The sequence below is a fragment of the Exiguobacterium sp. s28 genome (assembly GCF_018618135.1).
In the GTDB taxonomy this organism is placed as follows: Bacteria; Bacillota; Bacilli; order Exiguobacteriales; family Exiguobacteriaceae; genus Exiguobacterium; species Exiguobacterium mexicanum_A.
In genome coordinates, this window is the sequence record NZ_JACSLL010000016.1 from 1 (window position 1) to 53,604 (window position 53,604).

Consider the following 53,604-nt stretch of genomic DNA (forward strand, 5'->3'; position numbering starts at 1 on the left):
CGTCCTGAGCCAGGATCAAACTCTCCAAAGAATTTGATATAGCTCTTTAAAAATGACGAAGCTTGCGCTTCATTCAAAAATTGTAAAACATTTTTGCCTCATCGTTCAGTTTTCAAAGACCAAGTGTCTGTCGTGTTAGCGACTTTTTAATAATAGCGATTTGTCTTTTGAAAGTCAACCGTTTTTTATTATTTTTTTCATCCGCTTTCTGTTGTTCAGATTTGAACAGCAGCGACGTTTATTAATATATCAGCGCCCCGCATTTTCGTCAACTGTTTTTCTAAAAAAACTTTATTTTCTTCGGGAATCTTTTTTCCAACGTTGAAAACCGACTTTCCTCACATAAAAACAACGTAGCGTCCTCCCACCTAGGGCGACGCTACGTTGTTGAAGAGTGTAACTATCGAGTGCTTCCGTTCCTATTGGTGTTAGGACGATTTAGAAGACACCCGTTTCTTAGATTTAGCTTTAGCCTGATTCTTCGTCGATGGTTTGGCATCCTCTGCTTGAGCAGGCGCTTGGAATCGATGTAGCATCAATACTTGATACGCGTTAGCAAATACGAGCGTCGCTAACGCTGGCCACAAGAGCGCAATCTCATCCGTCGCCTGAAGGGCTGGAATCCATTCGATCAATGTTATAACGATCATCAAGAAGAGCGTCGGGATGAACGCACTCGCGTTCGTCTGTTTCGCCTTACTCGTTGCGATAATCCATGAAACGATCACTAACACGACCATCTCCCCGATATACCGCCACATATGATCGTTACCAAAAGCGAGCATACGAAGGTAAACCGCATCAAATAGCGCGAAGGCGATTAACAGCACTTGTACACGATTCCATAGTCTTGGGCCACGGAACAAATCCAATCCGACCCGGTGGACAATCAAGTAGGCGAAGAAGCCCATCATGCTAATCCCGGTCCATGTGCTCGAGTAACTGAGTGCCGTCACGATTGCTTCCCACGATTGACTCACTAAATAGCCAGGATTGGCCAGCAAGTTCATAACGAACCCAAACAACGTCCCGAAGACGAGCGTCGTCCAAAATAACCTTAAAAATCCTTGTACCTTCATCTATAAACCATTACCCTTCTATCTGTTGAATGACCGCTTGCGCTAGTCCGTCGTATGTCTTCTCAAACGGATGCCCATCTCGGTAAACCGATGGTGCAAAGTCTTCTTCATTCTCATACGGCTGACCGAGCGGAATTTGCGCGAGCAATTTGCTCTTCAACGCTTCAGACAATTTTTCGCCGCCGCCATAGCCGAAGACGTACTCTTTCTCCCCTGTCACTTTACTTTCAAAATACGCCATGTTTTCGATGATACCAAGCACTTTGTGGTTTGTCTTGATGGCCATTGCCCCAGCACGCGCAGCGACAAAAGCAGCTGTTGCGTGTGGCGTCGTGACGATCAACTCTTGACATGCCGGGAGCATCGAATGAATATCGAGGGCGACATCACCCGTCCCTGGTGGCAAATCGAGGAGCAAGTAGTCTAGGTCGCCCCACTCCACATCGTTGAAGAAGTTATTAAGCATCTTCCCGAGCATTGGTCCACGCCAGATGACTGGAGCGTTATCTTCTACAAAGAAGCCCATCGAAATCACTTTCACGCCGAAACGCTCGACAGGAATGATTTTCTCGCCACGGACGACCGGCCGCTCTTCAATCCCGAGCATGTCAGGTACACTGAAGCCGTAAATATCCGCATCAATCAATCCGACCTTCTTCCCTGCCCGCGCTAGCGCGACTGCCAAGTTGACCGAGACTGTCGATTTCCCGACGCCACCTTTGCCCGAAGCAATCGCAATGAATGTCGTGCCAGCATTTTCACGGAGAATAGCAGGCTTCGTCGCTTCTTTCAAACTTTCGTCATTGAGCGCCTCGAAGCGAAGACCGACCGTCTTGAATCCTTTTCCTTTCAGCAACGTGACAATCTCTTGTTGAAGTTGGAGTTGCTCGCCGCTCCCGGTTTGACCGAGTGCCACTTTTACACTGACATAATCTTCTTTAATGCGAATATCCTTCACGCCAGCTGTATCTCCAAGCGTACGGTTGATTGTTGGATCGATCAACCCCGCCAATTCTTCACGAACTTGTTCTACTGTAAGCATGTGGTTTCCCCCTAATTTCTGTCTCGCTAACAGTATATCAAAAAAAGCGTTTTCTTGAGGGAATGGAAACCAACAATTTCATGAGCAACAAAAAAACTCTCTACCCCGATGGGCAGAGAGTTTGAACCAAATTGTTCGAAGATTAACGCTTCGAGAATTGTGGTGCGCGACGTGCAGCTTTAAGACCGTATTTTTTACGTTCTTTCATGCGAGCGTCACGAGTCAAGAAGCCTTTTTCTTTGAGGCTTGGACGGAATTCTGGGTCCGCTTGAAGAAGCGCACGCGATACGCCGTGGCGAATTGCTCCAGCTTGTCCAGTGAATCCACCACCGTTAACGTTAACGATTACATCGTATTTACCTTCTGTTTCAGTCAATACGAGTGGTGATTTTGCCATCATGATCAAAGTCTCATGTCCGAAGTATTCTGAAATATCACGGCCATTTACAACAACTTTGCCGTCACCTGCAACGAGGTGAACGCGAGCCACCGAGTGTTTGCGGCGGCCTGTTCCGTAGTAACGTACATCTGCCATCGTTTAGTTCCTCCCTGTGTCCCGATTAACCGCGAAGTTCGTAAACTTCTGGTTTTTGTGCTGCGTGGTTGTGCTCAGCTCCAGCGTAAACGTGGAGTTTAGTGAATGATTGACGACCAAGTGATCCTTTTGGAAGCATCCCTTTGATTGCGAGTTCAAGCATACGCTCTGGGCGTTTTGCGAGAAGCTCTTTTGCAGTTTGTGATTTCAAACCGCCTGGATGACCTGAATGACGGTAGTAAATCTTGTCGTTCATTTTGTTACCAGTCAAGTGGATTTTCTCAGCGTTGATGATGATGACGTGGTCTCCGCAATCAACGTTTGGTGTGAAAGTCGGCTTGTGCTTACCGCGAAGAAGTGATGCTACTTCACTAGTCAAACGACCAAGTGTTTTGCCTTCTGCGTCGATAAGGAGCCATTTGCGTTCTACTTCAGATGCTTTTGCCATGAATGTCGTGCGCATGTGGAATACCTCCTAAAATGTCTGTTTGCTTAATTTTTTTAGTGCTTGTTTGATGCTTTATCATAATCCTAGTTTACGGGGCTAAGATTGTGGTTCATCTCTCAATGTGAAAATGAAATGCCAATGAATATAATACGATTTTATAGGGGGAATGTCAATCTACTTTTTCATAATTCACATTCCACAAGTATAGACCGTGCGGTGGGGCTGTAATCCCAGCGCTACGCCGGTCTTTTGAGGCGAGCATCCGGCTCACGTCTGCCGGCTCATATTTCCCACGCCCGACCTCTAACAACGTCCCTACCATAATACGGACTTGGTTATAAAGAAAGCCCGAGCCGACGAAACGAATATACATCTCATCGCCCGCTTCGACGAGCTCCGCTTCATAGATTGTGCGGACACGATCCTCTACCTCAGCCTTCGTCACTGAAAAGGAGGTGAAGTCGTGAGTCCCGACGAGCATGCGTAGCGCCTGTCGGATCCGCTCATGGTCGAGCGTGTACGTGACCGTTACAGCATGGTGGCGCCGGAACGGGTCCGCGTCGCTTCGGAAGAAATAGCGATACTCTTTCCGTTTTGCCCCGTAACGCGCGTGAAACGACGTATCGACCTCTTCGGCGGACCGGACAAGAATATCATCGGGCAACATTGCATTCAGCGCTTTGACGAACCGGTCGGCTGGCATAGCGAGGTGCGTATCGAAGTGTAGCACTTGCCCCCGAGCATGCACACGGGCGTCCGTACGACCCGAGGCCACTACTTTGACGGTCTGACTATGCATCCGCGCCAGCACACCCTCTACTTCGGCTTGAACCGTATTTCCGTTCGGTTGGACCTGATAACCGGCATAGTTCGTTCCATCATACGCAATCGTCAATTTAATTCGCTTCATCCTATCCCTCGCAATCCAATCAAGATGAGTGTGATGACCACGAAGATGATGAGTAACACCGTGTCACGACGGTGCCACGTCATCTCACGCAAGCGCGTCCTTCCTTCACCCCCACGGTACCCGCGGGCCTCCATTGCCGTAGCGAGGTCCTCAGCACGTTTAAACGCCGACACAAACAATGGGATCATGAGCGGGACGACTGCCTTCAAGCGATCCTTGAGCGGACCGCTCTTCAAATCGACGCCTCGCGCCTGCTGAGCCTTCATGATACGATCGGTCTCGTCGGCCAAGGTCGGAAGGAACCGGAGCGAGATCGACAGCATGAGGGCGATCTCATGGGCAGGCACTCGAAATCGTTCGAGGGGGCGGAGCCCTGCTTCAATCGAATCGGTCAATTCCATCGGTGTTGTCGTCAGTGTGACGAGTGTCGTCAACATGACGAGATAGAAGAAACGGAGCGAGACGATCAAGCCCATCCGGACGCCTTCCGAATAAATCGCGAACGGACCGAATGCAATCAACTCCGTCCCGTCCCGATTAAAGAACAGTTGCAACAACAGTGTAAAAATGATGAGGAATAAAATCATCTTTAATCCATTCCATAAATACCGCCATGACAATTGAGACAGTCTCACGGCGAACAAGGTAAAGCCGAGCAAGAACACGTTCGTCCATAAGTTATCAGCCAAAAAGACGATTGGAATGAAGCCGAGGATGAACAACGTCTTGGCTCGCGCATCAAGTGTATGGAGCCATGAATGTCCGGGAATGTACTGTCCGATGATCATGTCGCTCTCCCCTTTCTCAATTCGAGCGCGATCCAGTCCGCCAATTCGCCTTCGGTCCGTAAGGCCGGTGTCGCGACACCGAACGCAGGGGCAAGCTCACTCGCGAAACGAAGCACATGTGGGATTTCAAGCTGGAGCCCTTTGACAAGCGCCTCATCTTTGAACAAGTCAAATGGATTCCCATCAAAGGCGACCTCGCCCCGTTCCATGACGACGACTCGTTCTGCGTACGCTAACACGTCGTCCATATCGTGCGAAACGAGAATGAGCGTCAAATCGAGTTCTTGTTTTAAGCGTTTGAATAGTGCCAGCATCTCACGACGGCCGAGCGGGTCGAGTCCAGCCGTCGGCTCATCTACGACGAGAACGTCAGGTCGACTAGCGAGCACGCCGGCAATGGCGACGCGACGCATCTGTCCGCCCGAGAGATCGAACGGGGAACGGCCCCATAACGTTTCATCCAGGCCGACGAGGCGTAACGCAGCATGAGCCCGCTCTTTCGCTTCGTCTTCAGACGCCCCAAAGTTTCGTGGACCAAACATGACGTCGCGTTCGACCGTCTCTTCAAATAGTTGATGCTCCGGATATTGAAAGACGAGCCCAACGCGGCGCCGAAGCGGTAGCAGGCTTTGCTTTTTGTCGCGACGCTTCGTAATCGCACGGACTTCGATGTCATCGACGACGACACGCCCTTTTGTCGGTCGCAGCAGTCCGTTCATATGTTGAACGAGCGTTGACTTGCCTGACCCAGTATGGCCAAGAAACGCAACAAGCGCCCCCGACGGAATCATTACATTCACATCGCGCAGCGCGGTTCGTTCAAACGGAGTATTCAATTGATATTGGTAAGTCACTTCTTCAATGCTAATCGGCATAGATGGTTCACCAACTCCGAATGTTGTAGCATCAGACGATCGAGTGGTATGCCCCGTTCCTTCAGTTCGAGTTGCATCCGGACAATAAACGGTACGTCGAGCTGAATGGCTCGTAACGCCTCCGGATTTTGAAACACGTCTTCGGGTGTACCGGTCATCGCAATCTTGCCTTTTGACAATGCAATGATACGGTCGGCAAACAACACTTCGTCGAGCTCGTGGGTAATGGCGACAACGGTCATCCCTTCTGAGACGAGCTGTTGTACCGTTTCAATCACCTCTTTGCGCCCAATCGGGTCGAGCATTGAGGTAGCTTCATCGAGCACGAGGACATGCGGGCGCATTGCGAGTGCCGAAGCAATCGCAACGCGCTGCTTTTGTCCACCGGATAACTGATGCGGTTCACGGTCCGCTAGTTCCGATAATCCAACGCGCGCTAGACTGTCATCAATTCGACGAACCATTTCTTGACGTGGAAGTCCCATGTTTTCGAGAGAAAATGCCACATCATCGCGCACGGTCGCCCCGACAAACTGGTTGTCAGGATTTTGGAAGACGACACCGATCCGTTTCCGAACGTCCCACACGTCTGTGGCGTCCGTTGGATCGAGTGTCTCAACCCGGACTTCTCCTTCTTGAGGAAGCAAAAGCCCATTCCACAACTTCGTCAAAGTCGACTTGCCAGAACCGTTATGGCCAACGATAGCGAGCCATTCCCCTTTGTATACGTCGAGTGACAGCCCGTTTAAGGCTGGCTCGGTTTGTCCCGGGTAACGAAACACGATATCGCGTACCATAATTTGAGATTCCATCTGCCGACTCCTTTCCGATGTGGAAACAGGGCAATACGTCACCGCATGCCCTGTTGACTGCCTAATGAATTAGACGAGTTCGATGATTACGACTTCTGCACCGTCACCGCGGCGTGGGCCGACTTTCATGATGCGTGTGTATCCACCTTGACGTTCAGCGTAGCGTGGTGCCACGTCTTCGAACAATTTTTGGATTGCGTCTTTTTCTCCAGCGTTCTCTTTACGAACGAATGAAGCTACTTGACGACGGGCATGAAGATCGCCACGTTTCCCAAGAGTGATCAATTTTTCAACGACTGGGCGAAGTTCCTTCGCTTTTTGTTCAGTTGTTTGAATGCGCTCGTTGATAATAAGGTCAGTTGCAAGATCACGTAAAAGTGCCTTACGTTGTGAGCTTGTACGGCCGAGTTTCGAATAAGCCATTACATTTCCCTCCTTCGGTTGAACTTAGTCTTCTTTACGCAAGCCCAAACCGAGCTCGTCCAACTTGAGTTGAACTTCTTCGAGTGATTTACGTCCGAGGTTACGAACTTTCATCATCTCTTCCTCTGATTTGTTTGCGAGTTCTTGAACAGTGTTGATGCCCGCGCGCTTCAAGCAGTTGTACGAACGAACTGAGAGATCGAGTTCTTCGATCGTCATTTCGAGTACTTTTTCTTTTTGGTCTTCTTCTTTCTCGACCATAATTTCTGCATTGAGAGCCTCGTCAGTCAAGCCAACAAAGATGTTCAAGTGTTCTGTCAAAATTTTCGCCCCGAGCGATACCGCTTCTTCCGGACGGATTGAACCATCTGTCCACACGTCTAATAGAAGCTTATCGAAGCTAGCATCTTGACCGACACGTGTTTTATCTACTTCGTAGTTCACGCGTTGAATCGGTGTGTAGATCGAATCGATTGGAATAACGCCAATCGGCATATCATCACGTTTGTTATCTTCTGCCTGGACGTAACCACGACCACGGCGAGCAGTCAAACGCATGCGAAGCGTCGCGTTGTCAGCGAGAGTCGCGATGTGGAGCTCAGGATTCAAGATTTCAACGTCGCTATCATGGGTAATGTCTGCCGCAGTGACAGCACCGGCACTTGAAACGTTAATCTCAAGCGTTTTCTCTTCGTCCGAGTACACTTTGAGAGCCAACTTCTTGAGGTTTAATACGATTTGCGTGACGTCTTCGACGACTCCGTCAATCGTAGAGAACTCATGAAGAACGCCATCGATTTGAACCGCTGTTACCGCTGCACCAGGGAGCGATGACAAAAGAATTCGACGTAGTGAGTTGCCGAGAGTAGTGCCATATCCACGTTCAAGCGGTTCCACCACGAATTTACCAAACGTAGCATCCTCGCTGATTTCGACCGTTTCGATCTTTGGTTTTTCAATCTCGATCATCTGAACCCCTCCTTGAGTGTATCCTGCCATGCAGCGCGAGCTGCATTGTATATGCTGTTTGTGCTAGGTAAGCCCTTCACACGCACAAGCGATTATACGCGGCGACGTTTCGGAGGGCGGCAACCGTTGTGCGGAACTGGTGTTACGTCACGGATTGCAGTTACTTCAAGACCAGTAGCTTGGAGGGCACGGATAGCCGCTTCACGTCCAGCACCAGGACCTTTAACGTTAACTTCTACTGTACGCATACCGTTGTCCATTGCAACTTTCGCTGCAGTTTCAGCAGCCAATTGTGCTGCGAACGGAGTCGATTTACGTGATCCTTTAAATCCAAGGTTACCAGAAGTAGCCCATGAGATCGCGTTACCTTGCGTGTCAGTGATTGTAATGATTGTGTTGTTGAATGTAGAGCGGATGTGTACCACACCGACTTCAACATGTTTTTTGACTTTACGTTTTGAACGTACATTTTGCTTACGTTTCGCCATTGTTCAATTCCCTCCTTTACTTCTTCTTGTTCGCTACTGTACGGCGTGGGCCTTTACGAGTACGCGAGTTGTTCTTCGTGTTTTGTCCGCGAACAGGGAGACTACGACGGTGACGAACACCGCGATATGCGCCGATCTCGATCAAACGTTTAATGTTGAGTGAAACTTCACGGCGAAGGTCACCTTCAACTTTAATTCCGTCAATTGCTTCACGGATACGGTTGATTTCGTCTTCTGTAAGATCACGTGTGCGTGAATCTTCAGATACGTTTGCAGCCTTCAAAATTTCTTGTGCTCTTGTTTTACCAATACCAAAGATGTATGTGAGCGAAATAACGATACGTTTTTCGCGTGGAATATCTACACCAGCAATACGTGCCATGTGTGCACCTCCTCTTAGATTAACCTTGTTTTTGTTTGTGTTTCGGGTTTTCGCAAATTACCATTACTTTACCCTTACGACGAATAACTTTACATTTTTCGCAGATCGGTTTTACCGACGGTCTTACTTTCATGATTATACCCTCCTCCTGGAAAAATCGGAGTTACTTGTAACGGTACGTAATCCGCCCGCGAGTCAAGTCGTACGGAGACAACTCGACAGTTACGCGGTCACCTGGAAGGATTCGAATGTAGTGCATCCGAATTTTCCCTGAGACGTGCGCGAGCACCGTGTGGCCGTTTTCTAACTCCACTTTAAACATTGCGTTTGGAAGTGGTTCGACAACAGTGCCTTCCACTTCAATGACATCTTGTTTCGCCATCATTTATTCCCCTTTCTATATGAAGATATTTAGGAGCACAGACGATCTATCGCATTGTACTGTGAGAGAAGGATCCGTAACGGATCAGCACGAAGCAATAGAGCCTCATTCACCGGAATCGAGTTTCGTTAAAATCTCGTATCCATCGTCTGTGATGGCGATGGTGTGCTCAAAGTGGGCGCACATGCTACCGTCCACTGTCACAACTGTCCAGTTGTCAGCCAGTGTCCGAACATAGCGTTGACCAGCGTTGACCATTGGTTCAATGGCTAACGTCATTCCAGTCTTCAGGCGCGGCCCTTTCCCCGGTGGACCATAGTGCGGAATTTGCGGTTCTTCATGCAAATTTTGTCCGACACCATGACCGACGTATTCGCGGACGACAGAGAAATCATGAGATTCCACATACGCTTGAATCGCATGCGAAATGTCTGTCAAACGCTGTCCAGCCTTAGCGTGCTCCAATCCTTTATACAGACTTTCTTCAGTCACGTCAAGTAACTGCTGTGTCTCTTCCGAGATTGTTCCCACTGGATACGTCCAAGCGGAATCTCCATGGTATCCGTTATAGTAGGCACCGATGTCGATCGAGATGATATCCCCATCGTTCAATACCCGTTTTCCGGGAATCCCATGAACAAGCTCTTCGTTCACTGAAGCACAAACGCTACCGGTAAACCCGTTATAGCCTTTGAACGACGGTGTCGCACCTTGGCTGCGAATGTATTCTTCCGCGATCCGGTCGAGCTCAAGCGTCGTAATACCTGGTTTGATGTGCTCTTTGAGCACCTGGTGTGTTCGAGCAACAATTTGCCCAGCCTCACGCATAATCGCTATTTCACGAGGCGTCTTCGTGATGATCATTCAGTACCACCGAGTAACGCTTTGACATCGGCGTATACGACATCGATTGGACGATCTCCATCCAATGTACGAAGATACCCTTTTTCAGCGTAAAAGTCAATGAGTGGTTTCGATTGCTCGATGTTGACGTCAAGGCGACGGCGGACCGTTTCCTCTTTATCGTCTTCACGTTGCATGAGAGCCGACCCATCCACATCACAGATGCCTTCCACTTTAGGTGGGTTGAAGATCACGTGATATGTCGCACCACACGTCGGGCAGATCCAACGACCTGTCAAACGCGGGACGAGAATTTCCGCATCCACATCGATATTCACGACATGGTCAATCTGTTTTCCCAAATCTTTAAGCAAACTTTCGAGTGCCTCTGCTTGAGCAACAGTACGCGGGAATCCATCGAGCAGGAAGCCGTTTTTCGTATCATCTTGACTCAAGCGTTCGCGTACGATTCCGATTGTTACCTCATCCGGTACGAGTTCGCCTTTATCCATGAACGATTTTGCTTCTTTGCCGAGTGGCGTTCCGCCTTTGATTGCCGCACGAAACATGTCGCCTGTCGAAATGTGTGGGATTTGGTACTCTTCAACGATTTTAGCCGCTTGAGTCCCTTTCCCTGCACCCGGTAAGCCCATGAGTACTAGATTCATCTCAGTTAGCCTCCAGTTTTGATTTTCACAACACGTCGTAAACACGACAGGAAGGAAGGGTGTACCCTTCCTTCCGCTTTAACGGATAAAGCCTTTGTAGTGTCGTTTTACGAGTTGACTCTCGATTTGTTTCATCGTTTCGAGGGCTACCCCGATGACGATCAACAAGCTCGTTCCTCCGATTTGCACCGAAGTTGGGAGACCGGCAAGCTTAATGAAGATTGTCGGCATGATCGCTACGAGCGATAAGAAAATCGCTCCGAAGAAAGTCAATCGATAAAGCAACTTCGTGATGTACTGTTCTGTTTGCGCCCCAGGACGAATCCCAGGAATATAGCCACCTTGCTTCTGCAGGTTTTCTGCCATCTGTTCAGGGTTTACCTGAATGAATGTATAGAAGTAAGCGAACGCGATGATGAGCGCTACGTAGATCGACATTCCGATTGGAGACGTCGTATCGAAGTAAGTCTGCAACTTCTGCGTCGTTTCCGGAGAAGCAATGAAGCTTGCAACAGTTGGTGGTGTCACCATGAAGGAAATCGCGAAGATGACCGGGATGACACCGGCAGCGTTTAGTTTGATTGGCAAATGCGTTGACTGTCCGCCCACAGGGGTACGGTTCGCCGTGCGTTTTGCGTATTGAATCGGAATTTTGCGAGCGGCCTGTTGAACATAAATGATCCCCATGGTCACTGCAAGAATGACGAGCAATAGCACAACCAAGTAAACGATGTTAATGAATAACGCGTCTCCAGCATTTTGGAGCTTCGTTTCATAAATCTGCGTAAAGATTCTTGGGAACCCAGCGACGATACCGGCGAAGATAATGATGGAAATACCATTCCCAACACCTTTCTCCGTCGTCATCTCACCAAGGAACATCAAGAACGCCGTACCTGCAGTCAGCACGATCGCGATCACGAAATAGGTTGCCGTGCCCCACGTCTCGTTGACGAGACCTGGATAGAGGCGGTTAAACCCGAACGACAATGACGTCGCTTGGATAAACCCTAACATGATCGTCCCATAGCGCGTGACCGTCGCTAGCTTTTTACGCCCAGACTCGCCTTGTTTTGCCCATTCGGCAAACTTCGGAACGACGTCCATTTGTAAGAGCTGCACAACGATCGATGCCGTGATGTACGGCATGATCCCCATTGCGAACAGGGAGAAGTTCTGTAAAGCATTTCCTCCAAACAAGTTCAAGAAGTCTAAAAGACCACCTGAGTCAAAACGCAACACATCCGTATTCACCATCGGCACCGGGATATGGGCCCCGATGCGGAAAATGATGATGATTGCGAGTGTGAAGAGAATACGCTGTCGAATATCTTTCACGCGCCACATATTGGAGATCGTCTGAAACATCAGATCACCTCAACTGAACCGCCAGCTGCTTCGATCGCTTCTTTCGCTGCACCCGAGAATTTGTTGGCTTTTACAGTCAATTTTGTTTCAAGCTTGCCGTTAGCAAGTACTTTGATTCCGTCTTTAGCAGAGCTGACAACACCAGTCTCAATTAAGAGTTCTGGAGTAACTTCAGTACCTGCCTCGAAACGGTTAAGCGTGTCTAGGGAAACAACTGCATACTCTTTACGAGTAGGGTTGTTGAAACCGCGTTTTGGAAGACGACGGTAAAGTGGGTTTTGCCCACCTTCGAATCCTGGACGAACGCCACCGCCCGAACGAGCTTTTTGACCTTTATGTCCACGGCCAGAAGTTTTACCGTTACCAGTCGCCATACCGCGACCGACACGGTTGCGTTCGTGACGCGAACCTGGAGTTGGCTTCAATTCATGGAGTTTCATAGTGGCACCTCCTTATTTAGTAAGATCTTTATTATTCGTTGATTTCGTTTACAGTCACAAGGTGCGACACTTTTTTGATCATACCGCGCATCGCTACGTTGTCAGGGACAACGACAGTCTGATGCATTTTACGAAGACCAAGTGTACGTACTGTTACACGCTGATCTTCCGGACGACCAATAGTGCTGCGTGTGAGGGTGATTGCGAGTTTCGCCATGTCTAATTCCCTCCCTTATTTAAGAAGTTCTTCTACGCTTTTACCGCGTAGTTTAGCAACTTCCTCTGCTTTTTTAAGCTCTGTCAAGCCTTTAACCGTCGCACGGACGATGTTGATTGGTGTGTTAGATCCAAGCGATTTCGAAAGGATGTCACCTACACCTGCGAGTTCGAGCACTGCACGAACTGGACCACCAGCGATAACCCCAGTACCTTCAGAAGCTGGTTTCATGAATACACGACCTGCTCCGAATACTCCTGTGATTTCGTGTGGAATTGTTGTACCGACCATCGGTACTTGAACCATGTTTTTCTTAGCGGCTTCAATAGCCTTGCGGATCGCTTCTGGCACCTCTTGTGCCTTACCTGTACCGAAACCGACGTGACCATTTTTGTCACCTACGACGACGAGAGCGGCGAAACGGAAGCGACGGCCACCTTTCACGACTTTCGCGACGCGGTTTACGGTAACAACGCGTTCTTCAAGTTGTTCCATGTTAACGTCTAACTGGCGCATCGAGTGTCCCCTCCTTTTTGTTAGAATTTAAGACCTGCTTCACGAGCTGCTTCAGCAACAGCTTTGACGCGGCCATGATAGAGGTATCCACCACGGTCGAACACAACAGTGTCGATACCTTTCTCGAGTGCACGTTCAGCTGCAAGTTTACCAACAGCTTTCGCTGCTTCAACGTTGCCGCCGTTTGTAAGATCGAGAGCTTTATCTTTCGAAGATGCTGACACAAGCGTTGTTTGTGCTGCATCATCGATGAGTTGAACGTAGATGTGCTTGCTCGAGCGGAATACGTTCAAACGTGGACGAGCTGCTGTCCCCGTGATCGTACGACGTACACGAGCATGACGTTTCTTACGAACTGCATTTTTGTCTGCTTTTGTGATCATTTATGCCACTCCTTTCCGTTCATTTCGTGACGAATTACTTACCAGTCTTACCTTCTTTACGGCGAATACGTTCATCAGAGTAACGAACACCTTTACCTTTGTAAGGTTCTGGAGCACGGTACGAGCGGATTTGAGCTGCAACGTGACCGACGCGCTCTTTGTTAATCCCTTTTACGATGATTTGCGTGTTTGAAGGAACTTCGATCTCGATACCTTCTTCAGCAACGTACTCGATTGGGTGCGAGTAACCGAGGCTGAGGACGAGTTTGTTACCTTGCTTAGCTGCACGGTAACCAACCCCTGAGATCTCAAGTGTTTTCTGGAATCCGTTAGACACACCTTCCACCATGTTGGCGATAAGGGCACGTGTCGTCCCGTGGATCGTACGGTTCTCTTTCGAGTCATCCGGACGAACGACGTTCAATTCGTTCTCTTCAACTTTGATTTCCAAGGCTGGGTTAGCTGAAAGCGAAAGTTCACCTTTAGCACCTTTTACTGTGACCGTGTTGTCTTCTGCAACCGTGACAGTAACGCCAGCTGGAATCGTAACTGGTTTTTTACCAATACGTGACATTGATTACACCTCCGTTCTTGTTAGAAAAGTGACTTACCAGATGTAGGCGAGCACTTCGCCGCCGACTTGTTGTTGGCGAGCTTCTTTATCAGTCATAAGACCTTTTGATGTCGAAAGAACTGCGATACCGAGTCCTCCGAGTACTTTTGGTACTTCATCAGCTTTTGCGTATACACGAAGACCTGGTTTCGAAATGCGTTTGAGACCAGTGATAACACGTTCGTTGCTTGCTCCGTATTTAAGGAACAGACGAAGTGTACCTTGCTTAGCGTCCTCGATATATTCAACATCGCGAATGAAACCTTCACGCTTGAGGATCTCTGCAACCTCACGTTTGATATTAGAAGCTGGAAGCTCTAATTTTTCATGGCGAACCATGTTAGCGTTACGGATACGTGTAAGCATATCTGCAATTGGGTCTGTCATTACCATGCGATGTACCTCCTTTCACACTGTTAGTGGATTACCAGCTTGCTTTTTTAACACCAGGGATTTGACCTTTGTATGCAAGATCACGGAACTTGATACGGCTGATCCCGAATTTACCCATGTAACCATGTGGACGACCTGTGATACGGCAACGGTTATGAAGACGTACAGGTGAAGAGTTACGTGGCAATTTGCTGAGTCCGATGTAGTCGCCTTCAGCTTTCAATTGTGCACGTTTCTCAGCGTACTGGGCAACGAGTTTCTCGCGTTTGTGTTCGCGATTCACCATTGACTTTTTAGCCATGTTGTCGACCTCCCTTTAGATTATTTTTGGAATGGCATTCCGAGAAGTGTGAGCAATTCACGAGCTTCTTCGTCTGTGTTCGCTGTTGTAACAACAACGATGTCCATACCGCGTACTTTCGTTACTTTATCGTAATCGATCTCAGGGAAAATAAGTTGCTCTTTCACACCAAGCGTGTAGTTACCGCGTCCGTCGAATGCTTTCTTCGATACACCGCGGAAGTCACGTACACGTGGAAGTGAAACAGTTACCAATTTGTCGAGGAAATCGTACATACGCTCGCCACGAAGAGTAACCTTCGCACCGATTGGCATGCCTTCACGAAGTTTGAAACCAGCGATTGATTTCTTAGCCTTCGTTACGAGTGGTTTTTGACCAGAAAGAATTGATAATTCTTCCACTGCCATGTCAAGAGCCTTCGAGTTCGAAACAGCGTCACCTACACCCATGTTGATGACGATCTTGTCGACCTGCGGGACTTGCATGACTGAGTCATAGTTGAATTTATCCATCATCGCTTTCACGATGTCGCTTTTATACTTCTCTTGCAAACGGTTCATAGTCGAATGGACCTCCTTTCGTCACGTTCTTCTTATTTATCGAGTACTTCGCCCGATTTCGCGACACGAACTTTTTTACCATCGACTACTTTGAAACCAACGCGAGTCGGTTTGCCCGTTTTAGGGTCGAGTGGCATGACGTTCGAGACGTGAATTGGTGCTTCGATTTCAAGGATACCGCCTTGTGGATTCGCTTGTGATGGTTTCGAGTGTTTTTTAATCACGTTGATACCTTCTACGACTACGCGGTTCTTGCTTGGCATAGCTTTGAGGATAACCCCTTGCTTGCCTTTATCTTTACCAGACATTACCTGGACTGTATCGCCTTTTTTAACATGCATCGTTTTGCGCACCTCCTTATAGGATTGAAATTGGAAATTAAAGTACTTCCGGTGCCAACGAAACGATCTTCATGAATTCTTTTTCACGAAGTTCACGTGCAACTGGCCCGAAGATCCGAGTGCCGCGTGGGCTCTTGTCATCTTTGATGATGACTGCTGCGTTCTCATCGAAACGGATGTACGAACCATCTTTACGACGAGCGCCGCGTTTTGTACGAACGACAACTGCTCTGACAACGTCACCTTTTTTAACAACGCCACCTGGTGTTGCTTGTTTTACCGTCGCGACGATGATGTCACCGATGTTGGCAGTCTTACGACCTGAACCACCGAGGACTTTAATTGTCAACAGTTCACGCGCGCCAGAGTTGTCTGCTACTTTCAAGCGAGATTCTTGTTGAATCATGCGAGTGTACCTCCCTCCGGATGTTTATAGATCCGAACTGTTATTAGATGATTACTGATTCTTCTACTACTGTTACGAGACGGAAACGTTTGTCTTTAGAAAGCGGACGTGTTTCCGCGATGCGGACGACATCGCCGATTTTAGCGACATTGTTCTCATCGTGCGCTTTAAATTTCTTCGTGTAGTTTACACGTTTGCCATAAAGCTTATGACGTACTTTTGTTTCAACTGCAACGACGATCGTTTTGTCCATTTTGTCAGACACGACGCGTCCAGTGAGTACTTTACGCTTATTGCGTTCCATGAGTGTTACCTCCTCTTAAAGAATCCGATTAGATTAGCCGTTGTTGATGCCGAGTTCGCGTTCACGAAGAATCGTTTTAGCACGCGCAATCGACTTGCGTACTTCACGGATACGAGCAGGATTCTCAAGCTGACCTGTAGCTAATTGGAAACGAAGGTTAAAGAGTTCTTCTTTCCACTCGCCTACTTTACCGTTGAGCTCTTCAGTTGTTGATTGACGGAGATCAGTTGCTTTCATTCGTATCACCACCATTTTCTTCACGTTTCACGAACTTACATTTCACTGGAAGTTTGTGCGCTGCAAGACGAAGTGCCTCACGTGCAACTTCCTCAGATACACCCGCGATTTCGAACATTACTTTGCCAGGCTTAACTACAGCTACCCAGCCTTCTGGAGCACCTTTACCCGAACCCATTCGGACTTCGAGAGGCTTTTTCGTGTATGGTTTGTGTGGGAAGATCTTGATCCACACTTTACCACCACGTTTCATATAACGTGTCATTGCGATACGTGCTGATTCGATTTGACGGTTTGTGATCCAGCTCGCTTCGAGCGATTGGAGACCGAATTCACCGAAATGTACTGTTGTGCCGCGTTTTGCATTTCCGCGCATTTTACCACGGTGTACACGACGATATTTCACGCGTTTAGGTAACAACATAGTGTGTTGCCTCCTTCCTGAAAGAGTGTTTATTATTCAGCGTTTTTAGCTGTGTTGTTTTTTGTTGGAAGAACTTCACCATGGTACAACCAGACTTTAATTCCGATTTTACCATAAGTTGTGTCAGCTTCAGCTGTTCCGTAATCGATATCGGCACGGAGTGTGTGAAGTGGAACTGTTCCTTCCGAGTACTTCTCTGAACGAGCGATATCAGCGCCACCAAGACGACCAGAAACTTCTGTTTTGATCCCTTTGATGCCAGTGCGCATCGAACGTTGGATTGATTGTTTCATTGCACGACGGAATGACACACGGCCTTCCAATTGACGAGCGATGTTTTCAGCAACAAGTTTAGCGACAGCGTCCGCGTTTTTCACTTCAACAACGTTGATGTGAACACGTTTGCCTTCAGCAAGCTTGATGATGTTTTTGCGGAGTGACTCGATTTCCGAACCACCCTTACCGATAACCATACCTGGTTTCGCAGTGTGAAGCGAAATGTTCACGCGATTTGCAGCGCGTTCGATTTCTACTTTAGAAATACTAGCATCCTTCATTTTGTTTTCGATGTATTCACGAATAACGAAGTCTTCATGAAGGAGATCTGCGTAGTCTTTCTCAGCGTACCAACGCGAATCCCAGTCTTTGATAATACCAACGCGAAGACCGTGCGGATTTACCTTTTGACCCACTACATATCCCTCCTTATTTCTCAGTTACCACGATGTGGATGTGGCTTGTGCGTTTGTTAATACGGCTTGCGCGACCCATCGCACGTGGGCGGAAGCGTTTGAGTGTTGGACCTTCGTTGACGTAGATTTCCGACACCACAAGGTTCTCAATATTCATATCGTAGTTGTGCTCTGCGTTTGCAATCGCTGACTTCAATACTTTTTCAACGATTGGCGACGCTGCCTTGTTCGTGTGAGCAAGGACAGAGAGCGCTTCGCCGACTTGTTTCCCGCGAATTAAGTCTACAACGAGACGTGCTTTGCGAGGAGCAAGACGGACCATATTAGCTGATGCTTTAGCTTGCATGGATTTGACCTCCCCTCAAATTACCGTTTCGTTTTCTTGTCTGATCCGTGACCTTTGTACGTGCGTGTTGGAGCGAATTCACCAAGTTTGTGACCGACCATGTCTTCTGTCACGAATACTGGTACGTGTTTACGACCATCGTGTACACCGAACGTGTGACCCATGAATTCTGGGAAGATTGTCGAGCGACGTGACCAAGTTTTGATGACTTGCTTCTCACCAGATTCGTTGAGTTTGTCAACTTTAGCGAGCAAATGGTGATCTGCGAATGGACCTTTTTTCAAGCTGCGACCCATGATAGAACCTCCCTTTGGAATGATTCGGGAACGGCTCTTTCGAACCGCCCGAGAATCATGTAGTAATTATTTCTTGCGACGACGAAGAATGTACATGTCGCTCGATTTGTTTTTCTTACGAGTTTTAAGACCAAGAGCTGGTTTACCCCAAGGAGTAAGTGGGCCCGAACGACCGATTGGCGCACGACCTTCACCACCACCGTGTGGGTGATCAACCGGGTTCATTACAGAACCACGTACTGTTGGGCGTTTGCCTAACCAACGTGAACGTCCTGCTTTACCGATGTTTACGAGTTCGTGTTCTTCGTTACCAACTGAACCGACTGTCGCGCGGCAAGTGCCGAGGAACAAGCGTGATTCACCTGATTGAAGACGAACGATGACGTACTTGCCGTCACGTCCTTGGATTTGTGCCGATGCACCAGCCGCACGAACAAGCTGACCGCCCTTACCAGGCTTAAGCTCGATGTTGTGGATAGTAGTACCGACAGGGATGTTCACGAGTGGAAGAGCGTTCCCCACTTTGATATCCGCCTCAGGACCAGACATGATTTCCATGCCTACTTTGATGCCCTTAGGAGCGAGGATGTAACGTTTCTCACCATCTGCATAGTTGATGAGGGCGATGTTCGCTGAACGGTTTGGATCGTATTCGATCGTAGCAACGCGTCCGACGATGCCATCTTTGTTACGTTTGAAATCGATGATACGGTATTTGCGTTTGTGCCCGCCACCTTGGTGACGTACAGTCAAACGACCTTGGTTGTTACGACCGCCTTTTTTCGAAAGCTTTTCAGTTAACGATTTTTCAGGACGGTTCGTTGTGATCTCTGCAAAGTCGAGAGATGTCATGTTACGGCGACCGTTAGTGGTCGGCTTAAACTTTTTAATTGCCATCGAGGATTCCCTCCTTTTCTTCTAAGGTAGTAAATTAACCGAGGAAGTCGATTGTGTTGCCTTCAGCAAGGGTTACGATCGCTTTTTTACGACGAGCTGTGTAACCAGAGTGACGACCGACACGTTTCGCTTTCGGTTTCATGTTCATTGTGTTTACCGAAGCAACTTTCACATTGAAGATTGTTTCGATAGCGTACTTCACTTGCGATTTAGTCGCTTTAACGTCGATCTCGAAAACGTATTTGTTAGCTTCCATGAGGCTAACAGAACGCTCAGTGATGATAGGACGTTTGATGATATCGTATGCTTGAGCCATTATGCAAGCACCTCCTCTACCTTCGCAACCGCATCTTTAGTGAAGATGACTTTGTCGTTAGCAACGAGGTCAAGAACGTTAACGCCTGCTGCCTCGATCACAGTCACTCCTGGGATGTTACGAGCTGCGAGAGCGATAGTCTCATTGTAGTCCGCTGTGACTACAAGAGCCTTACGTTCTACTGACAAGCTGTTCAAAACAGCAGCCATGTCTTTTGTTTTTGGTGCATCGAAAGCAAGGCCTTCGAGGACGATCATTTCGTTGTTTTTCACTTTCGACGAAAGCGCCGAGAGAAGTGCTAAACGACGAACTTTTTTAGGAAGCTTGTAAGAGTATGAACGTGGTGTTGGACCGAAGACTGTACCACCACCAACCCATTGTGGTGAGCGGATAGAACCTTGGCGCGCACGACCAGTTCCCTTTTGTTTCCATGGTTTACGGCCGCCACCGCGTACTTCCGAGCGACCTTTCGTATCGTGAGTACCTTGACGGCGTGATGCTTGTTGCATGACGATCGCGTCGTAAAGTACTGAGTCGTTAGGCTCGATACCGAAAATGGCTTCTGCCAATTCGATCTCGCCAACTTGTGAACCTGTTTGGTTAAGCAAAGCTACTTTAGGCATTCGTAATTCCTCCTTTCCGTGCAGTTAATTAGTTACCTTTTACCGCTGTTTTGATGATGACGTTCGACTTGCGAGCGCCTGGGATTGCGCCTTTAACGAGTACAAGGCCGCGTTCCGCGTCAACTTTGACAACTTCAAGGTTTTGAATCGTTTTACGCTCGCCACCCATTTGACCAGGAAGAAGCTTCCCTTTAAATACGCGGTTAGGAGCTACAGGACCCATCGAACCAGGACGACGGTGGTAGCGCGAACCGTGAGCCATTGGTCCACGTGATTGTCCGTGACGCTTGATCGCACCTTGGAATCCTTTACCTTTCGATGTACCTGTTACGTCTACTAATTCACCTGCAGCGAAAATGTCCGCCTTGATCTCTTGACCGATTTCGTATCCTTCTACTGAAGTACGAATCTCTTTCATGAAGCGCTTAGGTGTCGCGTTTGCTTTCGCAGCGTGACCTTTTGCCGGTTTGTTTTGACGTGATTCTTTGATGTCGCCGAAACCGAGTTGAACTGCTTCGTAACCGTCTGTTTCAACTGTTTTAAGTTGAAGCACAACGTTTCCTTCGACAGCAACTACTGTTACCGGTACGACTTCGCCTGCTTCGTTGAAGATTTGAGTCATACCAAGTTTTGTTCCTAAGATTCCTTTAGCCATGAGATACACCTCCTGTTTAATAATTATTGTCTCTTCTGGCTAGTATCTACTATATGAAGAATTAAAGTTTGATTTCGATGTCAACACCTGATGGTAATTCGAGGCGCATAAGCGCATCAACCGTTTTTGGTGTTGGGTTAACGATGTCGATCAAGCGTTTGTGTGTACGCATCTCGAACTGCTCACGAGCATCTTTGTACTTGTGAACCGCACGAAGGATCGTGTAGATCGATTTTTCAGTTGGAAGCGGGATTGGTCCCGAAACCTTTGCACCTGAACGCTTCGCAGTATCAACGATTTTCTCAGCTGATTGATCGAGTACGCGATGGTCGTATGCTTTTAAACGAATACGGATTTTTTCATTTGCCATGTAAGTTTCCCTCCTTTGTCGCCTATTTTTAAAAATAGACAGTTCTCCGCGGAAATTTCCACACCGGCCATGGCAAAGCTGCCTGGCGTGTCATAACCTCCCGCTTCATCGCAGCGTGCTTGTGTCAGCAGAGGTATCCGATCATTGCAAATCAACGATTGGACCCGATTTCTGCTGTAAAGTCTCTCACCACTCGCACAAACACTTAATCATTATATCGAATCTACATATGAAATGCAAGATTTGATTTTTAAATTACGCCGGATGTCTGATGAGTTGTTCAACGTTCACTAATGTAACAAGATTCGAACCCATTTGCAAGCTATTTTCCTTCTTTTGTTGAACTATTTGTTACAAGAACCGCCATGCCAACTCTACCTAGCGTTTCATACGTGCTCCGAAGCGTTCCGTGACGGATTCGATAACCGAGGCTGGGGCTCGTTTCAAGCAGGTTTGGACGATCGTTTCATTCATTGGATGAGTCTCGAAGTATTGGCTTAACCGTTCAAGCTTATCGATACGGTTCATTACCGTATACAGTACGACCCACTCTTCGAGATGCATCCAACTGCCGACCGGTTCAATATATGGATGTGTATAGATCCCATCGGTGCACTTCATCCGAAAGCTGGCCATCACATCAATGTCTCCGCCCTCGAACTCATATTCGCCAAAATAGGTCGTCACGTAATCTGGATGAGGCGTCGACTTGACTTTCTTTCCAGCACGGCTCAGTACTTGATCGACTCGCTCGAATTGATCCGGTTCGACAAACACATCCAAGTCGTTCGCCGTTTCAATTAGCCCATGATGCTTCAGTAACGTCGACCCACCGAACCGACACGCGATCCCGTTCAGCCGACATAACGTTTCGACTTGCTTCTCCATCTTCGTCTCCCCTTTCGTTCGACATATGTCCCATCTTACCACGTCTTGCCACAAAACAAAAAAGCAGCCCGCAAAATGCGGACTGCTTGAAAGGTCAGTGAATCAATCGATTACTCGATGATTTCAGTTACTGAACCAGCGCCTACTGTACGGCCACCCTCACGGATTGAGAAACGTGTTCCGTCTTCGATCGCGATTGTAGAAATCAATTCGATCGTCAACTCGATGTTGTCTCCTGGCATTACCATTTCAGTACCTTCTGGAAGGTGAACGATACCTGTTACGTCAGTTGTACGGAAGTAGAACTGCGGACGGTAGTTCGCGAAGAATGGCGTGTGACGGCCACCCTCTTCTTTAGAAAGAACGTAGATTGAAGCTTTGAATTTTGAGTGCGGCGTGATTGAACCTGGCTTAGCAAGTACTTGTCCACGCTCGATGTCTTCACGTGATACACCACGGAGAAGAGCACCGATGTTGTCGCCAGCTTCAGCGTAGTCGAGAAGCTTACGGAACATCTCTACACCAGTACATACAGTTTTCTTAGTTTCTTCTGTAAGACCAACGATTTCAACTTCGTCGTTGACGCGGAGAACACCACGCTCAACACGACCAGTCGCTACAGTACCGCGACCAGTGATTGAGAATACGTCCTCAACTGGCATCATGAATTCTTTGTCCGTGTCACGAACTGGCTCAGGGATGTACTCATCAACTGCGTTCATGAGTTCCATGATTTTTTCTTCCCACTGAGCTTCGCCGTTAAGCGCGCCAAGTGCTGAACCTTTGATTACAGGGAGGTCGTCGCCTGGGAAGTCATATTCAGAAAGAAGTTCACGGATTTCCATTTCAACGAGCTCAAGGAGTTCTTCGTCGTCAACCATGTCAACTTTGTTCATGAATACGACGATGAAAGGAACACCTACTTGACGTGAAAGAAGGATGTGCTCACGTGTTTGTGGCATTGGGCCATCAGTTGCCGAAACAACGAGGATCGCGCCGTCCATTTGTGCAGCACCAGTGATCATGTTTTTAACATAGTCAGCGTGACCTGGGCAGTCAACGTGTGCATAGTGGCGTTTTTCTGTTTCGTACTCGATGTGAGCTGTTGCGATTGTGATACCGCGCTCACGCTCTTCAGGAGCACCATCGATTGCGTCAAACTTTGTAGCTGTTTTCCCTTGTGCTTTTGAAAGTACAGCTGAGATCGCTGCAGTCAAAGTTGTTTTACCGTGGTCGACGTGGCCGATTGTACCAACGTTAACGTGCGGTTTAGAACGGTCGAATTTTTCTTTACCCATTCTAGATTCCTCCTCTATTAGACAATTAGTTTTTTATTTAACTAGGAAGACGTAGGCTACTTTTAACATACGTCCTCCTTAGCTTACAACAATCAATTAAGCGTTACAACCGTTATTAGCCGTTCGCTTTTTTGATGATTTCTTCTGCGATTGACTTCGGTACTTCTTCGTAGTGATCGAAGTGCATCGAGTACGTTCCGCGTCCTTGCGTACGTGAACGAAGCGATGTCGCATAGCCGAACATTTCTGAAAGTGGAACCATTGCTTTAACGACTTGAGCGTTACCGCGTGCTTCCATACCTTCTACGCGTCCACGGCGTGACGTGACGTCACCCATGATGTCTCCCAAGTATTCTTCTGGGATGACAACTTCAACACGCATCATTGGCTCAAGGATAACAGCTTTCGCTTGCTCCTTAAGTTGTTTAACCGCCATCGAAGCAGCAACTTTAAACGCCATCTCGTTCGAGTCGACATCGTGGTACGATCCGAAGACGAGGGCAGCTTTAACGTCAACTACTGGGTAACCAGCGAGGATACCGTTTTCGAGAGCTTCTTCAATCCCGTTTTGAACAGCTGGGACGTATTCACGTGGTACAACACCACCGACGATCTTGTTCTCGAATGCGAATCCAGCGCCTTCTTCGTTCGGCTCGAATTCTACGACAACGTGACCGTACTGACCGCGTCCACCAGATTGACGTACGAATTTCGAATCGATCTTCGCAGCGCCACGGATTGTCTCACGGTAAGCAACTTGTGGTGCACCGACGTTTGCTTCTACTTTGAATTCGCGACGCATACGGTCAACGAGGATATCAAGGTGAAGCTCACCCATACCAGAGATGATTGTTTGACCAGTCTCTTGGTTTGTTTCAGTGCGGAAAGTTGGATCCTCTTCTGCGAGTTTCGCGAGGGCTTGACCCATCTTGTCTTGGTCAGCTTTCGATTTAGGCTCGATAGCGACCGAGATAACTGGTTCTGGGAATGTCATTGACTCGAGAACGACGTTGTCTTTCTCTGAGCAAAGTGTATCACCAGTCGTAGTATCTTTGAGACCAACAGCCGCGGCGATGTCACCAGCGTATACCATTGGAATCTCTTCACGGCTGTTCGCGTGCATTTGAAGGATACGACCGAGGCGCTCACGCTTACCTTTAGTCGAGTTCTTCACATACGAACCAGCTTGTGCTGTACCAGAGTACACACGGAAGAACGTCAATTTACCGACGTAAGGATCCGTCATGACTTTGAACGCAAGTGCCGAGAACGGCGCGTCATCTGAAGGCTCACGCGTGATTTCTTCTTCTGTGTCGAGGTTGATCCCTTTGATTGACTCAACATCAACTGGTGATGGGAGGTAATCAACAACAGCGTTCAACATCAATTGAACACCTTTGTTTTTGAAGGCCGAACCAACGAGTACAGGGTAGAATTCTACGCTGAGTGTTGCTTTACGAATACCAGCTTTGAGTTCGTCGATTGAGATCTCTTCGCCTTCGAGGTATTTCATCATCAACTCTTCGTTGTAGTCTGCGACCGCTTCGATCAATTGACCGCGAAGTTCTTCAGCTTGGTCAGCCATGTCAGCTGGGAAGCCATCTGTTACTTCGATGTCAGTACCGAGGTCGTTCGAGTACATGTACGTCTTCATTTCGACGAGGTCGACGATTCCTTTGAATTCGTCTTCCGCACCGATTGGAAGTTGGATTGGGTGTGCATTTGCATGCAAGCGCTCGTGAAGTGTTTTCACCGAGTACAAGAAGTCCGCACCGATCTTATCCATCTTGTTGACGAATACGACACGTGGAACACCGTAAGTCGTCGCTTGACGCCATACAGTTTCTGTTTGTGGTTCAACACCTGACTGAGCGTCAAGTACTGCAACTGCGCCATCAAGTACACGGAGTGAACGTTCAACTTCAACCGTGAAGTCTACGTGTCCAGGTGTATCGATGATGTTTACACGGTGGCCATTCCACTGTGCAGTTGTCGCAGCAGAAGTGATCGTGATTCCACGCTCTTGCTCCTGCTCCATCCAGTCCATTTGTGAAGCTCCTTCATGAGTTTCACCAATCTTGTGGATACGACCTGTGTAATAAAGAATACGTTCAGTTGTTGTCGTCTTACCGGCATCGATGTGAGCCATGATCCCGATGTTACGAGTATTCTTTAGGGAGAATTCTCTTGCCATACTGGGTATTCTCCTTCCGCATGTGTTTTTCGTGTGCTGGCACACGATATGATTATACCCGAAAGCCACTCCATTAAGCCACCGCTTGGTGACGTGGAGTGGTCTTTACGTTTAACTTACCAACGATAGTGAGCAAACGCTTTGTTCGCTTCTGCCATCTTATGCATGTCTTCGCGTTTCTTAACAGACGCACCAGTGTTATTGGCTGCATCCATGATTTCATTCGCGATACGTTGCTCCATCGTTTTCTCGTTGCGGAGACGAGCGTAGTTCACGAGGTAACGAAGACCAAGTGTCGTACGGCGCTCTGGACGAACTTCAACAGGAACTTGGTAGTTTGCTCCACCAACACGGCGAGCTTTAACTTCAAGTACAGGCATGATGTTGTTCATTGCTTCTTCGAACACTTCCATAGGCTCTTTGCCTGAGCGTTCAGCGATGAGGCCAAATGCGTTGTAAATGATAGTTTGAGCTGTACCTTTTTTACCGTCTAACATGACACGGTTAATGAGGCGAGTTACCAATTTCGAGTTGTAGATCGGATCTGCGATAACGTCACGACGTTCTGCACGGTTTTTACGCATCCGAGTACCCTCCTTTCAAAATTTCAGTAGTTTTTAGTTTTGCGAGAATTACTTCTTCGCAGCTTTCGGACGTTTCGTACCGTATTTAGAACGGCCTTGCATACGTCCGTCAACACCTGCAGTGTCAAGCGCACCACGAACGATGTGGTAACGTACCCCTGGTAAGTCTTTTACACGTCCTCCACGGATAAGAACAACGCTGTGCTCTTGAAGGTTGTGGCCAATACCTGGAATGTACGCAGTCACTTCGATTTGGTTAGTCAAGCGAACACGAGCATACTTACGTAATGCCGAGTTCGGTTTCTTCGGAGTCATTGTACCAACACGTGTACAAACACCACGTTTCTGTGGCGAGCTCACGTTAGTTTGTGACTTGATGAAACTGTTGTAACCTTTGTTAAGTGCTGGAGAGTCAGATTTAACGACTTTCGATTTACGTCCTTTACGGACTAACTGGTTGATAGTAGGCATCTTTGAAGATCCTCCCTTCCTGAATTATGCTATTTTCTAGACCCACCGACCCGGGTGGTTCATTTAAGGTCATAACGAAACGCTTTTACGAGGCGTAGGCATTCCATGACCTCGCAAAAACGTGAGTTATACCTTGAAAGTGGCAATAATAGCAGCCAAACCTTTCCGAAGAAAGATCGGGTGACGTCCGAGTAGCTTGCCGACTGCTGGACACCGTTGTCATCGACAACAACCGATTGGCGGCACTAAATCATAGTAGCACCGCCAACCTATGCTGTCAAGACGTTTTTATTCTACAGTCGTGTCTTCGAGGACGGCTTTCGTCTCATCTTCTTTGAGCTGTACATCGCGGTAAACCGGCATCCCAGTACCAGCTGGAACGAGTTTCCCGATGATGACGTTCTCTTTGAGTCCGAGAAGATAGTCGCGCTTGCCTTTGATGGCAGCATCTGTCAACACACGAGTTGTTTCTTGGAACGAAGCGGCCGAGAGGAACGAATCTGTCTCAAGCGACGCTTTCGTGATTCCGAGAAGGACCGGTTTCGCTGTTGCCGGGCTCTTGCCTTCGCGGAGCGCATCTTTACATGCTTCTTTGAAGACGCTGATGTCGACGAGCGAACCAGGGAGGAGCGGCGTATCACCAGACTCGATGACTTTGACGCGGCGAAGCATTTGGCGAACCATAACTTCGACGTGTTTGTCGCCGATCTCTACCCCTTGCATCCGGTAAACTTTTTGTACTTCTTGGAGAAGGTAGTTTTGTACGCCAGATACACCACGGACGGCGAGCAATTCTTTCGGATCGATCGAACCTTCCGTGAAGACTTCCCCAGCTTCTACCGTATCTCCGATTTGAACACGAAGACGTGCTCCAAACGGAATCGTGTACGTACGTGTCTCGCTAAGTCCTTCGACCGTGAGTTCACGTTTGTCACGCGATTCTGTGAAATCGATGACCGTACCCGGGATTTCCGAGATGACCGCTTGCCCTTTCGGGTTACGAGCCTCGAATACCTCTTGGATACGCGGAAGACCTTGTGTGATATCATCTCCGGCTACCCCACCTGTGTGGAAGGTACGCATTGTAAGCTGCGTTCCTGGCTCACCGATTGATTGCGCGGCGATGATTCCGACAGCTTCGCCGACTTCAACGTTCGAGCCAGTCGCCAAGTTGCGGCCGTAACATTTTTTACATACGCCGTGTGACGTGTTACATGTAAAGGCTGTCCGGATTTCAACTCGTTCGATTCCAGCGTCGACGATGTCGCGAGCGAGATCTTCGGTAATCAATTGGTTCTTCTCGACCATGACTTCACCCGTTTCCGGATGTGCCACTGTCTCGAACGCTGTACGGCCGACGAGGCGGTCATACAAGTTTTCGATTTCTTCCGTGCCTTCGCGGAGAGCGGCGACGCGGATACCGCGGTCCGTTCCACAATCTTCTTCACGGATGATGACATCTTGGGCTACGTCAACGAGACGACGCGTCAAGTAACCTGAGTCAGCCGTCTTAAGGGCTGTATCGGCAAGACCTTTACGCGCACCGTGTGTCGAGATGAAGTATTCCTGTACCGTCAGACCTTCACGGAATGAAGATTTGATCGGAAGTTCAATGATGCGGCCAGATGGAGCGGCCATCAAACCACGCATCCCTGCGAGCTGCGTGAAGTTGGACGCGTTACCACGGGCACCTGAGTCAGACATCATGAAGATTGGGTTCAAGCGATTGAGGGATTTCATCAATCGTGATTGAATCTCATCTTTCGCTTCGTTCCAAGAGCGTACAACGCGCTCGTAACGCTCATCTTCAGTGATGAGACCGCGGCGGAATGACTTCATGATTTGATCGACTTGGGCTTGCGCTTCATCGAGAATTTCTTGTTTGTCCGGAAGAACGATGATATCAGCGATTCCGACCGTCACACCGGCTTTCGTCGAGTGTTTGAAGCCGAGATCTTTCATCCGGTCAAGCATGCGGCTTGTTTCAGTCGTTTCAAACTTCTGGAACACTTCCGCGATGACTTTTCCAAGGAATCCTTTTTTGAACGGTTCGATGAGTGGACGTGAGGCAATTTCTTCCGCCACGTTGGCACCTTTGTCGATGAAGTACTTATCAGGCGTTGCTTCCTGCAAGTTTTCCATCGTCGGTTCGTTCAAGTATGGGAACGTGTTCGGTAAAATCTCGTTAAAGATCATCTTACCGACCGTTGTGATCAACAATTTCTCGTTTTGCTCATCTGTGAACGTCGGGTTGTTAAGCGTCCGTGCTGGAAGAGCCACACGTGTATGCAAGTGGACGTAGCCATTTTGATACGCGATGAGCGCTTCGTTCACGTTCGACAACACTTTCCCTTGTCCGATGGCATCGTCGCGTTCAAGCGAGATGTAGTAGTTACCGAGGACCATATCCTGCGATGGTGTAACGACTGGTTTTCCATCTTTCGGGTTCAAGATGTTTTGCGCCGCGAGCATAAGAAGACGAGCTTCGGCTTGCGCTTCGGCAGAAAGTGGTACGTGGACCGCCATTTGGTCACCATCGAAGTCGGCGTTGTAGGCCGTACATACGAGCGGGTGAAGACGAATCGCACGACCCTCGACGAGAATCGGTTCGAAAGCTTGAATCCCTAGGCGGTGAAGCGTAGGGGCACGGTTCAAGAGAACCGGGTGCTCACGAATGACTTCTTCGAGGACGCCCCAGATTTCTGGTTGCATCTTCTCAATCTTACGTTTGGCGTTCTTGATGTTCGAAGCAATGCCGCGACCGACAAGTTCTTTCATCACGAACGGTTTGAAGAGTTCAAGCGCCATCTCTTTCGGGAGACCACACTGGTACATCTTCAAGTTCGGTCCAACGACGATAACTGAACGTCCTGAATAGTCGACCCGTTTACCAAGAAGGTTTTGACGGAAACGACCTTGTTTCCCTTTCAACATGTGTGAAAGTGATTTCAATGGACGGTTACCTGGACCTGTTACCGGACGACCACGACGACCATTGTCGATGAGGGCGTCAACCGCTTCTTGAAGCATACGCTTCTCGTTTTGCACGATGATGTTCGGCGCGCCGAGGTCGAGCAAACGTTTGAGACGGTTGTTACGGTTGATGACTCGACGATATAAATCGTTCAAGTCAGATGTCGCAAAGCGTCCACCGTCGAGCTGCACCATCGGGCGAAGCTCAGGCGGAATGACAGGAAGTACTTCGAGGATCATCCAATCTGGATCATTGCCTGATGTGAAGAATGCATCGAGCACTTCAAGGCGTTTGATCGCACGTGTACGACGCTGACCTTGAACTGTCTTCAATTCTTCGCGGAGTTCTCCGACTTCCTTCTCGAGTTGCACGTCTTGAAGGAGTGTCCGGATTGCTTCCGCACCCATGTCTGCTTTGAAGTCACTACCGTATTTTTCACGGTAGAGACGGTATTCTTTTTCCGAGAGAAGTTGTTTCTTCTCGAGCGGAGTGTCACCTGGCTCCGTCACGACGTACGACGCGAAGTAGATCACTTCTTCGAGTGCACGTGGTGACATGTCGAGAACAAGCCCCATTCGGCTTGGAATCCCTTTGAAGTACCAGATGTGCGAAACTGGTGCCGCGAGCTCGATATGGCCCATACGCTCGCGACGCACTTTCGCTTTCGTCACTTCAACGCCACAGCGGTCACAAATGACTCCTTTATAACGGATCCGTTTGTACTTTCCACAGTAACATTCCCAGTCTTTCGTAGGACCGAAGATTCGTTCACAGAACAATCCGTCCTTCTCTGGTTTGAGTGTACGATAGTTGATCGTTTCCGGCTTTTTGACTTCCCCGTAAGACCACGAACGGATCTTCTCAGGTGAAGCCAAGCCGATTTTCATATATTCAAATCGATTAACATCTACCAAGGGGCCGACCTCCCTTTTCGCCTTATTCCTCTTCCGTAACAGTCGGTTGAACGACTTGTTCTAACGCCGATGTTGCGTTCGGGATGTTGTCGTCATCTTCATCTTTCATTTCAACTTCTTCATCGTCCGCAGACATCATCTTGACTTCCATACCGAGCGCTTGGAGCTCTTTGATCAAGACGCGGAACGACTCAGGAACGCCCGCTTTCGGAACGCTCTCACCTTTCACGATGGCCTCGTATGCTTTCACACGGCCCACCGTGTCATCCGACTTGATTGTAAGGATCTCTTGGAGCGTGTAGGCTGCGCCGTACGCTTCAAGTGCCCATACTTCCATCTCACCGAAACGCTGTCCACCGAACTGTGCTTTACCACCGAGCGGTTGTTGTGTGACGAGCGAGTATGGTCCTGTCGAACGAGCGTGAAGTTTATCATCAACCATGTGCGCGAGTTTGATCATATACATGACACCGACCGAGACGCGGTTATCGAACGCTTCACCAGTACGACCGTCATAGAGACGAGTCTTGGCATCTTTGTCCATTCCAGCTTCTTCAATCGTTGCCCATACGTCTTCCTCACGCGCACCATCGAATACAGGTGTCGCCACTTTGATGCCGAGCTTTTTAGCCGCCATTCCAAGGTGGAGTTCGAGTACCTGACCGATGTTCATCCGTGATGGTACACCTAGTGGGTTAAGCATGATGTCAATCGGTGTGCCGTCCGGCATGTATGGCATGTCTTCTTCAGGGAGGATCCGCGAGATAACACCTTTGTTACCATGACGTCCCGCCATCTTATCCCCTTCGTGAATCTTACGTTTTTGAACGATGTAGACACGAACCATTTGGTTCACGCCTGGTGAGAGTTCGTCACCGTTTTCACGATCGAACACTTTGACGTCCAAGATGATGCCGTCGCCGCCGTTTGGTACACGGAGTGACGTATCACGGACTTCACGTGCTTTCTCACCGAAGATCGCGTGCAAGAGACGTTCTTCCGCCGTCAATTCAGTCACGCCTTTAGGCGTTACTTTACCGACGAGGATATCGCCATCCTTGACTTCCGCACCGATGCGGATGATTCCACGATCGTCCAAGTTGCGAAGCGCGTCATCGCCGACGTTTGGAATATCACGTGTGATTTCCTCAGGTCCGAGTTTCGTGTCGCGTGATTCTGACTCGTACTCTTCGATATGAATCGATGTGTACACGTCATCTTTCACGAGACGCTCACTCATGATGATCGCATCCTCATAGTTGTAACCGTCCCATGTCATGAAGGCGACAACGACGTTACGGCCGAGCGCGAGCTCACCCATATCCATCGATGGACCGTCAGCAAGGATTTCTCCTTTTTCGACACGGTCGCCAGCAGCGATGATCGGCTTCTGGTTGTAGCATGTCCCTTGGTTCGAACGAACATACTTTTGAAGTTTGTAGCGGTCAAGGTCACCCGACACCTCAGAACCGTTCACGTCAGACGTGCGGCGGACCAAGATTTCGCGCGCTGTGACACGCTCGACGACACCTGGGAATTTCGCGATAATCGCGGCTCCAGAGTCTTTCGCTGACACGTACTCCATACCAGTACCGATAATCGGTGAATCAGGTTGGAGAAGCGGTACAGCTTGACGTTGCATGTTCGCTCCCATGAGGGCACGGTTCGAGTCATCGTTCTCGAGGAACGGGATACATGCCGTCGCGGCAGAAACAACCTGTTTCGGCGAAACGTCCATGTAATCGACTCGGTTCGGCTCAACTGACAAGTTTTGTCCGCGGAAACGGCAAAGGACTTGTTCGTTGGCGAAACCGCCTTCTTCTGTGAGCGGCATGTTCGCCTGGGCGACGACGTAGAGATCTTCTTCATCCGCCGTCATATATTGAATCTCGCTCGTGACGAGACCTGTTTCTGGGTCGACTCGACGGTACGGTGCTTCGATGAAGCCGTACTCGTTTACTTTCGCATAAGACGAAAGCGAGTTGATGAGACCGATGTTCGGTCCTTCTGGTGTTTCGATTGGACACATCCGACCGTAGTGCGAATAGTGAACATCTCGAACTTCGAAACCGGCACGCTCACGTGTCAAACCACCCGGTCCAAGTGCAGAGAGACGACGCTTGTGCGTGAGCTCTGCGAGCGGGTTTGTTTGGTCCATGAACTGTGACAACTGCGAGCTACCAAAGAACTCTTTTAGCGACGCGATTACCGGGCGAATGTTGATGAGTGCCTGTGGTGTGATCGCGTTTTGATCTTGAATCGACATCCGCTCTTTAACAACACGTTCCATACGAGAAAGCCCGATCCGGAATTGGTTTTGGAGAAGTTCTCCGACTGAACGAAGACGACGGTTTCCTAGGTGGTCGATGTCATCTGTTGTTCCGACTTCGTGTAGCAAGTTAAAGAAGTAGTTGATCGATGCGATGATATCAGCCGGCGTGATGTGTTTCACGCTGCGGTCGATATTGCCGTTACCGATAATGTTCAAGATACGCTCTCCATCTGGGTCATCTGGTGAGATAACTTTGATCGATTGAAGACCGAACGGTTCACCTTCAGCGACGCCGCCTGTCGGCTCAGCATCCATATAACCGAGGCCGTTTTCCAAATGTGGAAGAACGCGGTCAAGGTTGCGACGATCGAGGATTGTTCCAGCTTCAGCGATGACTTCGCCTGTTTCTGGGTCAACGAGCGTCTCGGCCAATTTTTGACCGAAGAGACGGTTTTTAAGATGAAGTTTTTTGTTCATCTTGTAGCGACCGACGTTTGCAAGGTCGTAACGTTTTGGGTCGAAGAAACGAGATACGAGAAGTGACTTCGCGTTCTCAACCGTTGGTGGTTCACCAGGGCGGAGACGTTCGTAAATTTCGATCAACGCTTTTTCTGTTGATTCTGTATTATCTTTTTCAAGGGTATTGCGAAGATATTCATCATCCCCGAGAAGGTCGATAATCTCTTGGTCCGTACCGAATCCGAGGGCACGCAACAACACCGTTACCGGGATCTTACGGGTACGGTCGATACGAACGTAAACGATATCTTTGGCATCTGTCTCAAGTTCGAGCCATGCACCGCGGTTCGGAATGACTGTCGCACCGAAACCACGCTTACCGTTTTTATCGAGTTTGGCGTTGTAATAAACGCTCGGCGAACGAACAAGCTGGGAAACGATAACGCGTTCTGCACCGTTAATGATAAATGTTCCCGATTCTGTCATGAGTGGGAAATCTCCCATGAACACTTCTTGTTCTTTGAGCTCACCTGTTTCTTTGTTTTGTAGACGTACTTTTACGCGCAATGGCGCAGAGTAAGTAACGTCTCGCTCCTTCGATTCATCAATCGAATACTTCGGCTCACTGAGCGAATAATCGATGAACTCGAGCACAAGGTTTCCAGTGAAGTCGGAGATTGGCGAAATGTCCGTAAACATCTCTTTCAATCCTTCACGTAAGAACCACTCGTAAGAAGCAGTTTGAATTTCAATCAAATTCGGAAGCTCTAATACCTCACTGATACGGGCAAAGCTTCTTCTCTGACGGTGACGACCGTACTGAACAAGTTGACCAGTCAACTGATTCACCTCTCAGACCCCCAATTCTCTATCGAATTTTTCGGGCGTAATAATCGAACATTGTCATTGAATGTCGTCTCTTTTCCGCGTCTAAAAAGCGGCAAACGCGGCAGTTCAAGGCGAATTCCATTCCAATGGCATTTTATAATGTTAGCATATACGTTATAGCGAGTCAACAAGACTTCACCGTTTGTCAAGAGCGAATTGCTCGGAAAATGAAATAGCCTTTTTCTTTCACAACCGTCTCGACTTGACCAAACACATCTTCAAGCAACTTCTTGGCAGAAGGCGCTCCTTGTTTCTTTTGGATGACGACATAGAGCGCTCCACCTACGACGAGATGCGCATGCGCGCCTCGCAGAATCGTGTGGACCACTTGCTTTCCGGCCCGAATTGGCGGATTGGTCACGATTGCGGCGAACTGTTCGTCACCGACCGCGTCGTAAGCGTGGCTGAGCCGCGTCTCGATCGTCACTCCGTTCTGGGCGGCGTTTTGCTCTGACAAGGCAAGCGCTCGCTCGTTCACGTCGACGAGGAGTGCTTCACGCCCAGAGGCGTCGGCAAGCGAGATCCCCATCGGACCGTAGCCACAGCCCACATCTAAAATGCGCCCTTCGACGTCAGGCACTTCAAATGATTCGATTAAGAGACGTGACCCAAAATCGACCGATCCTTTCGAGAACACGCCGCGGTCCGAGGTGAAGCGATATGTCTTCCCTCGCAACTCGTACGTCCATGTCTCAGGGGCACTTTTCGAACTAGGGTCGTTCGTATAGTAATGATCTCCCATGCATTGAACCTCCTAACCCACTCTTCAAGGAAATAAAAGAAGCTCGCCATAGCGAGCTTCTATAGGTTGTGAAGTAAAAGTTGGATTACTTAACTTCGACAGTTGCGCCAGCTTCTTCAAGCTTAGCTTTGACTGCGTCTGCGTCTTCTTTAGAAACGCCTTCTTTGACTGGAGCCGGAGTTCCGTCAACGAGTGCTTTCGCTTCTTTAAGACCGAGGCCTGTAAGTTCACGAACTGCTTTGATGACGTTGATTTTACCAGCGCCAGCGTTTGTGAGGATTACGTCGAATTCAGTTTGCTCTTCAGCTGCTGCTGCGCCTGCACCTGCAACTGCTACTGGAGCTGCTGCTGATACGCCGAATTCTTCTTCGATTGTTTTTACGAGTTCGTTAAGTTCGAGAACCGTCATTGATTTGAGGTCTTCGATGAATTGCTCTTTGTTGAAAGCCATTATGGTTTTCCTCCTTTGATGTTGTAAAGATTGGTTTTGGTTACGCTACGAGACAAAAATTAAGCAGTTTGCTCTTCTTTTTGTTCTGCGATTGCGTTTGTTGCGACTGCGAGCCCACGGATTGGAGCTTGAAGGACGCTGAGAAGCATCGAGAGAAGACCATCGCGTGATGGAAGTTCTGCAAGGGCTTTAACTTCTTCGAGTGAAGTTACTTTGCCTTCGATGATTCCGCCTTTCAATTCGAGCGCTTTGTGCTCTTTCGAGAAGTCGTTCAAGATCTTCGCAGGGGCAACAACGTCTTCGTTAGAGAAGGCGATTGCTGTAGGACCTGTGAAGACTTCGTCAAGACCTTCGAAGTTCGACTGAACTGCCGCGCGGCGAAGAAGACCGTTTTTGTATACTTTGAACTCGATTCCAGCGTCACGGAGTGATTTACGGAGTGTAGTCACTTCTTCAACTGTAAGTCCACGGTAGTCAACAACGATTGTTCCGACGCTCGCTTGCATTTTTTCAGCGATCTCATCGACGAGTGCCGATTTTTGAGATACGATTTTTTCGCTTGCCATGTGTTTGCACCTCCTAGTCAATTCTTATACCGGACGAGAGGCTGCTCTCCAAAAAGAAATCCCTCGTATGAAGACATACGAGGGCGTAATTGTTTGAAAGTAAACCTGTGACAACAGGCTCAAGTTCGAGCAAAGACACCTCGGAAGGGTTTACGGACCGATGTCCACCTTCTGTCTACGGTAATCCAACATATTCGGTTGAACGTGTATTACTTTAACAGCGGTATCACACGTTGTCAACAGTTTATTTCAAGTAGATTACTTGATGAAGTCGGCAGTCGCGACACGGATTCCAGGACCCATTGTCGAAGAAAGCGCGATGTTTTTAAGGTAAGTTCCTTTTGCAGTAGCAGGCTTCACTTTCATGAGTGTCTCGATGATTGTCTCGATGTTCTCAGAGAGTTTTGTTGCTTCAAATGACTTCTTACCAACTGGTACGTGGATGTTACCGGCTTTGTCAACGCGGTATTCTACTTTACCAGCTTTGATGTCCGCGATTGCTTTCGCAACGTCGAACGTGACTGTGCCTGTTTTCGGGTTAGGCATGAGGCCTTTTGGTCCGAGAACGCGACCAAGTTTACCAACTTCACCCATCATGTCAGGTGTCGCAACGATTACATCGAAGTCGAACCATCCTTGTTGGATTTTAGTGATGAACTCAGAGTCACCGACGTAGTCAGCGCCAGCCGCTTCAGCTTCTTTAACTTTTTCGCCTTTTGCGAAGACGAGAACTTTTTGTGTTTTACCAGTACCGTGTGGAAGTACGACGGCACCGCGGATTTGTTGGTCCGCTTTCTTCGGATCTACGCCGAGACGGACAGCAACTTCGATTGTTTCATCGAATTTAGCAGTAGCTGTTTTCTGAACGAGTTCAACGGCCTCAGCGAGTTCGTATGACTTCATGCGGTCAACAAGCTTAGCTGCTTCTTGGTGTTTTTTACCCATGATTCTTTTCCTCCTTGTGGTTAGCGGAATTTCCTCCCACATAATGAAGGGATTGAAGGTGAGCATAATATTCACCGACAATCCCAGAGACTAATAAATTAGTCTTCGATTACAATACCCATACTACGCGCAGTACCTTCAACCATAAGCATCGCTGTTTCAACAGACGACGCGTTAAGGTCAGGCATTTTAAGTTCAGCGATTTCGCGAACTTTATCACGCTTAACCGTTGCTACCTTCTTACGGTTTGGTTCACCAGAACCGCTCTCGATACCAGCAGCTTTCTTCAAAAGAACTGCAGCTGGTGGAGTTTTCGTAATGAATGTAAACGAACGATCTTCGTATACCGTAATGACTACAGGAATAATCAATCCGGCTTGGTCTTGTGTACGAGCGTTGAACTCTTTACAGAATCCCATGATGTTAACACCTGCTTGACCAAGTGCTGGACCTACTGGTGGTGCTGGGTTAGCTTTACCAGCTGGGATTTGAAGTTTAACGAGTTTAGTAACTTTTTTCGCCACGAGACACACCTCCTTAAGTCTAAAATGTGGTTTCTTGGACGTTGTGCGCCCTCCCACTCAATCTATTAGGTCGAGTTTGTACCGAAATATAGCACAACATCAAACATTTCCGATTGTACCATCCGTTTCCGAGAATGGCAAGTGGGTATTAGTTAATTTTCTGAACTTGTTCGAAATCAAGCTCAATTTTTGTTTCACGGCCGAACATGTCAACGACAACTTTGAGCTTCTCTTTATCGGCTTCGATTTCATCAATCGTACCTTCAAAGTTCTCAAATGCGCCTTCTTTGACACGGACGAGGTCGCCGAGTTCGTAGTTGTAACGATCTTTCTTCTCGATGAGACCCATCTGTGACAAGACGTTCGTCACTTCGTCCGGTTGAAGCGGGATCGGCTTGGCGCCGCCGCCTGTTGAACCGAGGAAGCCGGTGACGTTCGGCGTGTTCCGCACGACATACCACGAGTCGTCAGTCATGACCATCTCGACGAAGACGTAACCTGGGAAGCTCTTCACTTCTTTTTCTTTAATCTTCTTCTCGCCACTCTTGAGCGTGACTTCTTCTTGCGTTGTTTCAGTCGGAACGAGGACGCGGAAAATTTTATCTTCCATGTTCATCGAACCGATCCGACGTTCTAGGTTTTCTTTGACGTTGTTTTCAAATCCAGAATACGTCTGGACAACAAACCATTGTTTCTCCACGGCTTTCACCTCTTTCCTTAGTTAATTAATAGGTTGACGAGATAGCTGACACCAGTATCTACGCCGAACACGAACAGGCCGATCACGACGACCGTCGCGATGACCGTGATGGTATATTTTGTGAGCTCTTTACGAGTCGGCCAACTCGTTTTCTTTAACTCTTTCCATACATCGCGCAAAAAGTTCATGGTAGCTTCCTCCTACGTTGAATGCCAATCTACATTACTTCGATTCTCGGTGTGTCGTATGCGCATTGCAACGCCGACAGAACTTTTTCAGCTCGAGCCGTGTCGTCACGTCGTCTTGTTTCATGGTCGAATAACCGCTCGACCCGCAATCCGAACACGCGAGACTTACTTTCTTTGCCATTCATGAGCGCCCCTTTCGACAGCTCTCCTATAAAAAAGAGCGAAAAAAAAACGCCTCCTGTAAATGGCGTCTACGGACAAGGCGCTGCCTTAAAAGTATCACATAGGAGGCGTGCGGTCAATATCGGTTAGCTCGTCATCGTTTTGACGTCGACATGCCGCTCAAACTTTTTCTTCACGCGCTGTAACGCATTATCAATCGATTTCACATGACGGTCGAGGTCGTCCGAGATTTCTTGGTACGAACGGCCGTCCAAATAAAGACGCAACACTTTTCGTTCCAAGTCACTCAGGAGCTCTTCCATCTTTTCTTCCATGAACAGTTGTTCTTCTCGCGTCACGAGCAAATCCTGCGGGTCCGTCGGATGCGGCGGCAAGATCACATCGAGCAGTGTCCGATCCGACTCGTCGTCAAAGATTGGCTTGTCGAGCGAGACGTAAGAATTGAGCGGGATATGCTTTTGACGGGTCGCCGTTTTGATGGCAGTGATCATTTGACGGGTGATGCACATCTCGGCAAAACTTTTAAACGAGGCGAGCCGCTCATCGCGGTAATCCCGGACACCTTTATACAGACCGATCATGCCTTCTTGCACGATGTCCTCGTGATCGGCACCGATCAAAAAGTAAGACCTTGCCTTCGCCCGGACGAAATATCGGTAACGTTCAATCAAAAACTCAAGAGCGTCGCTATCCCCCTCATTACGCGCAAGAAAGACCAGCTCTTCGTCGGACATGCTTTCAAATTGCTCGTATGGCCATCCGTTCATGTTTCATACCCCCCGGCGATTGATGAACTTATGTAAGTTTGTGCTCTCATTATAGGCGTCGGTTAAAACGACCGTCAAATAAAATTCTAAAAATTCCGTCAATTACATATCGTGTAACTCATACATCTATTAGTATACAACATTTCTTTCCAAATAAATGTCAAATTAAAAACAAAAGACGAGTCCATTTGATGAACTCGTCTGTGATATCCTTCACCGCCTTATTTACGACGGCGTATTTCTTCCAATCGGGCTCTTATGTCTGGTGAAAGGTCGATCGTTTTTCGATTCGACCGGTCCTGTTCGAGTGCCGACCGTTCTTTTTCGATCAACACCTGGGCGTGCTTCCAATCCTTCAGTAACTCATTGGCAGGAACCCGGAGCGCTCCTTGTCCGAAGATAACCCACTGTTCGGTGAAGTCGTTCGTCGCGACAAACAACGTCACGAGCCGATCATCGACAAGGGCGTGCGCACGGCGTTCAATCCATTCATCCGCCGTCTCGTTCTCTTTCGTATAGACGACCGCGACACGACTCTGATTCGCTTTCGATTCCCGCCCGTATCGCATATGGGCATCGAAGACGATTGTCACTTCGCGACCCGTGACCGCTTGGTACTCGGCCATCGCTTCAATCAAATCGTTTCGCGCTTTCTCAAAGTCGATGTCGCGCAGCTTTCGAAGGTGCGGCCATGCGCCAATAATGTTATATCCATCCACGAGGAGCAATTCCCGTTTCTTGATGCTCATGACAATGGGTTACGTGAGCGATGCACTTCATACAAGAGAAGCGCGGCCGCGACCGAGGCGTTCAGCGATGTGACGTGACCGACCATCGGCATGTGGACGAGGAAGTCACACGATTCGCGTACGAGGCGGCTCATCCCTTTACCTTCACTACCGATGACAACGACGAGCGGCATGTTCCCATCGAGGCGACGATAATCTTGGCTCTCGCTCGCGTCTGTCCCGACAACCCATAGTCCTTTCTCTTTCAGTTCTTCAAGCGTCCGCGTCAAGTTTGTGACGCGTGCGACCGGAATGTACTCAATCGCGCCTGTCGAAGCTTTCGCCACCGTCTGCGTCAAACCGACCGAGCGGCGCTTCGGAATGATAATCCCGTGCGCCCCGACCGCATCCGCTGTCCGTAAAATCGAACCGAGGTTATGCGGGTCTTCGAGTTCATCGAGTAGGATGAACAACGGCGTTTCTCCTTTTGACTCGGCGAGGGCGAACATATCTTCGATCGACTTATATTCGTAGGCGGCGACCGCAGCGACGACACCTTGGTGATGTTCGCTACCGGCCATCTTCTCGAGTTTCGTTTTCGGGACGAACGAGACTTGAACCGATGCCTCGTTGGCCATGCCGATGATTTGAGCGAGCGGCCCTTTCTGTTGCCCTTCCATAATAAAGACCTTGTTCATATCGCGACCGCTCCGGAGCGCTTCCATCACCGGGTTGCGCCCGTAAAGGAAGTCGATTCCTTCCTCGAGCACGTCGACTTCTTGATAGTCTGGTCGTTCTAGTTTTTGACGCTTCGGTCGATCATTTCGTTCGCCGCGCGGACGATCAAATGACCGTTGCTCATGCGCCCTTCCTCCGTCATGTCGTTTCGAATGACTCGGTTTCGAGCCATGTGAACGCTTGTTCGATGAGTTCTTCAAGACGATCCCTTCTTTCCATTAGATATGTGTAACCAATCAATGCTTCGAACGCTGTCGAATAGCGATACGTATGAACATCTGTCCGCTTCGGGATTGAACCGGATTTTGCGTTCTTCCCACGGCGGACGACAGCCGCCTCATCATCACTCAAGACACCTGTCTCGAGCCAGTGGGTCACGACCCCAGCCTGCGCTGCCGCATTCACGTAGCGGATGGCGCCACGATGTAGGTCGTTCGGCTTCGTCATCCCTTGTCCGAGCAGTCGTTTGCGTACCGCCATCTCATAGACGGCGTCCCCCATATAGGCGAGGGCGAGGGCGTTCAGTTGAGGGGCGAGTTGTTTCATAACCGTTTCCACCGCACCCCTTGGGCTGTATCCTCGAGTTGAATCTTCTGTTCTTTCAAGAGATCTCGAATCTCATCGGCACGCGCGAAATTCCGCTCCGCCCGAGCCGTGTTCCGCTCTTGAATCAATTGATCAATTTCCGCGTCAAGAAGCTCTAGCTCTTTCTTGATTGTCAAACCAAGCACACCTGTCAATTCTTCGAAGAGAGCAATCACGTGTTCGAGCGTGACTTTCGAGACGTGGTCTGCTTTTGCGTAGATGTTCGCTTCACGTGCCAAGTCAAATAGGACGGTCACTGCATTCGCCGTATTGATATCATCATCCATCGCTTCGATAAACGTTGTTTTAATCGTCGCGAGCTTGCGTTCCATCGCCTCGCTCGGCTCTTCAAGGCCGGCCGTGACCGATAAGCGGTATTCAACGTTTTGATACGACTCCTTGATGCGATCCCATCCGTTCGCCGCTTGCTCGATCAACTCACGGCTATAGTTGATTGGATGACGATAGTGGACCGATAACATAAAGAAGCGGAGCACCATCGCATCCACTTCCTTCAACGCCTCATGGACGAGCAGGAAGTTCCCGAGCGATTTTGACATCTTTTCATTCTCGATATTGATGAATCCGTTATGCAGCCAGTAGTTGGCGAACTTCGTATGATTGCACGCCTCCGACTGGGCAATCTCGTTCTCGTGGTGCGGGAACTTGAGGTCGTGTCCTCCAGCATGAATATCAATCGTTTCGCCGAGGTGTTTCTTTGCCATCGCCGAGCACTCGATATGCCAACCCGGACGACCTTGTCCCCATGGGCTCTCCCACGCCGGCTCGCCTGGCTTCGCCGCTTTCCATAAGACGAAATCGAGCGGGTCTTCTTTCTTTTCCCCAACGTCGACACGTGAACCCGCGCGCAAGTCTTCGATTGATTGCTGGCTCAATTTTCCGTACGTCTCGAACTTACGAGTACGGAAATATACGTCCCCCCCTGCCTCATACGCAAAATCTTGCGTCTCAAGTTCGCGGATGAACGTGATAATCTCGTCCATCGTGTCTGTAACGCGTGGATGGACGTCAGCCGGTAACACGTTCAAAGCACCCGTGTCTTCTAAATAGGCGTCGATAAAACGGTTCGTCAGCGTCCCGACGTCTTCACCGAGTTCGTTTGCGGTCCGGATGATTTTATCGTCCACATCCGTGAAGTTGAGAACATATTTGACCTCATAACCTCGGTACGCTAAATAACGACGAACTGTATCGAAGGCGATGGCCGGCCGGGCGTTACCGACGTGAATGTAATTGTAGACGGTCGGTCCGCATACGTACATCGACACTTTTCCCGGAACGATCGGGACGAACGGTTCTTTCTTATTCGTGAGGCTGTTGTAAAACTGAATCATGTGTTTTTTCCTCCATCCGTTTCTCTAATGACGCAAGCTTCCGCTGCAAATCAGCGACGGCATTTTCGAGTCGCTCTTGGCATTCACGGTCCGGGTCCGGCAATCGATGATCGAGGTCATGTTGTTTGACCCGCTCCCCGTTTCGGATGACGACTCGGCCTGGAATCCCGACGACGGTCGAGTCAGACGGGACGTCTTTTAAAACGACGGAACTCGCCCCGATTTTGACGCAATCGCCAATCGTGATATTTCCGAGCACTTTGGCCCCAGCTGAGATGAGCACATCGTTCCCGATGGTCGGATGTCGCTTCCCTTTCTCTTTGCCCGTCCCACCAAGCGTCACGCCTTGATAAATGGTCACGTTATTACCGATGATGGCGGTCTCGCCGATGACGATGCCGAACCCGTGATCGATGAACACCCCTTCGCCGATGACCGCCCCGGGATGAATCTCAATCCCTGTCAACCAACGGCTCGTCTGAGCAATCATTTTCGCCAACAATTTCACGTTACGCGTCCACAGTCCGTGCGCAATCCGATGTGCCCAAAGCGCATGCAAACCAGGATATGTTAAGATGACTTCTGCTTTCGAGCGGGCAGCCGGATCGAGCTCGAGCACGTTCCGAATATCCTCACTCACACTTTTCCAAAATCCCATAATTGTTCTCCTTTTCCATATCAAAAACAAAGACGCCCCTGTGCCAAGGCACAGAGACGCCGTAAGCGCGGTTCCACTCTGTTTGGGAAAGTTCCCCTCTCAAGTCTCGTTAACGCCGAGTCGCGGTCCCGACTACATATCGCCGGAACGGCTCCGAGGTGCACTTCGACGGGGGACGCTTCTAGAACTTCCAGCCTAGGTTCTAGTCTCTGTTAAGTGTCATACCGCTTACTTTCCTCATCGTTGCCTTTTAAGCTAATAATGTTGTGAGACGTGCCAAGACACGCTCTTTGCCAATCAATGAAATGGCGTTCGGAAGCTCTGGTCCGTGCGTCTGCCCAGTCGTGGCGACCCGGATCGGCATGAACAAGTTTTTCCCTTTTTGACCTGTTGCTTTTTGTGTCGCTTTCGTCGCTGCTTTGATAGCTTCAGGCGTGAAATCCTCAATCGCTTCAAGTTGAGTCTTGAATTCGGCGAGGACAGCCGGTACCGTTTCACCAGCGAGAACCGTATTGGCCTCTTCGTCGTAATCGACCTCATCTTTAAAGAATAGGTCCGTCAACGACACGATTTCAGCACCGTGCGTCATTTGTTCTTTATAGAGGGCGATGAGCGCCGTCGCCCAATCCGCCTGTTCCATCGACAAGGCGTTCGGTAAACGTCCTGCTTCTTGTAAGAATGGTAAACTGAGTGCCACCACTTCGTCAAGCGAAGCCTGTTTCATGTAGACGCTGTTGATCCAAGCGAGTTTCTGTTGGTCGAAGACGGCCGGGCTCTTCGAAAGACGACCGGCGTCAAACATCTCGATGAACGCTTCTTTCGTGAAGATCTCTTCTTCTCCGACCGGCGACCAGCCGAGAAGCGAGATGAAGTTAAAGAGCGCCCCTGGGAGATACCCGAGGTCGGCATACTGCTCGATGAATTGGATGATCGACTCATCACGTTTCGAGAGCTTCTTATGGTTTTCGTTATAGATCAATGTCATATGGCCGAACGAAGGGTAGTCCCAACCGAGCGCATCATACACCATCATCTGTTTCGGTGTGTTGGCGATATGATCGTCCCCACGCAATACGTGGCTGATTTTCATCAAGTGGTCGTCGACGACGACAGCAAAGTTATATGTCGGGATCCCATCCTGTTTGACAATGACCCAGTCGCCGAAGTCTTTCGATTCGAACGAGACATCCCCTTTGACGACATCCGTCCACTTGTACGTGACCGCTTCTGGTACGCGAATCCGAATCGATGGTTTACGTCCCTCGGCTTCGAACGCCGCACGTTCTTCTTCGCTCAAGTTACGATGGGCACCCGAATAACGAGGTGCTTCGCCACGTGCGATTTGGGCTTCGCGCTCCGCCTCAAGTTCTTCAGACGTCATATAGCACTTATAAGCGAGTCCCTTGTCCATCAACTCGTTCACGTATTGATTGTAAAGGTCGAGGCGTTCCATTTGGAAGTACGGGCCGAAGTCGCCGCCGCGGCCTGGGCCTTCATCCCAATCGATGCCGAGCCATTCCAAGTATTTCATTTGGCTCTCGACACCGTTCTCGACGTTCCGTTTCTGGTCCGTATCCTCGATTCGGAGAATCATCTTTCCGCCAGCATGGCGAGCGTATAAATAGTTAAATAGCGCGGTCCGGGCGTTCCCGATATGAAGGTGACCCGTCGGACTCGGCGCATAGCGTACGCGCACTTCACTCATAATATTTCCACCTTTCTTCTCTTCTGCCCAAATAGTATACCACTTTTGTCAAGCGCGGTTGAGCAGGATGACCGCCTGAGCGGCAATTCCTTCTTCACGTCCTGTGAAGCCGAGCTTTTCGGTCGTCGTCGCTTTGACGTTCACTTGGCTGATATCCGCTTCAAGCAACTCGGCGATAACCGCTCGCATGTCGTCGATGTACGTTCGGAGCTTCGGTCGTTCCGCCATCACCGTCGCATCGACGTTGCCAAGCACATAGCCTTCTGCTTTGACGAGTTGCCACACGTGTTGTAACAACACTTTCGAGTCTGCATCCTTAAACTCAGGGTCCGTGTCCGGGAAATGCTTGCCAATATCGCCCGCTGCAATCGCCCCGAGCGCCGCGTCGGCAATCGTATGCAACAAGACGTCCGCATCTGAGTGGCCAAGTAGGCCGCGGTCATGCGGAATCTCGATTCCTCCTAAAATAAGCGGGCGCCCTTCCGCGAACGCGTGTACATCAAATCCTTGTCCGATTCTCATCGATAATCCTCCTTCGTTAAAATCGCTTCTCCAAATAATAAATCTTCTGGGGTTGTCATTTTAATGTTGTGATAGTCCCCTGTAAGGACAATCACTTTTTTACCAGCCCACTCGAATAAACTCGCATCGTCCGTCCCGATAAATCCTGACGCTTCCGCCTGATCATGAACCGCTCGGATGTCAGCCGCAGGAAATGCTTGCGGGGTTTGCGCCAGCCAGAGCGCCTCACGCGGCACAGTCTGTGTGATGTGTCCGGTTGCGACTTGTTTGACCGTATCTTTGACCGGCACAGCAAGAATCGCACCTTCCGTTTGGGCAGCTTCTGCGATAGCGTGAAGTTGATCAATACGCACAAACGGCCGTGCCCCATCATGAATCAAGACGACGGCATCCGGGTCGACGACTTGTAAACCCGACCGAACGCTCTGTTGTCGTTCTTCCCCACCCGTCACGTATGTAATCGGGGTCTCTAAATAATGCAACTGTCGCTCGAACCACCCTTGTTCCTCAGGACGCACTGCGAGCACGATGCGCTCACACCATGCATCTTTCGAGAACGCTTCGACCGTCCATACGATAATCGGCTTCCCTTGTAACGTCAGCATCAATTTATTCTCATCGGCTCCCATCCGCTTCCCTTTCCCTGCGGCTGGGATGACCACGGTATAACGCACCATTCCATTCACCTCTGTTCGTGAAAAAAGAGAGCGCTAATGCGTCTCTTTTTCCATGCTTATTCAGGACGCGCAAAAATCATACGGCCAGCCGATGTTTGAAGAACGCTCGTCACGACAACAGGCAATGTCTTCGAAATCAACTTGCGCCCACCTTCAACGACGACCATCGTGCCGTCTTCGAGGTACGCGACGCCTTGATTTTGTTCTTTACCTTCTTTAATGACCGTCACGACCATCTCTTCCCCCGGGATGACAATCTGTTTGACTGAATTTGCCAAATCATTAATGTTCAGCACAGGGACATTTCGAACTTCGCACACTTTATTCAAGTTGTAGTCGTTCGTGACGACAATCCCTTTTTTCAATTCGGCCAACTTGATCAATTTAATGTCCACTTCGGCGACGTCTTCGAAATCGCCATCGTAAATCTCCACTTCGATGCGGTCGTTGTCTTGTAACTCCTTCAAAATATCAAGACCGCGACGACCACGGTTCCGCTTCAACGTATCCGACGAATCGGCGATATATTGAAGCTCGCCGATGACGAATTGTGGCACGATGAGCGTGCCTTCGATGAAACCGGTCTTCGAAATGTCGGCGATCCGACCGTCGATAATGACGCTCGTATCCAAAATTTTATCGTTCGAGCGGCGCAACGGTTCTGCTTCCGGCTTCTCGCGTTCACTCTTGACGAACAGTTTAATCCATTCGTTCCGCTTCCGATAGCCGACAGCGAAACCGAAGTACCCGAACAAGGCGGTCACGAAAATCGGTACGATTTTGCTGAGTAAGAAGATATTTGTTACTTCTAATGAGACACTGATCAAAAAGGCAATCAATAAACCAATAATCAATCCGATCGACCCGAACAAAATATCACCGACCGGTAAACGGACAAGCCGTTCTTCAACAAAACGGATAAATTTAACGACCCCATCGGTCAAGAATAAACTAAGAATGAAGAAGATAAGTCCACCAATCAAACTAGCCACATAAGGAATCGTCAACCAAGCCGGTACATTCACTCCGAGGTCACCTAACAGCAACATCGCTTCGATAATACCGAACCAACCGACGACGAGTCCGATTAAAATAAATCCGATTCGTACAGCAATCTTCACTCATTCCACCTCCTTTATTATGAATTAAAATTTCAAGAAATTAACACTTTCATTGTAACATGGTTTTTTTGAAAGCGTTCGTTACAAAGCGTTAAAAACTGCCGGAAGCGCCCCGTCAGAACGGGATGGCAAGTTGGAGCGCTTCATCGACAGTACTGACACCGACGACATCGATACCAGGTGGGGCCGTCCAGCCCCCGAGGTTATTTTTCGGGATAATCGCCCGCGTAAATCCGAGCTTGGCCGCTTCGGCGACACGCTGTTCAATCCGTGACACCCGTCGCACTTCCCCGGTCAATCCAACTTCGCCGATGCACACATCCGTCGGACGGGTCGGACGATCGCGGAAACTTGACGCAATCGAGATGCAAATCGCCAAATCAATCGCAGGCTCATCCAACTTGACACCGCCCGCAGCTTTTAAATAAGCATCTTGCGTTTGGAGTAAAAGCCCTGATCGTTTCTCAAGGACGGCCATGAGGAGCGCGACCCGGTTCTGGTCGATCCCTGTTGCCATCCGACGTGGATTTCCGAATGAGGTCGGGGAAATTAATGCCTGCAGCTCGACGAGCACCGTCCGCGTCCCTTCCATCGACGCGACGACAGTTGAGCCCGAGACCCCGGCAGTCCGTTCTTCTAGGAAAATTTCAGACGGATTGAGCACTTCTTCGAGACCGCCTTCCTTCATTTCAAAGATACCGATCTCGTTCGTCGATCCGAACCGATTTTTGACGGCCCGTAAAATACGGAACGTGTGGTGACGTTCGCCTTCAAAGTAAAGGACGGCATCGACCATATGCTCGAGCAGACGAGGTCCCGCAATCGACCCTTGTTTCGTCACGTGACCGACGATAAAGACGGCAATTCCACGGGTCTTCGCGATTTTCATGAGCGCTGCCGTACATTCCCGAACTTGGGCGACACTACCTGGCGCCGACTGAATCTCATCCATATAGACGGTTTGAATCGAGTCGATAATGACGAACCCTGGTTCCTCTTCATCGATGACCCGTTCAATCATCAACATATCCGTCTCCGCGAGGACATATAAGTCCTCGGTCGGGAGGCCGAGCCGCTCGGCGCGAAGTTTCGTCTGTTTGAGCGATTCTTCCCCGGAAATATAGAGCACTTTCCGTCCACTGTGCGCCAAATGGGCGCTCACTTGAAGCAAAATCGTCGACTTTCCGATTCCCGGATCGCCACCGACGAGGACGAGTGAGCCTGGAACGATTCCGCCCCCAAGCACGCGGTCAAACTCCTGACTGTTCGTATGGACCCGCGTCTCTTCTTGTGACACAACGTCCGACAGACGCTCCGGCTTCAGCTGTCTCGAGGAGCTATGGACGAATGCGGCCCCCCGCTTCGCCTTTTTCTCTTCGACAAACTCTTCAACGAGCGTATTCCACTCGTTACAACCTGGGCAACGCCCCATCCATTTTGCGGATTCGTATCCGCATGACTGACATACGTACTTCGTTTTAATTTTTGCCATGATGTTCCTTTCCGTCTAAAAAAGCCCCCTCACATGAGAGAGGGAGCCTTGTAGTTACTGAACGACACCTTCATTACGGACGACGAATTCGCCGTCTTGTACATCGAGCGCCACTTTGCTGCCTTTTGTGATGCTGCCGCTGAGCATCGCCTCTGAGAGTCGGTCCTCAACCTCACGCTGGAGCGCACGGCGGAGTGGACGAGCCCCGTATTCCGGGTCGTACCCGACTTCAGCGATTTTCTCGAGCGCTGATTCGGTGAGACTGAAATCAATGCCTTGTTCTCCGAGACGTTTCGTAAGTGTCTCGGCCATAAGTTTGACAATTTCTTGGATGTGCTCTTTTTGGAGCGAGTGGAAGACAGTGATCTCGTCAATCCGGTTCAAGAACTCGGGACGGAACGCTTTTTTCAACTCTTCCATGACTTTGTCTTTCATTTCGGTATATTCACGTTTCACATCATCTTCAACCGTGAATCCGACATATTTGTTGCGTTTGAGGGCTGCCGCACCGACGTTTGACGTCATGATGATGACCGTGTTCCGGAAGTCGACCGTACGCCCTTTCGAGTCAGTCAAGCGACCGTCATCGAGCACTTGAAGCAAGATGTTGAACACTTCAGGGTGGGCCTTCTCAATCTCATCAAGCAAGATGACCGAATATGGTTTGCGACGAACCTTCTCAGTCAATTGACCGCCTTCTTCATAGCCGACGTAACCTGGAGGCGACCCGACGAGACGGCTCGTCGCGTGTTTCTCCATATACTCAGACATGTCGATTCGGATGATGGCGTCTTCGTCACCGAACAACGCTTCAGCCACAGCACGAGCCAACTCGGTTTTCCCGACACCAGTTGGTCCGAGGAATACGAACGAACCAATCGGACGTTTCGGATCTTTCAATCCGGCACGAGCCCGGCGAATCGCCCGCGAAATCGATTTGACGGCCTCATCTTGACCGATGACCCGGCCGTGGAGAATCGATTCGAGTTTGAGGAGACGATCTGTCTCTTCTTCGGCGATCTTCGTCACCGGGACACCTGTCCAGTTGGCGACGACTTGCGCAATATCTTCTTTCGTTACTTCGAGTTTTTCGTTCCCTTGCTTATTCTGCCATTCCGACTTGAGCTGTTCGAGCTCATCCCGGAGTTTCTGTTCGGTATCACGTAACGAGGCAGCCTTCTCGAACTCTTGACTCTGTACAGCCGAATCTTTCTCTTTGCGAATCGACTCAAGACGAGCCTCGAGTTCTTTCAAATTCGGCGGTGCCGTGAACGAACGAAGTCTTACTTTCGAAGCAGCCTCATCGACGAGGTCGATCGCTTTATCCGGAAGGAAACGGTCCGAGATGTAGCGGTCCGAGAGAACGACGGCTTCATGAATCGCTTCATCTGTGATTGTGACGCGATGGTGCGCCTCGTAACGGTCACGTAACCCGAAGAGGATTTGTTCTGCCTCATCCGTTGTCGGTTCATTGACTTGGATCGGTTGGAACCGGCGTTCGAGTGCCGCATCTTTCTCGATATACTTCCGGTACTCATCAAGTGTCGTCGCTCCGATACATTGGAGTTCACCACGTGCGAGTGACGGTTTCAAAATGTTCGACGCGTCGATTGCGCCTTCAGCGCCGCCAGCTCCAATCAATGTGTGCAATTCGTCGATGAAAAGAATGACGTTCCCAGCTTGGCGAATCTCATCCATTACCTTTTTCAATCGGTCCTCAAATTCACCGCGGTATTTCGTTCCGGCGACGAGTGTTCCCATATCAAGTACCATGACACGTTTATTACGAAGAGTTTCTGGAACTTCGTTATTAATGATCTGTTGAGCGAGACCTTCGACGACTGCCGTTTTCCCGACCCCTGGTTCCCCAATGAGGACCGGGTTATTTTTTGTCCGGCGAGACAACACTTCGATGACGCGTTGAATCTCGCCAGCGCGGCCGATGACTGGGTCAAGACGCGACTCACGCGCCTGTTGGGTCAAGTCACGGGCCAAGCCGTCTAGCGTTGGTGTCGCGGCACTCGTTCCAGGTTGTGACGCATTAGAAGATGACTCCGTGTTTCCTAAGAGTTGAAGTACTTGCTGACGTGCCTTCGTCAAACTGACTCCAAGGTTGTTCAAAACACGAGCCGCCACACCTTCGCCTTCACGAATCACGCCGAGTAAAATGTGCTCGGTGCCGACGTAAGAATGTCCAAGTTTTCGAGCCTCGTCCATCGAGAGTTCGATTACTTTTTTTGCACGCGGTGTATAGTGAATCGTTGAGCCGTTTTCTGATCCACGGCCAATGAGTGCCTCTACTTCTTGTTGAATCTTTTCAGACGTGAGTCCGAGGGCGAACAGTGCTTTAGCAGCAATCCCTTCCCCTTCACGGACGAGTCCGAGTAAAATATGTTCCGTACCAATATTATGATGGCCAAGTCGTACCGCTTCCTCTTGTGCTAAAGCTAATACGCGCTGAGCTCGTTCTGTAAATCGACCAAACATCATTGACAAAACCTCCTTAAAGTTGGATCAAACTAAGCCATGATCTAACGTTCGACGAACGAGAGTCGCTCGTTCGCGATCTCGTTCTTTCGTAGATAATGTTTTCCCGAAATGTTTTTGTAGGAAACCTGATTGAAGCTTTACAATTAATTCGTGAAACTGAGGTGGACTCCAGTCGGACAAAATACCAAGGTCACTCGCCAAGTGCAAATCCGACAGACGTTCAATCGCTTCTGTCGATGATAACAGTTTCGCATAACGTAAAATTCCGTATGAGCGATAAAACTGGTCCTCTAACTCGTCTTGGTTGCTAGCCAGTAGCTCTTCCCGTGCTTGTCGTTCCGCCTGAATGACTTGCTCCGTAACTTCCATAAAATCTGTCAACAACTGTGATTCATGACTGCCGAGTGTGCGTTGATTCGATAATTGAAACAATCGTCCCGCCGCGTCGCTACCTTCTCCATACCGTCCCCGAATCGTATATCCGAGCTTGCGAAGCTCTTTCAATATAGGAGTAATTCGCCCTGTCAACGTTAGCCCTGGGAGATGGAGCATCACTGACGCTCGAAGTCCTGTACCGATATTACTTGGACAAGTCGTTAAATATCCGAGCTGTTCGTCATATGCGTATGGGAGAGATTCGCCACAGAGAACATCGACTCGTTTCGCGAGTTCAAACGCTTCTTCCACTTGATAACCCGGGAGTAACGTTTGAATTCGTAAGTGATCTTCTTCATTAATAAGCACACTGATCGTTTCATCTTCACTTAACAAGACGGCACTTTCTTCTTTTCCAGCAATCGTTGGGCTAATCAAATGTTTTTCAACGAGTGCTTGTCGTGTCACTACATCGTAAGTGCCCATGTGCAAATATTCGAAGCCTTGCAATCCGCCAAGTGACGTTTCAACACGTTGACAAAGCTGATGTTGACTTTCTTTAGATAAAACCGGAGAAAAGACTGTATCTTTTAAGTTACGCGCTAGACGGATACGAGTGGAGATGACTAAGTCATCAAGTTTCGCTCGCTCTTTCATCTTCGGACCGAGTGGATGCTTGAGCAATGGTTCCATCATGCCTCACCTTGTCCTTTCAGTTGAATTATTTCTTTTTTAATTCGCGCTGCACGTTCATAATCTTCTTGTTCGACGGCTCGTTGTAACTCCCCTGCTAACTTTTGGAGTCGCTCTTCGATTCGCTCGTCGGGTGTGCGCAAGGCATCAGGCATCGAACCGACGTGAACATCATGGCCTTGCTGGTACTGCCGAGTGATTTTAATCAGTTCATCACGAAACACCGTATAACAAGTAGCGCATCCAGCTTTTCGTAAATGAGCCAGCTCGTTTTGTGTCAGTTGACACGTGGGACAGCGTTTCACGACCGGCACATAACCTGACATGATTTCTACTGTACAATTACGACATAGTTTACGCGTTACAGGAATTCCATTCTCCACTACTTGAATTTCATTGACGGCAGGTCGCCGTTTGCATCGTTCACATAGCATAGATGTATGCCTCCGTCAGTCAATGGTAACTAAGTAATTTCATTAATGCGAGTAACTGTTGTCTTCGAATCAAGTGTCGATCTTCAGCGTTCAAGCCGAGCGCTTCATCAGACAATAAATGATACAACAAGCGCACTTCCCGCTCACTCAACATCCCTTCTTCAAATAAGCGAATCAAGATGTTCTCGACAAGCTGTTCGGAAAGACGAGGATGGTCTTGTAAAATATCCATCAAGCTGACCAACACGTCTTGCTTTTCATGTAAAATTACGCGGCGAATGCGAATATATCCCCCGCCCCCACGCTTACTTTCGACCAAATAGCCCTTCTCGACCGTAAAGCGCGTATTAATGACGTAGTTGATTTGAGACGGAACACATTCGAAACGCTTGGCAATATCTTGCCGTTTAATCTCGATTGCTTCGGCCTGGCTCTCCTTCAGCACTTGTTTTAAATACTGTTCGATTACATCCGATATGTTTCTCATCTCCACCACCCTCTGACCATCTTTGACTTTTGACTATATTCTATCATTGATTCAAAAAAAGGCAAACGAAAAGCGATGTCGCAACTGCGACATCGCTAGATATACAAAAAAAGAACGACCAAGCGGATGCTTGATCGTCCTTCGCGTTGGCCTGGCAACGTCCTATCCTCACAGGGGGAGACCCCCAACTACTT

Annotated in this window: 68 protein-coding genes and 2 other annotated features; all 68 genes read right to left on the reverse strand. The window is 49.1% G+C overall.

Annotated elements, in window-relative coordinates:
* Positions 1 to 428: 428 nt before the first annotated feature.
* The 68 genes from KNP78_RS13755 to KNP78_RS14090 all read right to left on the reverse strand — a co-directional run bounded on the left by KNP78_RS13755 (position 429) and on the right by KNP78_RS14090 (position 53,410).
* The gene (locus KNP78_RS13755; RefSeq protein WP_034781671.1) at positions 429 to 1,079 is read right to left on the reverse strand and encodes a KinB-signaling pathway activation protein; all 651 of its coding nucleotides are present in this window, start codon (positions 1,077 to 1,079) and stop codon (positions 429 to 431) included.
* Between the two features lie 10 nt (positions 1,080 to 1,089).
* Entirely contained in the window at positions 1,090 to 2,121 is a 1,032-nt protein-coding gene (locus tag KNP78_RS13760; RefSeq protein WP_021066632.1) for an Mrp/NBP35 family ATP-binding protein, read from the reverse strand.
* 142 nt (positions 2,122 to 2,263) lie between these two features.
* Positions 2,264 to 2,656: a 30S ribosomal protein S9 gene (rpsI, locus tag KNP78_RS13765; protein ID WP_021066631.1), complete on the reverse strand. Its 393-nt coding sequence runs from the start codon at positions 2,654 to 2,656 to the stop codon at positions 2,264 to 2,266.
* A gap of 25 nt (positions 2,657 to 2,681) precedes the next feature.
* Positions 2,682 to 3,119, reverse strand: a complete 438-nt coding sequence (gene rplM, locus KNP78_RS13770) for a 50S ribosomal protein L13 (protein ID WP_034781675.1) — start codon at positions 3,117 to 3,119, stop codon at positions 2,682 to 2,684.
* Between the two features lie 154 nt (positions 3,120 to 3,273).
* Positions 3,274 to 4,014, reverse strand: a complete 741-nt coding sequence (truA, locus tag KNP78_RS13775; RefSeq protein ID WP_034781678.1) for a tRNA pseudouridine(38-40) synthase TruA — start codon at positions 4,012 to 4,014, stop codon at positions 3,274 to 3,276.
* Complete coding sequence (locus KNP78_RS13780; RefSeq protein ID WP_034781681.1) at positions 4,011 to 4,802, reverse strand: energy-coupling factor transporter transmembrane component T family protein; 792 nt, start codon at positions 4,800 to 4,802, stop codon at positions 4,011 to 4,013. Before KNP78_RS13780 ends, truA begins: the two co-directional genes overlap by 4 nt.
* Positions 4,799 to 5,677 carry an energy-coupling factor transporter ATPase gene (locus KNP78_RS13785; RefSeq protein ID WP_034781683.1) on the reverse strand — a complete coding sequence of 293 codons (879 nt, stop codon included), beginning with the start codon at positions 5,675 to 5,677 and terminating at the stop codon, positions 4,799 to 4,801. The genes KNP78_RS13780 and KNP78_RS13785 overlap by 4 nt, the downstream gene beginning before the upstream one ends.
* On the reverse strand, positions 5,653 to 6,489 hold the full coding sequence (locus tag KNP78_RS13790) for an energy-coupling factor transporter ATPase (RefSeq protein ID WP_021066626.1): 837 nt from the start codon (positions 6,487 to 6,489) through the stop codon (positions 5,653 to 5,655). Before KNP78_RS13790 ends, KNP78_RS13785 begins: the two co-directional genes overlap by 25 nt.
* Before the next feature lie 69 nt (positions 6,490 to 6,558).
* Positions 6,559 to 6,912, reverse strand: a complete 354-nt coding sequence (gene rplQ, locus KNP78_RS13795; protein ID WP_012727650.1) for a 50S ribosomal protein L17 — start codon at positions 6,910 to 6,912, stop codon at positions 6,559 to 6,561.
* 24 nt (positions 6,913 to 6,936) lie between these two features.
* On the reverse strand, positions 6,937 to 7,881 hold the full coding sequence (locus KNP78_RS13800) for a DNA-directed RNA polymerase subunit alpha (protein WP_021066625.1): 945 nt from the start codon (positions 7,879 to 7,881) through the stop codon (positions 6,937 to 6,939).
* Between the two features lie 92 nt (positions 7,882 to 7,973).
* The gene (rpsK, locus tag KNP78_RS13805) at positions 7,974 to 8,369 is read right to left on the reverse strand and encodes a 30S ribosomal protein S11 (RefSeq protein ID WP_021066624.1); all 396 of its coding nucleotides are present in this window, start codon (positions 8,367 to 8,369) and stop codon (positions 7,974 to 7,976) included.
* 16 nt (positions 8,370 to 8,385) lie between these two features.
* Positions 8,386 to 8,751 (reverse strand): 30S ribosomal protein S13, encoded by a 366-nt coding sequence (gene rpsM / locus KNP78_RS13810; protein WP_024372197.1) that lies wholly within the window; start codon positions 8,749 to 8,751, stop codon positions 8,386 to 8,388.
* Positions 8,752 to 8,770: 19 nt separating this feature from the next.
* Positions 8,771 to 8,884 carry a 50S ribosomal protein L36 gene (gene rpmJ / locus KNP78_RS13815; RefSeq protein ID WP_003156543.1) on the reverse strand — a complete coding sequence of 38 codons (114 nt, stop codon included), beginning with the start codon at positions 8,882 to 8,884 and terminating at the stop codon, positions 8,771 to 8,773.
* A 30-nt stretch (positions 8,885 to 8,914) separates the two neighbouring features.
* Positions 8,915 to 9,133: a translation initiation factor IF-1 gene (gene infA, locus KNP78_RS13820; RefSeq protein ID WP_021066622.1), complete on the reverse strand. Its 219-nt coding sequence runs from the start codon at positions 9,131 to 9,133 to the stop codon at positions 8,915 to 8,917.
* A gap of 105 nt (positions 9,134 to 9,238) precedes the next feature.
* Positions 9,239 to 9,997 carry a type I methionyl aminopeptidase gene (map, locus tag KNP78_RS13825; protein WP_034781687.1) on the reverse strand — a complete coding sequence of 253 codons (759 nt, stop codon included), beginning with the start codon at positions 9,995 to 9,997 and terminating at the stop codon, positions 9,239 to 9,241.
* On the reverse strand, positions 9,994 to 10,644 hold the full coding sequence (locus KNP78_RS13830) for an adenylate kinase (RefSeq protein ID WP_029594431.1): 651 nt from the start codon (positions 10,642 to 10,644) through the stop codon (positions 9,994 to 9,996). The genes map and KNP78_RS13830 overlap by 4 nt, the downstream gene beginning before the upstream one ends.
* A gap of 78 nt (positions 10,645 to 10,722) precedes the next feature.
* Positions 10,723 to 12,012: a preprotein translocase subunit SecY gene (secY, locus tag KNP78_RS13835; RefSeq protein WP_034781688.1), complete on the reverse strand. Its 1,290-nt coding sequence runs from the start codon at positions 12,010 to 12,012 to the stop codon at positions 10,723 to 10,725.
* Positions 12,012 to 12,452: a 50S ribosomal protein L15 gene (gene rplO / locus KNP78_RS13840; RefSeq protein ID WP_021066618.1), complete on the reverse strand. Its 441-nt coding sequence runs from the start codon at positions 12,450 to 12,452 to the stop codon at positions 12,012 to 12,014. The genes secY and rplO overlap by 1 nt, the downstream gene beginning before the upstream one ends.
* Positions 12,453 to 12,483: 31 nt before the next feature.
* Entirely contained in the window at positions 12,484 to 12,669 is a 186-nt protein-coding gene (rpmD, locus tag KNP78_RS13845; RefSeq protein WP_021066617.1) for a 50S ribosomal protein L30, read from the reverse strand.
* A 15-nt stretch (positions 12,670 to 12,684) separates the two neighbouring features.
* Positions 12,685 to 13,185 carry a 30S ribosomal protein S5 gene (rpsE, locus tag KNP78_RS13850; RefSeq protein WP_021066616.1) on the reverse strand — a complete coding sequence of 167 codons (501 nt, stop codon included), beginning with the start codon at positions 13,183 to 13,185 and terminating at the stop codon, positions 12,685 to 12,687.
* Between the two features lie 20 nt (positions 13,186 to 13,205).
* A complete protein-coding gene (rplR, locus tag KNP78_RS13855) occupies positions 13,206 to 13,568 on the reverse strand; it encodes a 50S ribosomal protein L18 (RefSeq protein ID WP_012727661.1) in 363 nt (120 codons plus the stop codon).
* Between the two features lie 34 nt (positions 13,569 to 13,602).
* Positions 13,603 to 14,142 (reverse strand): 50S ribosomal protein L6, encoded by a 540-nt coding sequence (gene rplF / locus KNP78_RS13860; RefSeq protein WP_214825069.1) that lies wholly within the window; start codon positions 14,140 to 14,142, stop codon positions 13,603 to 13,605.
* A gap of 33 nt (positions 14,143 to 14,175) precedes the next feature.
* Positions 14,176 to 14,574, reverse strand: coding sequence for a 30S ribosomal protein S8 (gene rpsH / locus KNP78_RS13865; RefSeq protein ID WP_021066614.1), 399 nt, complete (start codon positions 14,572 to 14,574; stop codon positions 14,176 to 14,178).
* Positions 14,575 to 14,605: 31 nt separating this feature from the next.
* Entirely contained in the window at positions 14,606 to 14,875 is a 270-nt protein-coding gene (gene rpsN / locus KNP78_RS13870; RefSeq protein ID WP_034781694.1) for a 30S ribosomal protein S14, read from the reverse strand.
* A gap of 20 nt (positions 14,876 to 14,895) precedes the next feature.
* Positions 14,896 to 15,435 carry a 50S ribosomal protein L5 gene (gene rplE / locus KNP78_RS13875; RefSeq protein WP_016508927.1) on the reverse strand — a complete coding sequence of 180 codons (540 nt, stop codon included), beginning with the start codon at positions 15,433 to 15,435 and terminating at the stop codon, positions 14,896 to 14,898.
* A gap of 32 nt (positions 15,436 to 15,467) precedes the next feature.
* Positions 15,468 to 15,776, reverse strand: coding sequence for a 50S ribosomal protein L24 (gene rplX / locus KNP78_RS13880; RefSeq protein ID WP_021066612.1), 309 nt, complete (start codon positions 15,774 to 15,776; stop codon positions 15,468 to 15,470).
* Positions 15,777 to 15,813: 37 nt separating this feature from the next.
* Positions 15,814 to 16,182: a 50S ribosomal protein L14 gene (gene rplN / locus KNP78_RS13885; RefSeq protein ID WP_012727667.1), complete on the reverse strand. Its 369-nt coding sequence runs from the start codon at positions 16,180 to 16,182 to the stop codon at positions 15,814 to 15,816.
* A gap of 43 nt (positions 16,183 to 16,225) precedes the next feature.
* On the reverse strand, positions 16,226 to 16,486 hold the full coding sequence (rpsQ, locus tag KNP78_RS13890; protein WP_021066611.1) for a 30S ribosomal protein S17: 261 nt from the start codon (positions 16,484 to 16,486) through the stop codon (positions 16,226 to 16,228).
* A 33-nt stretch (positions 16,487 to 16,519) separates the two neighbouring features.
* On the reverse strand, positions 16,520 to 16,723 hold the full coding sequence (gene rpmC / locus KNP78_RS13895) for a 50S ribosomal protein L29 (RefSeq protein ID WP_012727669.1): 204 nt from the start codon (positions 16,721 to 16,723) through the stop codon (positions 16,520 to 16,522).
* The gene (gene rplP / locus KNP78_RS13900) at positions 16,710 to 17,147 is read right to left on the reverse strand and encodes a 50S ribosomal protein L16 (protein WP_016508922.1); all 438 of its coding nucleotides are present in this window, start codon (positions 17,145 to 17,147) and stop codon (positions 16,710 to 16,712) included. The genes rpmC and rplP overlap by 14 nt, the downstream gene beginning before the upstream one ends.
* A gap of 32 nt (positions 17,148 to 17,179) precedes the next feature.
* Positions 17,180 to 17,839, reverse strand: coding sequence for a 30S ribosomal protein S3 (rpsC, locus tag KNP78_RS13905; RefSeq protein ID WP_034781696.1), 660 nt, complete (start codon positions 17,837 to 17,839; stop codon positions 17,180 to 17,182).
* Positions 17,840 to 17,852: 13 nt separating this feature from the next.
* Positions 17,853 to 18,185 carry a 50S ribosomal protein L22 gene (gene rplV / locus KNP78_RS13910; protein ID WP_034781699.1) on the reverse strand — a complete coding sequence of 111 codons (333 nt, stop codon included), beginning with the start codon at positions 18,183 to 18,185 and terminating at the stop codon, positions 17,853 to 17,855.
* A 20-nt stretch (positions 18,186 to 18,205) separates the two neighbouring features.
* Positions 18,206 to 18,481, reverse strand: coding sequence for a 30S ribosomal protein S19 (rpsS, locus tag KNP78_RS13915; protein WP_012727673.1), 276 nt, complete (start codon positions 18,479 to 18,481; stop codon positions 18,206 to 18,208).
* Positions 18,482 to 18,547: 66 nt separating this feature from the next.
* Positions 18,548 to 19,378: a 50S ribosomal protein L2 gene (gene rplB, locus KNP78_RS13920; protein ID WP_034781701.1), complete on the reverse strand. Its 831-nt coding sequence runs from the start codon at positions 19,376 to 19,378 to the stop codon at positions 18,548 to 18,550.
* Between the two features lie 34 nt (positions 19,379 to 19,412).
* The gene (gene rplW, locus KNP78_RS13925; protein WP_034781704.1) at positions 19,413 to 19,694 is read right to left on the reverse strand and encodes a 50S ribosomal protein L23; all 282 of its coding nucleotides are present in this window, start codon (positions 19,692 to 19,694) and stop codon (positions 19,413 to 19,415) included.
* Positions 19,694 to 20,317, reverse strand: coding sequence for a 50S ribosomal protein L4 (gene rplD, locus KNP78_RS13930; RefSeq protein WP_034781706.1), 624 nt, complete (start codon positions 20,315 to 20,317; stop codon positions 19,694 to 19,696). Before rplD ends, rplW begins: the two co-directional genes overlap by 1 nt.
* A gap of 28 nt (positions 20,318 to 20,345) precedes the next feature.
* Complete coding sequence (gene rplC, locus KNP78_RS13935; RefSeq protein WP_034781707.1) at positions 20,346 to 20,972, reverse strand: 50S ribosomal protein L3; 627 nt, start codon at positions 20,970 to 20,972, stop codon at positions 20,346 to 20,348.
* A 61-nt stretch (positions 20,973 to 21,033) separates the two neighbouring features.
* Positions 21,034 to 21,342, reverse strand: coding sequence for a 30S ribosomal protein S10 (gene rpsJ / locus KNP78_RS13940; RefSeq protein ID WP_012727678.1), 309 nt, complete (start codon positions 21,340 to 21,342; stop codon positions 21,034 to 21,036).
* 378 nt (positions 21,343 to 21,720) lie between these two features.
* The gene (locus KNP78_RS13945) at positions 21,721 to 22,230 is read right to left on the reverse strand and encodes a nucleotidyltransferase family protein (protein WP_214825072.1); all 510 of its coding nucleotides are present in this window, start codon (positions 22,228 to 22,230) and stop codon (positions 21,721 to 21,723) included.
* A gap of 110 nt (positions 22,231 to 22,340) precedes the next feature.
* The gene (tuf, locus tag KNP78_RS13950; protein WP_131437953.1) at positions 22,341 to 23,528 is read right to left on the reverse strand and encodes an elongation factor Tu; all 1,188 of its coding nucleotides are present in this window, start codon (positions 23,526 to 23,528) and stop codon (positions 22,341 to 22,343) included.
* Positions 23,529 to 23,643: 115 nt separating this feature from the next.
* Positions 23,644 to 25,722 carry an elongation factor G gene (fusA, locus tag KNP78_RS13955; RefSeq protein ID WP_214755078.1) on the reverse strand — a complete coding sequence of 693 codons (2,079 nt, stop codon included), beginning with the start codon at positions 25,720 to 25,722 and terminating at the stop codon, positions 23,644 to 23,646.
* 116 nt (positions 25,723 to 25,838) lie between these two features.
* Positions 25,839 to 26,306 carry a 30S ribosomal protein S7 gene (gene rpsG / locus KNP78_RS13960; protein WP_021066600.1) on the reverse strand — a complete coding sequence of 156 codons (468 nt, stop codon included), beginning with the start codon at positions 26,304 to 26,306 and terminating at the stop codon, positions 25,839 to 25,841.
* A 48-nt stretch (positions 26,307 to 26,354) separates the two neighbouring features.
* Positions 26,355 to 26,777 (reverse strand): 30S ribosomal protein S12, encoded by a 423-nt coding sequence (gene rpsL / locus KNP78_RS13965; protein WP_012727683.1) that lies wholly within the window; start codon positions 26,775 to 26,777, stop codon positions 26,355 to 26,357.
* Positions 26,778 to 27,065: 288 nt separating this feature from the next.
* Complete coding sequence (rpoC, locus tag KNP78_RS13970) at positions 27,066 to 30,665, reverse strand: DNA-directed RNA polymerase subunit beta' (RefSeq protein ID WP_034781713.1); 3,600 nt, start codon at positions 30,663 to 30,665, stop codon at positions 27,066 to 27,068.
* 22 nt (positions 30,666 to 30,687) lie between these two features.
* Positions 30,688 to 34,236 carry a DNA-directed RNA polymerase subunit beta gene (rpoB, locus tag KNP78_RS13975; RefSeq protein WP_034781750.1) on the reverse strand — a complete coding sequence of 1,183 codons (3,549 nt, stop codon included), beginning with the start codon at positions 34,234 to 34,236 and terminating at the stop codon, positions 30,688 to 30,690.
* Between the two features lie 193 nt (positions 34,237 to 34,429).
* A complete protein-coding gene (locus KNP78_RS13980; RefSeq protein WP_034781715.1) occupies positions 34,430 to 35,026 on the reverse strand; it encodes a class I SAM-dependent methyltransferase in 597 nt (198 codons plus the stop codon).
* Between the two features lie 85 nt (positions 35,027 to 35,111).
* Positions 35,112 to 35,477, reverse strand: coding sequence for a 50S ribosomal protein L7/L12 (gene rplL / locus KNP78_RS13985; protein WP_024372175.1), 366 nt, complete (start codon positions 35,475 to 35,477; stop codon positions 35,112 to 35,114).
* 59 nt (positions 35,478 to 35,536) lie between these two features.
* Positions 35,537 to 36,043: a 50S ribosomal protein L10 gene (gene rplJ, locus KNP78_RS13990; protein ID WP_034781718.1), complete on the reverse strand. Its 507-nt coding sequence runs from the start codon at positions 36,041 to 36,043 to the stop codon at positions 35,537 to 35,539.
* A gap of 45 nt (positions 36,044 to 36,088) precedes the next feature.
* Positions 36,089 to 36,242, reverse strand: a sequence feature (ribosomal protein L10 leader region).
* 59 nt (positions 36,243 to 36,301) lie between these two features.
* Positions 36,302 to 36,988 carry a 50S ribosomal protein L1 gene (gene rplA / locus KNP78_RS13995; RefSeq protein WP_034781720.1) on the reverse strand — a complete coding sequence of 229 codons (687 nt, stop codon included), beginning with the start codon at positions 36,986 to 36,988 and terminating at the stop codon, positions 36,302 to 36,304.
* Positions 36,989 to 37,086: 98 nt separating this feature from the next.
* Entirely contained in the window at positions 37,087 to 37,512 is a 426-nt protein-coding gene (gene rplK, locus KNP78_RS14000) for a 50S ribosomal protein L11 (RefSeq protein ID WP_021066593.1), read from the reverse strand.
* A 148-nt stretch (positions 37,513 to 37,660) separates the two neighbouring features.
* The gene (gene nusG, locus KNP78_RS14005) at positions 37,661 to 38,212 is read right to left on the reverse strand and encodes a transcription termination/antitermination protein NusG (protein ID WP_034781725.1); all 552 of its coding nucleotides are present in this window, start codon (positions 38,210 to 38,212) and stop codon (positions 37,661 to 37,663) included.
* Positions 38,213 to 38,229: 17 nt separating this feature from the next.
* Complete coding sequence (gene secE, locus KNP78_RS14010; protein WP_012727692.1) at positions 38,230 to 38,400, reverse strand: preprotein translocase subunit SecE; 171 nt, start codon at positions 38,398 to 38,400, stop codon at positions 38,230 to 38,232.
* 34 nt (positions 38,401 to 38,434) lie between these two features.
* Complete coding sequence (gene rpmG, locus KNP78_RS14015) at positions 38,435 to 38,581, reverse strand: 50S ribosomal protein L33 (protein WP_034781727.1); 147 nt, start codon at positions 38,579 to 38,581, stop codon at positions 38,435 to 38,437.
* A gap of 127 nt (positions 38,582 to 38,708) precedes the next feature.
* Positions 38,709 to 39,350, reverse strand: coding sequence for an RNA polymerase sporulation sigma factor SigH (sigH, locus tag KNP78_RS14020; protein WP_034781729.1), 642 nt, complete (start codon positions 39,348 to 39,350; stop codon positions 38,709 to 38,711).
* A 221-nt stretch (positions 39,351 to 39,571) separates the two neighbouring features.
* Entirely contained in the window at positions 39,572 to 40,099 is a 528-nt protein-coding gene (locus KNP78_RS14025; protein WP_034781731.1) for a YacP-like NYN domain-containing protein, read from the reverse strand.
* A complete protein-coding gene (gene rlmB / locus KNP78_RS14030) occupies positions 40,096 to 40,848 on the reverse strand; it encodes a 23S rRNA (guanosine(2251)-2'-O)-methyltransferase RlmB (RefSeq protein ID WP_034781752.1) in 753 nt (250 codons plus the stop codon). Before rlmB ends, KNP78_RS14025 begins: the two co-directional genes overlap by 4 nt.
* A 106-nt stretch (positions 40,849 to 40,954) precedes the next feature.
* Positions 40,955 to 41,362, reverse strand: coding sequence for a Mini-ribonuclease 3 (locus tag KNP78_RS14035; protein WP_214755072.1), 408 nt, complete (start codon positions 41,360 to 41,362; stop codon positions 40,955 to 40,957).
* The gene (gene cysS / locus KNP78_RS14040; RefSeq protein WP_214755070.1) at positions 41,359 to 42,756 is read right to left on the reverse strand and encodes a cysteine--tRNA ligase; all 1,398 of its coding nucleotides are present in this window, start codon (positions 42,754 to 42,756) and stop codon (positions 41,359 to 41,361) included. Before cysS ends, KNP78_RS14035 begins: the two co-directional genes overlap by 4 nt.
* Entirely contained in the window at positions 42,725 to 43,414 is a 690-nt protein-coding gene (cysE, locus tag KNP78_RS14045) for a serine O-acetyltransferase (RefSeq protein ID WP_034781737.1), read from the reverse strand. Before cysE ends, cysS begins: the two co-directional genes overlap by 32 nt.
* 49 nt (positions 43,415 to 43,463) lie before the next feature.
* Positions 43,464 to 43,667 (reverse strand) — a binding site (T-box leader).
* A complete protein-coding gene (gene gltX / locus KNP78_RS14050; RefSeq protein ID WP_214825080.1) occupies positions 43,665 to 45,122 on the reverse strand; it encodes a glutamate--tRNA ligase in 1,458 nt (485 codons plus the stop codon). (Overlaps the previous feature by 3 nt.)
* A gap of 45 nt (positions 45,123 to 45,167) precedes the next feature.
* Entirely contained in the window at positions 45,168 to 45,641 is a 474-nt protein-coding gene (gene ispF / locus KNP78_RS14055) for a 2-C-methyl-D-erythritol 2,4-cyclodiphosphate synthase (RefSeq protein ID WP_021066582.1), read from the reverse strand.
* Positions 45,638 to 46,315, reverse strand: a complete 678-nt coding sequence (ispD, locus tag KNP78_RS14060; RefSeq protein WP_371819219.1) for a 2-C-methyl-D-erythritol 4-phosphate cytidylyltransferase — start codon at positions 46,313 to 46,315, stop codon at positions 45,638 to 45,640. The genes ispF and ispD overlap by 4 nt, the downstream gene beginning before the upstream one ends.
* 59 nt (positions 46,316 to 46,374) lie before the next feature.
* Positions 46,375 to 47,439 (reverse strand): PIN/TRAM domain-containing protein, encoded by a 1,065-nt coding sequence (locus KNP78_RS14065; protein WP_034781740.1) that lies wholly within the window; start codon positions 47,437 to 47,439, stop codon positions 46,375 to 46,377.
* A 115-nt stretch (positions 47,440 to 47,554) separates the two neighbouring features.
* Entirely contained in the window at positions 47,555 to 48,931 is a 1,377-nt protein-coding gene (gene radA / locus KNP78_RS14070; RefSeq protein ID WP_034781742.1) for a DNA repair protein RadA, read from the reverse strand.
* A 54-nt stretch (positions 48,932 to 48,985) separates the two neighbouring features.
* Positions 48,986 to 51,421: an ATP-dependent protease ATP-binding subunit ClpC gene (gene clpC / locus KNP78_RS14075; protein WP_034781743.1), complete on the reverse strand. Its 2,436-nt coding sequence runs from the start codon at positions 51,419 to 51,421 to the stop codon at positions 48,986 to 48,988.
* Positions 51,422 to 51,445: 24 nt separating this feature from the next.
* Complete coding sequence (locus KNP78_RS14080; RefSeq protein ID WP_214825077.1) at positions 51,446 to 52,489, reverse strand: protein arginine kinase; 1,044 nt, start codon at positions 52,487 to 52,489, stop codon at positions 51,446 to 51,448.
* Positions 52,489 to 52,923, reverse strand: coding sequence for a UvrB/UvrC motif-containing protein (locus KNP78_RS14085; RefSeq protein WP_034781746.1), 435 nt, complete (start codon positions 52,921 to 52,923; stop codon positions 52,489 to 52,491). The genes KNP78_RS14080 and KNP78_RS14085 overlap by 1 nt, the downstream gene beginning before the upstream one ends.
* Positions 52,924 to 52,942: 19 nt before the next feature.
* Positions 52,943 to 53,410, reverse strand: a complete 468-nt coding sequence (locus KNP78_RS14090) for a CtsR family transcriptional regulator (protein ID WP_034781748.1) — start codon at positions 53,408 to 53,410, stop codon at positions 52,943 to 52,945.
* Positions 53,411 to 53,604: the final 194 nt, after the last annotated feature.

What these genes read in the sequence shown, in the direction of transcription:
- KNP78_RS13755 (WP_034781671.1), bottom strand. Translation starts at nt 1,079, where the DNA reads ATGAAGGTACAAGGATTTTTAAGGTTATTTTGGACGACGCTCGTCTTC.
- KNP78_RS13760 (WP_021066632.1), bottom strand. Translation starts at nt 2,121, where the DNA reads ATGCTTACAGTAGAACAAGTTCGTGAAGAATTGGCGGGGTTGATCGAT.
- rpsI (WP_021066631.1), bottom strand. Translation starts at nt 2,656, where the DNA reads ATGGCAGATGTACGTTACTACGGAACAGGCCGCCGCAAACACTCGGTG.
- rplM (WP_034781675.1), bottom strand. Translation starts at nt 3,119, where the DNA reads ATGCGCACGACATTCATGGCAAAAGCATCTGAAGTAGAACGCAAATGG.
- truA (WP_034781678.1), bottom strand. Translation starts at nt 4,014, where the DNA reads ATGAAGCGAATTAAATTGACGATTGCGTATGATGGAACGAACTATGCC.
- KNP78_RS13780 (WP_034781681.1), bottom strand. Translation starts at nt 4,802, where the DNA reads ATGATCATCGGACAGTACATTCCCGGACATTCATGGCTCCATACACTT.
- KNP78_RS13785 (WP_034781683.1), bottom strand. Translation starts at nt 5,677, where the DNA reads ATGCCGATTAGCATTGAAGAAGTGACTTACCAATATCAATTGAATACT.
- KNP78_RS13790 (WP_021066626.1), bottom strand. Translation starts at nt 6,489, where the DNA reads ATGGAATCTCAAATTATGGTACGCGATATCGTGTTTCGTTACCCGGGA.
- rplQ (WP_012727650.1), bottom strand. Translation starts at nt 6,912, where the DNA reads ATGGCTTATTCGAAACTCGGCCGTACAAGCTCACAACGTAAGGCACTT.
- KNP78_RS13800 (WP_021066625.1), bottom strand. Translation starts at nt 7,881, where the DNA reads ATGATCGAGATTGAAAAACCAAAGATCGAAACGGTCGAAATCAGCGAG.
- rpsK (WP_021066624.1), bottom strand. Translation starts at nt 8,369, where the DNA reads ATGGCGAAACGTAAGCAAAATGTACGTTCAAAACGTAAAGTCAAAAAA.
- rpsM (WP_024372197.1), bottom strand. Translation starts at nt 8,751, where the DNA reads ATGGCACGTATTGCTGGTGTAGATATTCCACGCGAAAAACGTATCGTT.
- rpmJ (WP_003156543.1), bottom strand. Translation starts at nt 8,884, where the DNA reads ATGAAAGTAAGACCGTCGGTAAAACCGATCTGCGAAAAATGTAAAGTT.
- infA (WP_021066622.1), bottom strand. Translation starts at nt 9,133, where the DNA reads ATGGCGAAACAAGATGTCATTGAAGTGGAAGGCACTGTTGTCGAACCA.
- map (WP_034781687.1), bottom strand. Translation starts at nt 9,997, where the DNA reads ATGATCATCACGAAGACGCCTCGTGAAATAGCGATTATGCGTGAGGCT.
- KNP78_RS13830 (WP_029594431.1), bottom strand. Translation starts at nt 10,644, where the DNA reads ATGAATCTAGTACTCATGGGCTTACCGGGTGCAGGGAAAGGGACTCAA.
- secY (WP_034781688.1), bottom strand. Translation starts at nt 12,012, where the DNA reads ATGTTTCAGACGATCTCCAATATGTGGCGCGTGAAAGATATTCGACAG.
- rplO (WP_021066618.1), bottom strand. Translation starts at nt 12,452, where the DNA reads ATGAAACTCCATGAATTGAAGCCAACTCCAGGTTCGCGTCACGAACGC.
- rpmD (WP_021066617.1), bottom strand. Translation starts at nt 12,669, where the DNA reads ATGGCGAAACTCGCAATCACCCTCACACGCAGCACTATTGGTCGTCCG.
- rpsE (WP_021066616.1), bottom strand. Translation starts at nt 13,185, where the DNA reads ATGCGCCAGTTAGACGTTAACATGGAACAACTTGAAGAACGCGTTGTT.
- rplR (WP_012727661.1), bottom strand. Translation starts at nt 13,568, where the DNA reads ATGATCACAAAAGCAGACAAAAATGCAGTTCGTAAGAAACGTCATGCT.
- rplF (WP_214825069.1), bottom strand. Translation starts at nt 14,142, where the DNA reads ATGTCACGTATTGGTAAAAAACCAGTTACGATTCCAGCTGGCGTTACT.
- rpsH (WP_021066614.1), bottom strand. Translation starts at nt 14,574, where the DNA reads ATGGTAATGACAGACCCAATTGCAGATATGCTTACACGTATCCGTAAC.
- rpsN (WP_034781694.1), bottom strand. Translation starts at nt 14,875, where the DNA reads ATGGCTAAAAAGTCAATGGTGAATCGCGAACACAAACGCGAGAAACTC.
- rplE (WP_016508927.1), bottom strand. Translation starts at nt 15,435, where the DNA reads ATGAACCGTTTGCAAGAGAAGTATAAAAGCGACATCGTGAAAGCGATG.
- rplX (WP_021066612.1), bottom strand. Translation starts at nt 15,776, where the DNA reads ATGCATGTTAAAAAAGGCGATACAGTCCAGGTAATGTCTGGTAAAGAT.
- rplN (WP_012727667.1), bottom strand. Translation starts at nt 16,182, where the DNA reads ATGATTCAACAAGAATCTCGCTTGAAAGTAGCAGACAACTCTGGCGCG.
- rpsQ (WP_021066611.1), bottom strand. Translation starts at nt 16,486, where the DNA reads ATGGAACGCAATAAGCGTAAAGTACTCACTGGACGCGTCGTGTCTGAC.
- rpmC (WP_012727669.1), bottom strand. Translation starts at nt 16,723, where the DNA reads ATGAAAGCAACTGATCTCCGTCAATCAACAACTGAAGAGCTCAACGGT.
- rplP (WP_016508922.1), bottom strand. Translation starts at nt 17,147, where the DNA reads ATGTTGTTACCTAAACGCGTGAAATATCGTCGTGTACACCGTGGTAAA.
- rplV (WP_034781699.1), bottom strand. Translation starts at nt 18,185, where the DNA reads ATGCAAGCTAAAGCATCAGCTAATATGGTCCGTCTTGCTCCTCGCAAA.
- rpsS (WP_012727673.1), bottom strand. Translation starts at nt 18,481, where the DNA reads ATGGGTCGCAGCTTGAAAAAAGGTCCATTCGCAGATCACCATTTGCTC.
- rplB (WP_034781701.1), bottom strand. Translation starts at nt 19,378, where the DNA reads ATGGCAATTAAAAAGTTTAAGCCGACCACTAACGGTCGCCGTAACATG.
- rplW (WP_034781704.1), bottom strand. Translation starts at nt 19,694, where the DNA reads ATGGCTCAAGCATACGATATCATCAAACGTCCTATCATCACTGAGCGT.
- rplD (WP_034781706.1), bottom strand. Translation starts at nt 20,317, where the DNA reads ATGCCTAAAGTAGCTTTGCTTAACCAAACAGGTTCACAAGTTGGCGAG.
- rplC (WP_034781707.1), bottom strand. Translation starts at nt 20,972, where the DNA reads ATGGCTAAAGGAATCTTAGGAACAAAACTTGGTATGACTCAAATCTTC.
- rpsJ (WP_012727678.1), bottom strand. Translation starts at nt 21,342, where the DNA reads ATGGCAAATGAAAAAATCCGTATTCGTTTAAAAGCATACGACCATCGC.
- KNP78_RS13945 (WP_214825072.1), bottom strand. Translation starts at nt 22,230, where the DNA reads ATGGAGAAGCAAGTCGAAACGTTATGTCGGCTGAACGGGATCGCGTGT.
- tuf (WP_131437953.1), bottom strand. Translation starts at nt 23,528, where the DNA reads ATGGGTAAAGAAAAATTCGACCGTTCTAAACCGCACGTTAACGTTGGT.
- fusA (WP_214755078.1), bottom strand. Translation starts at nt 25,722, where the DNA reads ATGGCAAGAGAATTCTCCCTAAAGAATACTCGTAACATCGGGATCATG.
- rpsG (WP_021066600.1), bottom strand. Translation starts at nt 26,306, where the DNA reads ATGCGTAAAAACCGTGCAGAACGTCGTGACGTTATCGCAGATCCGATC.
- rpsL (WP_012727683.1), bottom strand. Translation starts at nt 26,777, where the DNA reads ATGCCTACTATCAACCAGTTAGTCCGTAAAGGACGTAAATCGAAAGTC.
- KNP78_RS13980 (WP_034781715.1), bottom strand. Translation starts at nt 35,026, where the DNA reads ATGGGAGATCATTACTATACGAACGACCCTAGTTCGAAAAGTGCCCCT.
- rplL (WP_024372175.1), bottom strand. Translation starts at nt 35,477, where the DNA reads ATGGCTTTCAACAAAGAGCAATTCATCGAAGACCTCAAATCAATGACG.
- rplJ (WP_034781718.1), bottom strand. Translation starts at nt 36,043, where the DNA reads ATGGCAAGCGAAAAAATCGTATCTCAAAAATCGGCACTCGTCGATGAG.
- rplA (WP_034781720.1), bottom strand. Translation starts at nt 36,988, where the DNA reads ATGGGTAAAAAACACCAAGAAGCAGCTAAGCTTGTTGACCGCATGAAG.
- secE (WP_012727692.1), bottom strand. Translation starts at nt 38,400, where the DNA reads ATGAACTTTTTGCGCGATGTATGGAAAGAGTTAAAGAAAACGAGTTGG.
- rpmG (WP_034781727.1), bottom strand. Translation starts at nt 38,581, where the DNA reads ATGGCAAAGAAAGTAAGTCTCGCGTGTTCGGATTGCGGGTCGAGCGGT.
- sigH (WP_034781729.1), bottom strand. Translation starts at nt 39,350, where the DNA reads ATGAACGGATGGCCATACGAGCAATTTGAAAGCATGTCCGACGAAGAG.
- KNP78_RS14025 (WP_034781731.1), bottom strand. Translation starts at nt 40,099, where the DNA reads ATGAGCATCAAGAAACGGGAATTGCTCCTCGTGGATGGATATAACATT.
- KNP78_RS14035 (WP_214755072.1), bottom strand. Translation starts at nt 41,362, where the DNA reads ATGAAACAACTCGCCCCTCAACTGAACGCCCTCGCCCTCGCCTATATG.
- cysS (WP_214755070.1), bottom strand. Translation starts at nt 42,756, where the DNA reads ATGATTCAGTTTTACAACAGCCTCACGAATAAGAAAGAACCGTTCGTC.
- cysE (WP_034781737.1), bottom strand. Translation starts at nt 43,414, where the DNA reads ATGGGATTTTGGAAAAGTGTGAGTGAGGATATTCGGAACGTGCTCGAG.
- ispF (WP_021066582.1), bottom strand. Translation starts at nt 45,641, where the DNA reads ATGAGAATCGGACAAGGATTTGATGTACACGCGTTCGCGGAAGGGCGC.
- radA (WP_034781742.1), bottom strand. Translation starts at nt 48,931, where the DNA reads ATGGCAAAAATTAAAACGAAGTACGTATGTCAGTCATGCGGATACGAA.
- clpC (WP_034781743.1), bottom strand. Translation starts at nt 51,421, where the DNA reads ATGATGTTTGGTCGATTTACAGAACGAGCTCAGCGCGTATTAGCTTTA.
- KNP78_RS14080 (WP_214825077.1), bottom strand. Translation starts at nt 52,489, where the DNA reads ATGGAACCATTGCTCAAGCATCCACTCGGTCCGAAGATGAAAGAGCGA.
- KNP78_RS14085 (WP_034781746.1), bottom strand. Translation starts at nt 52,923, where the DNA reads ATGCTATGTGAACGATGCAAACGGCGACCTGCCGTCAATGAAATTCAA.
- KNP78_RS14090 (WP_034781748.1), bottom strand. Translation starts at nt 53,410, where the DNA reads ATGAGAAACATATCGGATGTAATCGAACAGTATTTAAAACAAGTGCTG.